This window comes from Streptomyces sp. NPDC048623 (assembly GCF_040650755.1).
Lineage (GTDB): Bacteria > Actinomycetota > Actinomycetes > Streptomycetales > Streptomycetaceae > Streptomyces.
This window is the reverse complement of sequence record NZ_JBEZHV010000001.1, coordinates 218286-274357: the sequence shown is the minus strand read 5'-3', so window position 1 is coordinate 274357 and position 56072 is coordinate 218286. Positions and strand designations below refer to the sequence as shown.

The 56072-nt window shown below is 73.3% G+C and carries 53 protein-coding genes and 1 pseudogene (2 of these 54 cut by a window edge); 28 read left to right on the top strand and 26 right to left on the bottom strand.

Annotation, left to right across the window (positions count from 1 at the left end; translation table 11 throughout):
- Together AB0C73_RS01405 and AB0C73_RS01400 are read left to right on the top strand one after the other, a co-directional pair.
- Positions 1–722: the 3' portion of a hypothetical protein gene (locus tag AB0C73_RS01405; protein ID WP_362523286.1), read on the top strand. Its footprint begins 586 nt before the window's first position; only the last 722 of its 1308 coding nucleotides appear in the window; its start codon lies beyond the left edge, outside the window; it ends in the stop codon at positions 720–722.
- A gap of 23 nt (positions 723–745) precedes the next feature.
- Positions 746–1411, top strand: a complete 666-nt coding sequence (locus AB0C73_RS01400; RefSeq protein ID WP_362523284.1) for a hypothetical protein — start codon at positions 746–748, stop codon at positions 1409–1411.
- 73 nt (positions 1412–1484) lie between these two features.
- Here the strand turns inward: AB0C73_RS01400 and AB0C73_RS01395 are convergent, their stop codons facing one another.
- From AB0C73_RS01395 to AB0C73_RS01380, 4 genes are all read right to left on the bottom strand, one after another.
- Positions 1485–1916 carry a MarR family transcriptional regulator gene (locus AB0C73_RS01395; RefSeq protein ID WP_362523282.1) on the bottom strand — a complete coding sequence of 144 codons (432 nt, stop codon included), beginning with the start codon at positions 1914–1916 and terminating at the stop codon, positions 1485–1487.
- The gene (locus AB0C73_RS01390; RefSeq protein WP_362523280.1) at positions 1916–2332 is read right to left on the bottom strand and encodes an SRPBCC family protein; all 417 of its coding nucleotides are present in this window, start codon (positions 2330–2332) and stop codon (positions 1916–1918) included. The genes AB0C73_RS01395 and AB0C73_RS01390 overlap by 1 nt, the downstream gene beginning before the upstream one ends.
- Before the next feature lie 129 nt (positions 2333–2461).
- Positions 2462–5665, bottom strand: a complete 3204-nt coding sequence (locus AB0C73_RS01385) for a molecular chaperone Hsp90 (RefSeq protein WP_362523278.1) — start codon at positions 5663–5665, stop codon at positions 2462–2464.
- A gap of 112 nt (positions 5666–5777) precedes the next feature.
- Positions 5778–6707, bottom strand: a complete 930-nt coding sequence (locus tag AB0C73_RS01380) for a DUF3027 domain-containing protein (RefSeq protein WP_362523276.1) — start codon at positions 6705–6707, stop codon at positions 5778–5780.
- A gap of 447 nt (positions 6708–7154) precedes the next feature.
- Between AB0C73_RS01380 and AB0C73_RS01375 the strand changes: the two genes are divergently transcribed.
- The 4 genes from AB0C73_RS01375 to AB0C73_RS01360 all read left to right on the top strand — a co-directional run bounded on the left by AB0C73_RS01375 (position 7155) and on the right by AB0C73_RS01360 (position 10899).
- Complete coding sequence (locus tag AB0C73_RS01375) at positions 7155–8534, top strand: MFS transporter (RefSeq protein WP_362523274.1); 1380 nt, start codon at positions 7155–7157, stop codon at positions 8532–8534.
- A 241-nt stretch (positions 8535–8775) separates the two neighbouring features.
- Positions 8776–9261, top strand: coding sequence for a DUF2771 domain-containing protein (locus tag AB0C73_RS01370; protein WP_362523272.1), 486 nt, complete (start codon positions 8776–8778; stop codon positions 9259–9261).
- A gap of 7 nt (positions 9262–9268) precedes the next feature.
- A complete protein-coding gene (locus tag AB0C73_RS01365) occupies positions 9269–10057 on the top strand; it encodes a futalosine hydrolase (RefSeq protein ID WP_362523270.1) in 789 nt (262 codons plus the stop codon).
- The gene (locus AB0C73_RS01360) at positions 9997–10899 is read left to right on the top strand and encodes a 1,4-dihydroxy-6-naphthoate synthase (RefSeq protein WP_362523268.1); all 903 of its coding nucleotides are present in this window, start codon (positions 9997–9999) and stop codon (positions 10897–10899) included. The genes AB0C73_RS01365 and AB0C73_RS01360 overlap by 61 nt, the downstream gene beginning before the upstream one ends.
- A 38-nt stretch (positions 10900–10937) precedes the next feature.
- Here the strand turns inward: AB0C73_RS01360 and AB0C73_RS01355 are convergent, their stop codons facing one another.
- The gene (locus AB0C73_RS01355) at positions 10938–11321 is read right to left on the bottom strand and encodes a cold-shock protein (protein ID WP_362523266.1); all 384 of its coding nucleotides are present in this window, start codon (positions 11319–11321) and stop codon (positions 10938–10940) included.
- A 166-nt stretch (positions 11322–11487) separates the two neighbouring features.
- On the opposite strand from AB0C73_RS01355, the gene AB0C73_RS01350 reads away from it, so the two are divergent.
- Entirely contained in the window at positions 11488–11793 is a 306-nt protein-coding gene (locus tag AB0C73_RS01350) for a barstar family protein (RefSeq protein ID WP_362523264.1), read from the top strand.
- Between the two features lie 9 nt (positions 11794–11802).
- Here the strand turns inward: AB0C73_RS01350 and AB0C73_RS01345 are convergent.
- The 4 genes and pseudogenes from AB0C73_RS01345 to AB0C73_RS01330 all read right to left on the bottom strand — a co-directional run.
- Positions 11803–12047 (bottom strand): annotated as a pseudogene (locus AB0C73_RS01345) (hypothetical protein); the annotation flags it as partial.
- A 4-nt stretch (positions 12048–12051) separates the two neighbouring features.
- Positions 12052–12423, bottom strand: a complete 372-nt coding sequence (locus AB0C73_RS01340) for a DUF6415 family natural product biosynthesis protein (protein WP_362523262.1) — start codon at positions 12421–12423, stop codon at positions 12052–12054.
- Between the two features lie 124 nt (positions 12424–12547).
- The gene (locus tag AB0C73_RS01335; RefSeq protein ID WP_362523260.1) at positions 12548–13762 is read right to left on the bottom strand and encodes a helix-turn-helix domain-containing protein; all 1215 of its coding nucleotides are present in this window, start codon (positions 13760–13762) and stop codon (positions 12548–12550) included.
- 134 nt (positions 13763–13896) lie between these two features.
- On the bottom strand, positions 13897–15513 hold the full coding sequence (locus tag AB0C73_RS01330) for an IS200/IS605 family accessory protein TnpB-related protein (protein ID WP_362523258.1): 1617 nt from the start codon (positions 15511–15513) through the stop codon (positions 13897–13899).
- Positions 15514–16036: 523 nt separating this feature from the next.
- Here AB0C73_RS01330 and AB0C73_RS01325 point away from each other — a divergent pair.
- The gene (locus AB0C73_RS01325; protein ID WP_362523853.1) at positions 16037–16243 is read left to right on the top strand and encodes a hypothetical protein; all 207 of its coding nucleotides are present in this window, start codon (positions 16037–16039) and stop codon (positions 16241–16243) included.
- Here the strand turns inward: AB0C73_RS01325 and AB0C73_RS01320 are convergent.
- The gene (locus AB0C73_RS01320) at positions 16231–16872 is read right to left on the bottom strand and encodes an HAD family hydrolase (RefSeq protein ID WP_362523256.1); all 642 of its coding nucleotides are present in this window, start codon (positions 16870–16872) and stop codon (positions 16231–16233) included. The two genes, AB0C73_RS01325 and AB0C73_RS01320, sit on opposite strands and share 13 nt — an antisense overlap.
- A gap of 86 nt (positions 16873–16958) precedes the next feature.
- On the opposite strand from AB0C73_RS01320, the gene AB0C73_RS01315 reads away from it, so the two are divergent.
- The 4 genes from AB0C73_RS01315 to AB0C73_RS01300 are packed head-to-tail and all read left to right on the top strand — an operon-like array spanning position 16959 to position 21390.
- Positions 16959–17984, top strand: a complete 1026-nt coding sequence (locus tag AB0C73_RS01315) for an iron ABC transporter permease (protein ID WP_362523254.1) — start codon at positions 16959–16961, stop codon at positions 17982–17984.
- Positions 17981–19048: an iron chelate uptake ABC transporter family permease subunit gene (locus AB0C73_RS01310; RefSeq protein WP_362523252.1), complete on the top strand. Its 1068-nt coding sequence runs from the start codon at positions 17981–17983 to the stop codon at positions 19046–19048. The genes AB0C73_RS01315 and AB0C73_RS01310 overlap by 4 nt, the downstream gene beginning before the upstream one ends.
- On the top strand, positions 19045–19920 hold the full coding sequence (locus AB0C73_RS01305; RefSeq protein ID WP_362523250.1) for an ABC transporter ATP-binding protein: 876 nt from the start codon (positions 19045–19047) through the stop codon (positions 19918–19920). The genes AB0C73_RS01310 and AB0C73_RS01305 overlap by 4 nt, the downstream gene beginning before the upstream one ends.
- Before the next feature lie 27 nt (positions 19921–19947).
- Positions 19948–21390, top strand: coding sequence for a hypothetical protein (locus tag AB0C73_RS01300; RefSeq protein WP_362523248.1), 1443 nt, complete (start codon positions 19948–19950; stop codon positions 21388–21390).
- Between the two features lie 26 nt (positions 21391–21416).
- Here AB0C73_RS01300 and AB0C73_RS01295 read toward each other — a convergent pair whose 3' ends face one another.
- The gene (locus AB0C73_RS01295; protein WP_362523246.1) at positions 21417–22262 is read right to left on the bottom strand and encodes a hypothetical protein; all 846 of its coding nucleotides are present in this window, start codon (positions 22260–22262) and stop codon (positions 21417–21419) included.
- Positions 22263–22303: 41 nt separating this feature from the next.
- Between AB0C73_RS01295 and AB0C73_RS01290 the strand changes: the two genes are divergently transcribed.
- Entirely contained in the window at positions 22304–25018 is a 2715-nt protein-coding gene (locus AB0C73_RS01290; RefSeq protein ID WP_362523244.1) for a helicase C-terminal domain-containing protein, read from the top strand.
- Here the strand turns inward: AB0C73_RS01290 and AB0C73_RS01285 are convergent.
- From AB0C73_RS01285 to AB0C73_RS01265, 5 genes are all read right to left on the bottom strand, one after another.
- Positions 25015–26508 (bottom strand): HAD-IA family hydrolase, encoded by a 1494-nt coding sequence (locus AB0C73_RS01285; RefSeq protein ID WP_362523242.1) that lies wholly within the window; start codon positions 26506–26508, stop codon positions 25015–25017. The genes AB0C73_RS01290 and AB0C73_RS01285 overlap by 4 nt on opposite strands.
- A gap of 63 nt (positions 26509–26571) precedes the next feature.
- Positions 26572–27705, bottom strand: coding sequence for an ABC transporter ATP-binding protein (locus AB0C73_RS01280; RefSeq protein ID WP_362523240.1), 1134 nt, complete (start codon positions 27703–27705; stop codon positions 26572–26574).
- An 8-nt stretch (positions 27706–27713) separates the two neighbouring features.
- The gene (locus AB0C73_RS01275) at positions 27714–28553 is read right to left on the bottom strand and encodes an ABC transporter permease subunit (protein ID WP_362523238.1); all 840 of its coding nucleotides are present in this window, start codon (positions 28551–28553) and stop codon (positions 27714–27716) included.
- Entirely contained in the window at positions 28541–29554 is a 1014-nt protein-coding gene (locus AB0C73_RS01270) for an ABC transporter permease subunit (RefSeq protein ID WP_362523236.1), read from the bottom strand. The genes AB0C73_RS01275 and AB0C73_RS01270 overlap by 13 nt, the downstream gene beginning before the upstream one ends.
- Positions 29551–30708: an extracellular solute-binding protein gene (locus tag AB0C73_RS01265; RefSeq protein WP_362523234.1), complete on the bottom strand. Its 1158-nt coding sequence runs from the start codon at positions 30706–30708 to the stop codon at positions 29551–29553. Before AB0C73_RS01265 ends, AB0C73_RS01270 begins: the two co-directional genes overlap by 4 nt.
- Positions 30709–31024: 316 nt before the next feature.
- Between AB0C73_RS01265 and AB0C73_RS01260 the strand changes: the two genes are divergently transcribed.
- Together AB0C73_RS01260 and AB0C73_RS01255 are read left to right on the top strand one after the other, a co-directional pair.
- Positions 31025–31765: a GntR family transcriptional regulator gene (locus AB0C73_RS01260; RefSeq protein WP_362523232.1), complete on the top strand. Its 741-nt coding sequence runs from the start codon at positions 31025–31027 to the stop codon at positions 31763–31765.
- Between the two features lie 92 nt (positions 31766–31857).
- Positions 31858–33504, top strand: coding sequence for a DNA repair helicase XPB (locus AB0C73_RS01255; protein ID WP_362523230.1), 1647 nt, complete (start codon positions 31858–31860; stop codon positions 33502–33504).
- On the opposite strand, the gene AB0C73_RS01250 is transcribed toward AB0C73_RS01255, so the two are convergent.
- A complete protein-coding gene (locus AB0C73_RS01250) occupies positions 33459–33692 on the bottom strand; it encodes a hypothetical protein (RefSeq protein ID WP_362523228.1) in 234 nt (77 codons plus the stop codon). The genes AB0C73_RS01255 and AB0C73_RS01250 overlap by 46 nt on opposite strands.
- A gap of 274 nt (positions 33693–33966) precedes the next feature.
- Here AB0C73_RS01250 and AB0C73_RS01245 point away from each other — a divergent pair, with 274 nt between their 5' ends.
- Positions 33967–36045: a UvrD-helicase domain-containing protein gene (locus tag AB0C73_RS01245; protein ID WP_362523226.1), complete on the top strand. Its 2079-nt coding sequence runs from the start codon at positions 33967–33969 to the stop codon at positions 36043–36045.
- Here the strand turns inward: AB0C73_RS01245 and AB0C73_RS01240 are convergent.
- Entirely contained in the window at positions 36042–36938 is an 897-nt protein-coding gene (locus AB0C73_RS01240) for an aminoglycoside phosphotransferase family protein (RefSeq protein ID WP_362523224.1), read from the bottom strand. The genes AB0C73_RS01245 and AB0C73_RS01240 overlap by 4 nt on opposite strands.
- Positions 36939–37015: 77 nt before the next feature.
- The gene (locus AB0C73_RS01235) at positions 37016–37714 is read right to left on the bottom strand and encodes a nucleotidyltransferase domain-containing protein (RefSeq protein WP_362523222.1); all 699 of its coding nucleotides are present in this window, start codon (positions 37712–37714) and stop codon (positions 37016–37018) included.
- 103 nt (positions 37715–37817) lie between these two features.
- Between AB0C73_RS01235 and AB0C73_RS01230 the strand changes: the two genes are divergently transcribed.
- On the top strand, positions 37818–38285 hold the full coding sequence (locus AB0C73_RS01230) for a hypothetical protein (protein WP_362523221.1): 468 nt from the start codon (positions 37818–37820) through the stop codon (positions 38283–38285).
- A gap of 81 nt (positions 38286–38366) precedes the next feature.
- On the opposite strand, the gene AB0C73_RS01225 is transcribed toward AB0C73_RS01230, so the two are convergent.
- Positions 38367–39071, bottom strand: coding sequence for a copper homeostasis protein CutC (locus tag AB0C73_RS01225; RefSeq protein ID WP_362523219.1), 705 nt, complete (start codon positions 39069–39071; stop codon positions 38367–38369).
- Between the two features lie 71 nt (positions 39072–39142).
- Complete coding sequence (locus AB0C73_RS01220) at positions 39143–40177, bottom strand: hypothetical protein (protein ID WP_362523217.1); 1035 nt, start codon at positions 40175–40177, stop codon at positions 39143–39145.
- Between the two features lie 186 nt (positions 40178–40363).
- Here AB0C73_RS01220 and AB0C73_RS01215 point away from each other — a divergent pair, with 186 nt between their 5' ends.
- The 11 genes from AB0C73_RS01215 to AB0C73_RS01165 all read left to right on the top strand — a co-directional run bounded on the left by AB0C73_RS01215 (position 40364) and on the right by AB0C73_RS01165 (position 50804).
- Positions 40364–40654: a cation transporter gene (locus AB0C73_RS01215; protein ID WP_362523215.1), complete on the top strand. Its 291-nt coding sequence runs from the start codon at positions 40364–40366 to the stop codon at positions 40652–40654.
- A 143-nt stretch (positions 40655–40797) separates the two neighbouring features.
- Positions 40798–43086: a heavy metal translocating P-type ATPase gene (locus tag AB0C73_RS01210; protein ID WP_362523213.1), complete on the top strand. Its 2289-nt coding sequence runs from the start codon at positions 40798–40800 to the stop codon at positions 43084–43086.
- Positions 43087–43124: 38 nt separating this feature from the next.
- Positions 43125–43406, top strand: a complete 282-nt coding sequence (locus AB0C73_RS01205; protein ID WP_362523211.1) for a metal-sensitive transcriptional regulator — start codon at positions 43125–43127, stop codon at positions 43404–43406.
- A gap of 158 nt (positions 43407–43564) precedes the next feature.
- Complete coding sequence (locus AB0C73_RS01200) at positions 43565–43939, top strand: BlaI/MecI/CopY family transcriptional regulator (RefSeq protein ID WP_362523209.1); 375 nt, start codon at positions 43565–43567, stop codon at positions 43937–43939.
- Positions 43936–44847 carry a M56 family metallopeptidase gene (locus AB0C73_RS01195; RefSeq protein ID WP_362523207.1) on the top strand — a complete coding sequence of 304 codons (912 nt, stop codon included), beginning with the start codon at positions 43936–43938 and terminating at the stop codon, positions 44845–44847. The genes AB0C73_RS01200 and AB0C73_RS01195 overlap by 4 nt, the downstream gene beginning before the upstream one ends.
- A 113-nt stretch (positions 44848–44960) precedes the next feature.
- The gene (locus tag AB0C73_RS01190) at positions 44961–45446 is read left to right on the top strand and encodes a GNAT family N-acetyltransferase (protein WP_362523205.1); all 486 of its coding nucleotides are present in this window, start codon (positions 44961–44963) and stop codon (positions 45444–45446) included.
- A gap of 309 nt (positions 45447–45755) precedes the next feature.
- Complete coding sequence (locus AB0C73_RS01185; RefSeq protein WP_362523203.1) at positions 45756–46607, top strand: class I SAM-dependent methyltransferase; 852 nt, start codon at positions 45756–45758, stop codon at positions 46605–46607.
- Positions 46608–46749: 142 nt separating this feature from the next.
- Positions 46750–47241: a transcriptional repressor gene (locus tag AB0C73_RS01180; RefSeq protein WP_362523201.1), complete on the top strand. Its 492-nt coding sequence runs from the start codon at positions 46750–46752 to the stop codon at positions 47239–47241.
- A gap of 122 nt (positions 47242–47363) precedes the next feature.
- Positions 47364–48395 (top strand): helix-turn-helix domain-containing protein, encoded by a 1032-nt coding sequence (locus AB0C73_RS01175; RefSeq protein ID WP_362523199.1) that lies wholly within the window; start codon positions 47364–47366, stop codon positions 48393–48395.
- A 52-nt stretch (positions 48396–48447) separates the two neighbouring features.
- Positions 48448–49635: a helix-turn-helix domain-containing protein gene (locus tag AB0C73_RS01170; protein WP_362523198.1), complete on the top strand. Its 1188-nt coding sequence runs from the start codon at positions 48448–48450 to the stop codon at positions 49633–49635.
- Positions 49636–49688: 53 nt separating this feature from the next.
- The gene (locus tag AB0C73_RS01165; RefSeq protein WP_362523197.1) at positions 49689–50804 is read left to right on the top strand and encodes a helix-turn-helix transcriptional regulator; all 1116 of its coding nucleotides are present in this window, start codon (positions 49689–49691) and stop codon (positions 50802–50804) included.
- 151 nt (positions 50805–50955) lie between these two features.
- Here the strand turns inward: AB0C73_RS01165 and AB0C73_RS01160 are convergent, their stop codons facing one another.
- From AB0C73_RS01160 to AB0C73_RS01140, 5 genes are all read right to left on the bottom strand, one after another.
- Entirely contained in the window at positions 50956–51183 is a 228-nt protein-coding gene (locus AB0C73_RS01160) for a hypothetical protein (RefSeq protein WP_362523196.1), read from the bottom strand.
- A 217-nt stretch (positions 51184–51400) separates the two neighbouring features.
- Complete coding sequence (gene mshA, locus AB0C73_RS01155; RefSeq protein ID WP_362523851.1) at positions 51401–52789, bottom strand: D-inositol-3-phosphate glycosyltransferase; 1389 nt, start codon at positions 52787–52789, stop codon at positions 51401–51403.
- Between the two features lie 185 nt (positions 52790–52974).
- On the bottom strand, positions 52975–54540 hold the full coding sequence (locus tag AB0C73_RS01150) for a class I tRNA ligase family protein (RefSeq protein WP_362523194.1): 1566 nt from the start codon (positions 54538–54540) through the stop codon (positions 52975–52977).
- 17 nt (positions 54541–54557) lie between these two features.
- Positions 54558–55307, bottom strand: coding sequence for an SDR family oxidoreductase (locus AB0C73_RS01145; RefSeq protein WP_362523192.1), 750 nt, complete (start codon positions 55305–55307; stop codon positions 54558–54560).
- A 146-nt stretch (positions 55308–55453) separates the two neighbouring features.
- Positions 55454–56072 carry the 3' portion of a hypothetical protein gene (locus AB0C73_RS01140; RefSeq protein WP_362523191.1) on the bottom strand. 371 nt of this gene lie beyond the right edge of the window, so the window shows 619 of its 990 coding nt (coding positions 372–990); its start codon lies off the right edge, out of view; the stop codon is at positions 55454–55456.

Below are 56072 nucleotides of genomic sequence, written 5' to 3'. Positions count from 1 at the left end.
CCTTCCGGCCCGACACCTTCCGGCTGCTCGTCGCCGCCGCGTGGTGCGCGGCGGCGGCCCTCGTACTGCTCGCCCTGCCCGCGCTCGTACGGCGCGCGGTAGTCACCCCGGGCGCGGTCCTCGCCGTACCCGTGGTGGTGGCGCTGACCGCCGCGGGCGTGCTGCTCAGCCTCCGCGCGCCGGACCCCGACCCCTTCTGGGCGACCCGCGCGCCCCAGCCGGCCGAGGCCGCCTGCGTGACCCAGGGCCGTACGACCGCGTGTCTGTGGCCCGCCGACCGGCATCTGCTGCCGGAGGCGGAGTCGGCGGCGCGGGTCGTGGACCGGGCGACGGCCGGACTGCCCGGGTTCCGGCGGGAGTTCTACGAGACGGGCCTGCGGGCGCCCGGGGGCGGGTCCGCCGAACTGCCGGTCTACCGGCCCCTGGTGGACCGCCGCACACTCACCGAGTCGATGCTCGACACCTCGCTCCCGGAGCCGCCGCGGGGCTGCGCGCCGCATCTGCTCGCGGACTCCGGCGGCTACCCCGACACCTTCCTGGTGCAGGCGGTGCTGCGGTCCCGGGCCGGGCTGCCGGTGCCGTACTACGGCGAGCAGTTCTCCGACGCCGTCGAACGCGTCCGGAAGGCCCCGGCCGCCGAGCAGGACCGATGGCTCTCCGCCGCCGCGGCGGCCGCCGGCACCTGCGCCCCCGTACCGACGCTCCCCGGCGCTCCCCGGTGAGCGGGACGGATGCGGGCGGCCCGGTGAGCGCGACCGACCCGGACCGCCCTGGCCGCGCGGGCCGGCCCGACCGCCCGGTGCGCCCGGCCCTCGCCTTCGCCCGCAGCCGCGGGGTGCCCGCGGCGGCGGCGACCGCGCTGGTCCTGGCCGTCGCGACGGCGGTGTTCACCCGGTCGCGGGTGGAACTCCCCGACTTCCGCCACCTGGTCGACTTCAGCGTGCCGGTGGCGGCGGTCGCGCCCGTCGCGTACGCCGTGGTCCTCGGCACGACCCTGCACACTCCGCAGGCGGACCTGGAACACCTCTCGGCCCGCCCCATGCACCTGTTCCGCCGCCTCCACGTCCTCGCCCTCACGCTGCTCGCGGTCGGACTCGCGGCGCTGCCGCTTCTCACCGGCACCCCGCCCGAGGTCTTCACCGCCTCCGCCCGCAACGCGATCGGCCACCTCGGCCTCGCGGTCCTCAGCGCCCGCTTCTTCGGCTCGGGCCTGTCCTGGCTCCTCCCCCTGGGCACCTTCGGCCCGACCCTGCTCCTCGGCGTGGCGGAGGACAACACCCCGGAGTGGTGGGCCTGGTCGATCCAGGGCCCGCACGAGCCGGGCGCGGCCGTGATCGCGGGGCTGCTGTGGGCGGCGGGCGTGGTGGTCGCGGGGCGGGGCGAGGGCGGTGGCAGGCCCTCGGCCGGCTGACGCGTCACCTCCGTGTGGGCGGGCACCGCCCCGCGGGCGCGGGGCTACGGGGAACAGCGCGGCGCCCACCCCCTCAGGCCTCCTCCACGCGGGCCAGGCGGCCGAGGAGGGTCACCGCCTCCCCCACCTCCACCGGTTCGAAGAAGCGGGCGTCGACGGACTCGACGGCCTCGATGGCGCGGGGGGCCAGGACGGCGCCGGGCTCGGTGACGCGCAGGCGCTTGGCGCGGGTGTCGGTGGGGTCGGTCTCGCGCTCGATCAGGCCCTTGGCCTCCAGGGCCCGGACGACCTGCGAGGTCATCTTGACGTCGGTGCCGGCCTGGCGGGCCAGGGTCTGCTGGTTGGGGCGTTCGCCGCGGCCGTTCAGCCACCACGTGCAGGCGAGCAGGACGAACTGCACGTGCGTGAGCCCGAGGGGCGACAGGGCCGCGGCGACGTCGCGCTGCCAGCGCAGCGTGGCGTGCCAGAGCAGGAAACCGGGACTCTCCCCCGGGCCGAGGGCCATCAGCCCCGCGCCCGCTCGATCAGCGCGGCCACGGTCTCGGGCCAGTCCCCCGTGACGGCGGGGCCGATCTGCGGGCCGAGTTCGGCGACGCCGTCGCCGGTGATCCGCATGCGGTACGTCACGCGGGTCGGCAGCTTCTCGCCGCGCTCGATCCAGTGCTCGGTGCGCAGCACGAGACCGCCGAACCGGGCCTCGTCCACGAACAGTTCACCGTCGACGGTCTCGGTGACGACCAGGTGCACCGGGTCGTCACCGGCCGGGGTCATCTCGATCCGGGCGCCGGGCACGAAGGGGCCGTCGATCGCGATGCTCGCGATGTCGGCGTTCCAGGTGCCCCAGTTCTCCACGTCGGCCCACAGGCGCCAGATCGCCTCGGGGGCGGCGTCGGTCTCGACAGAGTGCTCGTACGTCCACATGGTGGTCTCCCGTTTTTTGTACGTCGTCTCCGTGACTTGCTCTACGTAGAGATTATCTGCGCGCAGACTATTTGGCAAGACGTATCCCCGGGGGCGGCCGCCCTGGAGCGGCCGCCTCACCGGACCCGGTCAGTCGAACCAGCGGTCCCGCGCCAGTTCCGCCGTCCTCGACGGGTCCTCCAACAGCGCCGCGACCTCGAAACGGCGGGGCCACTGGTCGGCCGCCCAGGCCAGGCCGGCGGCGACGCCCTCCAGGGTGGCGGCATGGATGACGCCGTCGGGGGTGCGGCGCCAGTCGAGTTCGGTGCCCGCCGCGCGGAGCTCCTCGTGTTCGACGTACGTGGCGGGGGTGGCCGGGCCGAGGAGGGCGTGGACCGAGGGCGGGACCTCGTGCTCCTCGCCGACCGTGGTGACCTCGGCCGTGACCGCCTCGCTCAGCCGCCGGACCTGGAACAGCTCGGCGAGTTCCGCGGCCCGCGCCGGGGCGACCGGGAGCAGCGGGAGGCCGCCTGTCAGCGGCAGCAGGTCGGGCGCGTCGGCGACCAGGGCGTCCGCCGCGTCGACGACCACCAGCTCGCCGTCCACCACCGCCCGCAGCTCGTCGGGCAGCGTGACCTGCTCGGGGTCGAGATCGGCCAGGGCCGTGTACAGGGCGTGCAGCTGGGCGCCGGACACCTCGCGCGACGGGTCGGCGAGCCGGCCGAGGAGCTCCGCGGCGCCGCCGGGCTCGTCGAGCAGCGCGGCCACCGAGGTACGCACCCCGAGCGCCCGCAGCACCTGCTCGTCCTCGAACCCGGTCGCGTCGGCGGAGTCGTACAGGCCGATGAGCAGCGGATCCGTACCGGCGGCGCGCAGACCGGCGGGCCGCCGCCCGTCGAGGACGGGGTGGTCGCGCAGCCACCAGGCGGTGTACGAGCGGACGGTGTCCGTCGTGCCGTCCGGCAGCAGCACCCGTACGGGCTGGGTCAGGGCGTCCCGGAGCGGCGGCTTGGCGAGGAGGGCGAGCGCGCGCGGCCAGGCGTCGTCGTCGACCAGGTCCAGGTCCCGTACGGCCACGATCTCCGTCGCGACCGGCGGCACCGGAGTCTCGGGCAGGCGGTCGAGGACGTCCTCGCACCACACGTCGACGGCGTCGAGCAGACCCGCGTCGTCCGGCTCGGCGAAGTCGCCCTCGCGCGGCTCCAGTTCGTCCGGGTCGAGGACCAGGTCCGCGGCCCGTACCAGCTGGAAGTCGGCGAGCACCCCGCACGCGGCGAGCGGCTGCTCGCCCCAGCGCTCGGCCAGCTCGGCGTCCACGAAGGCGAGTTCGTCCTCGCGCATCACGGAGGCGAACGCCGAGCCCGGAAGCACGAGTTCGCCCGCCGGGGCGAGCTCGCCGTCCTCGTCGGGCAGCGCGAGCGCGCCCAGCCACGGCTCGTCGCCGGGCGCCAGGTCCGCGTCCCGTACGAGCGCGAGCACGGTCTCGGCGAGCTCGTCGGCGTCCAGGGCGTCGGCGTCCTCGTCCCAGATCTCCCCCGCGTCGAGCGAGCCGGCGACCGCCGCCCGCACCTGCGGGGTGGTGAGCACCGCGCGCGGCGTCGCGGGCACGGCGCCCAGCTTCTCCAGGACCGGGTGGGCGGCGTCCGGGTGGGCGACCTTGAGGCCGAGGCGGGCCAGGTCGACGGGGGTGTGCTCCTGGGGCAGCAGGACCTGGCGGGGGCCGATGGTGGTGCGTACCCCGGCGGCCTGCGGCGCGCCCTCCTCGTCGCCGGCCGGGTACGCGGCGCCCGTCCGGGTGTCGCCGAGCAGCGGCACCGGCAGGCCGGTCAGCCGGTCCGGGTCGACCCCGGCCAGCGAGTCGTACAGCCGCCACCACCACTCCGGCGCCCGGTCCACGCCCGCGAGCCGGTCGATGGCCTCGGTCAGCGGCAGCCGGCCGATGCCGAGCGTGCGCAGCTCGACCCGGCGCTCCAGACCGGCGGGCAGCAGCGTCGGGAACACCTCGGCGAGTACGGCGACGGTGTCGGCGCCCGCGCCCTCCACGACCTCCGCCTCGATCGGGCGCAGCGCGGGCAGCTCCTCGGAGGCGAGGGCGGGCGCGAGGAACGCGACCCGGGGCAGGCGTTCCAGTACGGCGCCGCGCAGCGCCCCGTCGAGGACGCCCTTGCCGAGCGGGCCCGGCACCAGGTCGAGCGTGCCGGTGGCCACCGGCTCCCAGTCGGCGAGCAGCTCCGCGTACGCCTCGCCCGCGCGGTCGACGAGGAAGTCGGTGAGCGGCCCGGGCGCCGGGTGGCGGCGCGCGGTGTCCAGCGGGAACGAGGCGATGAGCAGCGCCGGGATGCCGAGCGGCTCGTCGGTGGGGGTCGGGGCGTGCACGACGGGCGCGGTGCGCGGGTACTGCGGCGCGCCGTCCGCGTCCACCGGTACGGCCCAGGTGACCGACCAGTGCGGGCGCAGCCGCTCCTCGGTGGGGCGGTCCTTGAGCAGGGCGGGGTCGAGGGGGCCGGAGTGACTGACGGTGCGCCAGCGGCGGGTTCCTTCGACGGAGTCGGCGATGTGGGTGTAGCCGTCGCGCTCGGCGCGGCTGAGGGTACGGGTGCCGGCCTCGGTCTCGACCACGACCTCGGTCAGGCCGGGCAGGGTCAGGAGCAGCGCGTCGTCGACGGAGTCGAGCAGCCGCTGGGCCAGGTCCTCGGCGGCGGCGTCGCGCAGCGGCAGGACGACGACGGTGTCGTAGCCATCGGGCGCGGTGCCCTCGGCGGGCAGCGGAAGGCGCAGCAGCGGTACGTGGCCGTCGCGGCGGCGCAGCTCGTCGCCCAGGCCCGGGCTGTGCCGGGCCACGTCGGCGGCCAGCTCGCGGGCCTCGGCGAGGGACCAGCGGACGCCGCCGTGGCGGCCGAGGACGGCGGGTTCGTCGGTGACGGCGAGCACGGCGGCGAATCCGACGCCGAAGCGGCCGACGGCGCCGGTGTCGGCATCGGTGTCCCGCTCCGTGCGCTTGGCCGAGGCACGCAGGGTGGAGAGCGACTCCACGCCGGTGGCGTCGAGCGGCGCGCCGGTGTTGGCGGCGGCGAGGACGGCGGGGCCGTCGGCGCCGGCGGGGTGCAGGGTCAGCCGGAGGCGGCCGGTGACGGCGGCGCGGCGGGCGGCGTCGGAGGCGTTCTGCGCCAGCTCGACGACCAGGCGGTCGCGGTAGCCGCCGAGGACGAGGTCCTCCTCGGCGTTGGCGTCCTCCCGGAACCGGGCGGGCCCGGCGGCCCACGCGTCGAGCACGCCTCTGCGGAGCCGTGCGGTACCGAAGGGGTCGGTTCCGTCGGTCGACGTCCTGACGCTGACGCTCACGCCTGACTCCACTCTGCGGGACGGTGCTTTTCGAAGGTACCGACCGGTTCCGAACCCCGGCCGGTGCCCGAAGGTACCGTGCGCAGCGGGGTGGCGCGGCCCGCCCCACCCCGGAGGGGGTGCCCTACGAGTGGCCCAGGTCCTCCGACACGCCGTCCGGTTCGGTCGTCGAGCCCGAGTCCTTGGCCGGGCGCAGGGGGAACTCGTCCGCCGCCATCGAGTCCAGGACCGGCGCCGCCGGGCGCGGGGGCTTCGGCATGACCGCCGCCTCCGAGTGGCCGCCGCAGCCGTACGACAGCGAGACGACCCGGCCGTCCGCCGGGGAGAACTCGTTCGCGCAGACGCCGAACGCCTGCTTGAGGGAGCCCGCCATCGGCAGCAGGAAGGCACAGGACTGGCACGTCGCGGGCGCCGCCTGCGCCATCGGCGTCTTCGCGCCGAACGCCTCGTCCCAGCGGTCCGCCGCCACGTGCAGCCCGTACCGCGACAGGACCCGCGCCCGCCGCATCCCGAGCTCCTCCGCGACGGCGGCGATCGCGCCGCGCGACCGGGCGCGCGAGGTGAGCTCCGCGTCCTCCTCGTCGAGGTGGTCCACCATCTCCTCCGAGACGGCGGAGTTCGGCGGCGGCGCGTCCTCGCCCGAGTAACCGGGCTCCAGGCGCAGATCGTCCGCCTCGGTGGGCAGCAGGTCCCCGGGCCCCATGTCACCCGGCCTCAGCCGCTCGCTCCACGGCACCCACTCGGGCGCGAGGAGCGCCTCGGAGCCGGGCAGCAGGACGGTTTCGTCAAGCGTCACGTTCTTGGCCCGGGAGGCCCGGGTGACGGTCACGGCCCAGCGCCAGCCCCGGTAGCCGGACTCCTTCGCCTCGAAGAAGTGCGTGACGACCCGGTCGCCCTCGGCGACGACCTCCACGTGTTCGCCGACGACACCCGGCCAGGCAGCCTCCTCGGCGGCCTCCCTCGCGAGGTCTACGGCCTCGGCGCACAGGCGGTCGGGGGTACGCGTGGCTCGCGGGGTACGGCTTCGCGTCGTCGCAGCACTCGCAGCACTCACAGGTCTCGCTTCTCTCCTACGCCGTCTCACGGGTGCGCCGGCCGAGGAGCGCGAGCGAGCAGCCGGAGCGAAGTCCCGGGCGTTGGAGGAGCGGACCAGAGGGCCGCATCGACGTCCACGCCCGGCATGTCTCTCGTGCTTCTCGCGCGTCTCGGGCACACCTTTCGTCATCCATTCTGCGGGATGCCGAAGAGGCGCGCGGCCGAGAACGTCCGCCGGTGGCGCGCAACGCACGCTACCCCGTTCGCAGCGCTCATCCCACCTGCCCGGCCCAAGTGGCCCGTATCGCGGACGCGCGGCGGCCCGTCGGCACGCCTTCCGACGGGCCCGACAGGCCGCGCCGGTGCGGCACCGGGGCCGCTCCGAGACCCGCCCCGGGCCGGTCGCGCCTCGCCGACGAACCCCGCCAACGGTTCGCCGAGCGTCCGCGTGGGGCACTATGACGGAGTGGCAGCCGCACGGTCTTCCGCACGATCCCACGATCATGCCGGGCCGCTCAGCCGAGCGGGCCGGAAGGTGGGGCGCGCCCTGCACCTGCCGTTCACGGGCACCGCGAAGGGCATCAGGAAGGCCACGCACGCCCACGGGGCGGGCGAGTCCGGGCTCGGCAAGCTGATCGAGCTGCACGCCGTGAACGGCGCCGGCGACGTCATGATCACCGTCGCGCTCGCCACCACGGTCTTCTTCTCCGTCCCGACCGACCAGGCGCGCGGCCGGGTCGCGCTCTACCTCGCCATCACGATGCTGCCGTTCACCCTCCTCGCCCCCGTGATCGGCCCGCTCCTGGACCGCATCCCGCACGGCCGGCGGGCGGCGATGGCGGGCGCGATGCTGACCCGGGCGGTCCTGGCCGTCCTGATGTCCGGCGCGGTCGCCACGGGCGGGATCCAGCTCTACCCGGCGGCGCTCGGCGTCCTGGTCGCCTCGAAGGCGTACGGGGTGGTGCGCAGCGCCGTCGTGCCGCGCCTGCTGCCACCGAACTTCTCCCTCGTGAAGGCCAACTCGCGGGTGACGCTGGCGGGCCTCCTCGCGACCGGTATCGCGGCGCCGATCGGCGCCGGGCTGCAGGCGATCGGGCCGGGCTGGCCGCTGTACGGCGCGTGCGCGCTGTTCCTGCTCGGTACGTACTGGGCGCTGCGGATGCCGCACAAGGTGGACTCGGCGAGGGGCGAGCGGCGGGCCCATCTGCTGACCCACGGCGAGAAGAAACCGAGCCTGCGGACGGTCGGCCCGGCGGTCCTGCACGGCCTCCAGGCGAACGCGTCGCAGCGCATGCTGTCCGGCTTTCTGATCTTCTTCCTGGCCTTCCTGCTGCGCGTGCACCCGCTGCCCGGGCAGAGCGCGGCGGTGTCGCTCGGCATGGTGGCGGTGGCGGCGGGCGCGGGGAACGCGTGCGGGACGGCGGTCGGCTCGGCGCTCAAGGAACGGGGCCACGGGCCCGAGGTGATCATCGCCACGATGCTGTCGATCGTCCTCGCCACGGCGATCTGCACGGCGATCTTCTTCGGGGGGCTGATGGTGGCGGTCCTCGGCGCGGTGGCGGGCCTGACGCAGGCCCTTTCCAAACTGTCGCTCGACGCGCTGATCCAGCGCGACGTGCCGGAGCTCGTACGGACCTCGGCGTTCGCCCGTTCGGAGACGGCGCTGCAGATGGCGTGGGTGGTGGGCGGCGGGATCGGCATCGCGCTGCCGCTGAACGGGACGCTGGGGATGGCGGTGGCGTCGGGGATCCTGGCGCTGGGGTGGCTGCTGGCGGTGCGGGGCCTGCTGGCGGAGGCGCGGAAGCCGGGGCGGAAGGGCGGGGCGGAGAAGGCGAAGGTCGCGTAGCGGTTGGCCTGGACGGTGCGGGTCCGTACGGGTGCGGGTCCAGGCGCAGGTGCGGAACGCGCCCGCAGGGGCGCCGTCCCGTGTCGCCCACCCGCCCCCTAGGGCTTCGCCCTGGGGGGACCCCCGCGCCCAGCGGGACGAATGCCCACAACGGGGACGGTAGGGCCCCATCTGTGCGGCATGGCGCGGCACGCCGTACCCCCGCGTGGCAGGACGGCGGGGGCCCGATAGCCTTCGGCTCATGACCGTTGCGTTCCTCACCCGTAAGCGCCGCCGGGCCGCCGTGGCCCTCGGGGCCGTCTCCGCGGGGCTCCTCGTCCTCTCCGCCTGTGACAAGCCGACCCCGGTTGCGACCGTGACGGTCGGGTCCAAGTCGGTGAACTCCGAGGCCGCCTGCTACTCCGACGACAAGGAAGGCCTGCCGCCGAAGCAGATCGCCACCTGTCTGAACGAGAAGGCCGACCACTCCATCTCCGTCGACCCGTCCGACAAGATCCGCTTCGGCGTCGACCCGGAGATCGCCGACAACGGCTGGACGATCTTCCTGGGCGGCCAGGCGGCCGAGCCGGAGCCGTTCAAGAAGACGTACCGGACCATCCCGGCCAGCGCCTTCTTCTCCACCCAGACGGGCGAGACGACCGACAACACGCAGGTCACGATCGTCGAGAACTCCGGCAAGACGGTGAAGGGCATCTGGCACTTCGAGCTGAAGAAGAAGGACTCCTGATCCACCGGTGACCCACCGGATCCTGATCGTGACGGCCGTGGCGGCGGAGGCGGACTCCGTCGCCGCCGGCCTCGCGTCGTACCCCGGAACGGACACCGTCCTCCCGCTGCCCGGCGGCCACACCCTGCGCCGCCACGGCACCGCGGACGTCCTCGTCGATGTCCTGGCCGGCGGCGTCGGCCCCGCGGCCGCCGCCGCGGCGACCGCGACCGCCCTCGCGTCCGCCCAGGACCACCCGTACGGCCTCGTCGTCTCCGCCGGGATCGCCGGCGGTTTCCTCCCGTACGCCCCCGTCGGCACCGTCGTCGTCTCCGACGCACTCGTCGCGGCCGACCTGGGCGCGCAGACCCCCACCGGCTACCTCTCCGTCGAGGAGCTCGGCTTCGGGCGCTCCGCGCACCCGGTGGCGAAGCCCCTCACGGACCGGATCGCGGGCGCACTCCCGGACGCCGTCACCGGGCCGGTGCTCACCGTGTCGACCGTGACCGGCACCGCCGCGCGGGCCGCCGAGCTGGCGGCCCGTCATCCGGGGGCCGTCGCCGAGGCGATGGAGGGTTTCGGGGTGGCCGAGGCGGCCGCCGCGTACGGCGTGCCCGTCGTCGAGGTGCGGGCCGTGTCCAACGCCGTCGGCCCGCGCGACCGTGCCGCCTGGCGGATCGGCGAGGCCCTGGGCGCCCTGCGGGGCGCCTTCCAGCAGCTCAGCCGCACCGTTTTCGTGGACTCGGAGTTCCCGTCATGCCCAGCCCCAGCCCCAGCCCCAGCCCCAGCCCCCACCTCGGCCCCAACCCCAAGCTGAAGATCGCCTACTCCCCCTGCCCGAACGACACCTTCGTCTTCGACGCATGGGCCCACGGCCGGGTCCCGGGCGCCCCGCGGCTCGACGTGACCTTCGCCGACATCGACCTGACCAACGGCTGGGCGGAGCGCGGCGACGCTCCGTACGACGTCCTGAAGGTGTCGTACGCGGTGCTGCCGTGGATCCTCGACGAGTACGCGCTGCTGCCCTGCGGCGGCGCGCTGGGGCGGGGCTGCGGGCCGCTGGTGCTGACCCGGGAGGCGGGCGACGCGGCGGACCTGGCCGGGAAGACGGTCGCGGTGCCGAGCGAACGTTCGACGGCGTACCTGCTGTTCCGGCTGTGGGCGGCGGACAGCGTCCCGGGCGGGGTCGGCGAGGTGGTCGTGCTGCCGTTCCACGAGATCATGCCGGCGGTGCGGGACAGCAAGGTCGACGCCGGGCTCGTCATCCACGAGGCCCGATTCACGTACCAGGAGTACGGGCTCCACGCGCTCGCCGACATGGGCGAGCACTGGGAGCACACCACCGGCCTGCCCATCCCGCTCGGCGCGATCGTCGCCAAGCGCTCGCTGGGCGAGGACCTGCTGCGGCGGCTCGCCGAGTCGGCGCGCGCATCGGTGCGGATGGCCTGGGACGACCCGTCCGTCTCGCGCCCGTACGTACTCGAACACGCGCAGGAGATGGACCCGAAGGTGGCCGATCAGCACATCGGTCTCTACGTCAACGAGTTCACCGCGGACCTCGGCGAGCACGGGTACGCGGCGGTACGCGGCCTGCTCACGCGCGCCGCGGCCGAGGGACTCGTCCCGCCCCTCGGCCCGGACGCGCTCCGTTTCCCGTAAGCGGACGGGAAGGACTCACAGGCTCACACGTCGAGGACTCACACGTCGAGCTGGTCGGCGACCGCCCGCAGCAGGCCCGCGATCTTCTTGCCGTGCGCCTTGTCGGGGTAACGGCCGCGCTCCAGCATCGGCGTGATGTTCTCCAGGAGCGTGGTGAGGTCCTGCACGATGGACGCCAGTTCGTCGGGCTTACGGCGCTGCGCCGCGGCGACGGACGGGGCCGGGTCGAGGACCGTGACGGAAAGCGCCTGGTCACCGCGCTGCCCGGCGACGACGCCGAACTCCACGCGCTGCCCCGGCTTCAGGGCGTCGACTCCGGCGGGCAGCACCGACGAGTGCACGAAGACGTCGCCGCCGTCGTCGCGGGAGAGAAAGCCGAAGCCCTTCTCGCTGTTGAACCATTTGACCTTGCCAGTCGGCAAAGCACACGCTCCCTCTATCGGTCCCGGACACTCCAGGGCGCCGGGGGAAATGCCCTCGCCCACCTTACTGGGGCTCTCCCCCGGGACAGACAGGGTTAATCCCGCCCCTAGAGCCTGGCTCTTCGGACCGCCGCCCTGCTGGGTGAGGGGTGGCTATTCTGCTGCGATGGCCAGGAAAACAGAGTCGGAACTGGTGGTTGACCTGCGGGGGCGGTCGATCGAGACGCTCGATGACTTCTGGGACGCCGTCACCGAGCCCTGCGGACTGCCAGAGTGGTTCGGCCGCAACACGGATGCCTGGCGGGACACCATCCAGACACGAGGCATCTCCGGGGTCATCGACAGCTACAACGTCCTGGTCATACACGTGGACAAGCACGGAGTCTTCGCTGCACGGAACCGCGAGGCACGGGCGTTGCGCAGCTCGTTCGCGGGGCGCCACTCGCGCCTGGTCGTGCACGAGCCGTCGTGATCACCCAGCTCAGCGACGAGCCCAGATCAAGACAGCCGCCAGGTGCAGGGCCGCCGGGTAGGCCAGGGCAAGCTTGTCGGTGCGCATTGCCACCCGGATTCCGGCCATGACCGCCGAGAAGGCTGGTGCGTCACCGGCCTGGCCCACGGTGACGTGAAACGAACCCAGTTCGGCGGGCATGTCCCGCCACGGCGAGCAGGTGCGGTACTTCCAGACCATGGTTCAAGGGTCCGACGACGGTCGGCCCACCGTCGTGGATCAGAGGGTCCCCCCGAGGTTCACGTAGTGATCGGTGAGCGCCATGACGGACCGTGCGAGTCTTTGGGCCTGCCGAAGCGCCCAGGGAGACATCGCAGGGACGGGACGGGCCCGGAGCCGGCGCTTGGCTTCCTCGATGCCGACCAGGGCGCAGACGCGGGGGATCTCGCCCTTGAGGTATCGGTCCGCCGCTGCGGCGACCTCGGGGATGGCGATCATGATCATCCCTCGGAGAGCCTGGGTCAGGCTGTCCACCTCTTCCACGGGCAGGCTCTCCACGTCCTCCCCCAGCAGCCGTCGGGCCGTCTCCCGCATCGACTGCACATCAAGGGGCGCGGTCTGTTCCAGTGAGCTCTGCGCGGTAGCGTTCACGCTGTTGACTCCTTGCGGTCGGCCGAGCTCCGGGGCCGTTCGCGCGGCCTCCGGAGCACTGACCACTCATGCAATCGGCTCAGCGTGAGTGCTTACAGGGACGCAACGTCATAGTTCTGCTCCCTTAACTGACGACTCCCAGGAACTCGGCCAACGACCGCAGCCCCGGGGGATGGTTGGGGAGCGACCACAAATCACGGACGATCGCAACGGCCAGCGTGTGGTGCTGCATCCATGTCGGCGCCACCTTGCGCAGGGACTCCAGGGTCTTGACCGCTCCGGCGGCATCCCCGATGTCCGTATGGGCGCGCGCCACGTCCAGCAGCAGCCATGTCCGCCAGGAGGGCGGGGTGTCCTTGCTCAGCCGCATCCCTTTGGCCAGTTCCAACGCGTCGTGCGGGTGGCCGTACTGGACGGCGAGACGTACCCGTTCGATACGGACCGACGACGGGCTGAACACGCTCACCATGCGGCTGTCGCCGCCCTCCGGCAGCTTGGAGACGCGGCCGGCCTCCTTCTCCGCGTAACCCATGAGATCCGCCGCACGGTCATAGTCCCCGCTCCTTGCCGCCGACGTGGCGGCGCTCATCGTCAGCCCGCCCCAGACCTTCAGGCCGTCAGCCGTGTCGGTGAGCCCCGCGCCCTTCATGTCGTCAGCGGCACGCAGAGCAATGGCCAGAGCGTCTTCGAGTCGTCCCTGGCGCTGGTAGGTCCACGCCGTGGAGTTCACCAGCATGGGCAGCAGCAGCGGGTTCGAGGACTGCCTCGCTGCGTCTATGGCCCGCTCCAGGCTGATCAGCGCGAGGTCCGTCTTTCCCATCCGCACCGCGACATGTCCGGCGAGCTGGAGCGCCTTGCCCAGGGCCGCGAAGCCCTCCTTGCGGTCGTCCTGGTCGTCAGAGGCCGTGACGGAACGGGCGCCGGAGATCAGGGCGGGCAGAGCATCCATCACGGAGTCGAACTCGGCCCCGTGATAGCGGGTCCAACCGTCCGCGATCTGCTCCCTCAGGGAGTCCAAGGAGAAGTCGGAGGCCGGCGGTCGCGGCTCGGGCCCCCCAAGCACGGGCATGATGGCACGCCGCATCGCCACGAACTTGGGTCCGTCGCCCTCCCCCTGGGACAAGACCGCCGGAGGGTCCCCCAACAGCGTCGTCAGCTCCACGCCGAGCCCGTTCGCCAGGGCGTGGAGGGTGGGAAGACGTGCCGAGTGCTTCCGTCTCTGCTCAAGCTGACGGATCACGTCCACGGACACGTTCGAACGTTCCGACAGTTCTTCCTGCGTCAGTCCCGCCAGACGGCGCAGACGACGCAGGGTCCGCCCCAGGTCTTCGGTTGTCACGCCGCCACCGTACGCGGGTGTCACCGCGGCGCATCAGGCTGTCCCATTCCCCTCCGGATCTCTAGTGATGGAAACTCAGCTGATCAGAGACGCTGTGGCCCGACTCCGTGGCCGAATGCGTAACGAAACCGTTCCTATCCAGCGAGCAGGAGTGGGTCTTGGATCCATTCCTGGTCACTGCGGGCATCCCGAACGGTGTTGGGTGCCCTGGTCGCCCGCTTTCGCTCCGCGTCCGGCGGCACGCATCGTGTACGTGGTCCGGGAATACGGGGGCGGGTTTCCTCACGTCCTCGGGTTTGGCATCCGGCCTGGGCGGTCCGATGCCCGCGACGATCGCTCTGGTCGTCGCGGGGCGGTGCCGTCCGTCGCCGGATACGGTGCCCGAGGGCGCGCCTACCGATCGCCACGGCAGCACTGTCGTGGCGAGTGGTCTTCCTGTTCTTGCTGGTGAGGGGCTTCTGCCAGTGCTCAGCGCCCCACTTGCTCGTGTACGCCGGGTCCACGACGACGATGGTGATGCCGAGTTCGGCAGCCATGGACACCAGCCGGGCCCGCAGCCTCGCCACCGGCATGCCGGAGATCAGTTTCCGGAACCGCTTACGCCCGCCATGCTTCTCCCGGGTCTTCTCCGCCTGGAAGTCGAGATCTTCGATCGCGATCGTGAGGCTGCGCCCCCGAGCCCAGTGCAGAAGCCGGGTCAGCGCATGCCGGACCTGGGCGTCGCGGTGAGACGAAGGTCCGGACAGGTCGTAGAAGAAACGGCGCGGCTCGCCGCACGGGTTGCCATGCTGGTCGAGCCGCCAGGCGGCCAGGTGGTCGGCGTTCGTGTCCACCCCGATCACGCCGCCCGCCCGCGCCGCATCCAGCGGCACCGTCCTGACCGGCGGGATCGTCCAGGAGGCGGTGACGTACCAGCGTCCGCGCTCAATGTCGTGGTGGATGCGGTAGGCGACCGCGCGATTCGCGGCCACACGGTCGGCCCACTGGTCACCCCGGTGGGGGAACACCAGGGTGCCAGTGAGGACGTACCGACCGTGTGGGGCGTTGGCGAGATGGACCAGCGGGGCCGGGAGCTTGAGCGACACCTCTCCGTCGGGGGTGACTCGGATGGTCTGGTTGCCGTACCGCTTGCCCGTCTCACCATCCGCGGCCAGGAACCAGCGCGCAGCCTCCCACCGCTGTCGCCACTCCGTCTCGGTGAGCTGGGCGGCGTCGAGATGGTGACGGGTACGAGCCAGCTTCTTGCCACCCCGCACGACCCGGACACGACCGGCCCCCCAGTCGGCCCGTATCCGCTCCAGCCGGTCCTCCAGCACGCCCAGACGCCGGGATTTGACGAACCACTCCTGCCGAGTGCGATAGCCACCCGGAGCCCGCTTCGAGCCCTTCTTTCCCACCGGCAGGGACAACCGGTGCGCGACTGTCCTGACATCCGCCTCCAGCCCCTGGATGTGGGCGAGCTGGACCCTACGGGACAGCGCCCACTGATCATGAGTGGCCCTCGTGATCGACCCGGCCCAGCGCGACGACGACTCCCCGGTCAACGCCCGTTTCCGCGCTGCCCACGTCTCCGCCGAATGCTCCAGTCCCTCAGTGCACCGCCGCCTCAGATCACGACCGGCCAGCGTTCCCAAATGCGCACCGACCAGACGCAGCACCTCTTCGTCCCCAGCCGTCAGGCACTTCAGGCGGGTGCGGATCGACACCCCCGAAGGGCCCAGGGCAACGAACGGCGCCGACAACTCACGCATACCCTCACCCCCGCGCCCCACCCGATCGAACCCCGTCACCCACCTCAACGACCACACACCGAAGAGGTCACACATTCGACCCCGGCCATTCCGTTCGCCCCGCCATCGATCCGCACCGCAGCCCGTAGTACTCACCCACACGCGCCAGAACACACACGCCGTTTCAGCCGTTGAGTGCGCGAGGTCGTCTCCTGCGTTGCGGAAATCCTCCGCCTGCTGCTCGCAAGCCAACGAGACGACAGCGCGGATTGGATTCGGGAATTCCGCGAGCACAACACGCAATGCGGCGGCCGGATACGCAGCGGTCGTCCACACCCATCTGATTGCCATGTGGCGGTCAGGGTCTGTCCCCGCAATGCCGAAGGCAAGCGTGGCGGCAGTCTCACGCGCCGGTACCATCACACTCACACCATCGCAGCACATGCACACCAACCGACGTGGAGGCCCCGTGAACAGCTCCGGACGGGCGTCTGACGAGAGTGCGCCCGGTGACGGACTCGTCCGCGCCGGTGCGATCGTCTTCATGGTCGGCGCGGTCGCGACCCTGGTCACGGTGGCTCCGCTGCTTCTCGGGACCGATCCGTTCCCGACGGTCGCGTACCTCGTGTCGATGCTGATGGGCGTCGGCTTCCTGATCGCCGCCGCCGGAGTGCTCCGCTCGATCGGGGCCCAGCGGCGCCGCGCGCGGGCCGTGCAGGCGGCGGCCGCGGCGGCCGCTCAGCCGCGGTAGTCCGCCACGTACCGCTCCCACCAGGGGCGGAAGTCCGTCAGGTCGGCGAGGACCACGTCCGCGCCGGCCGCCCGCAGTTCCTCCGGGCTGCACGGGCCGGTGGCGACGGCGACCGACACGGCGCCCGCGGTACGGGCCCCGCGCACGTCGCCGACGTGGTCGCCGACGTAGACCCCGGCGTCGTGCGCGCGCAGCGCCTCCGCCTTGCCCTCCGCGAACAGCTCACCGGCGACGGCGTCGGGCTCCATGCCGAGGTGGGTGAGGTGCTGCTTGGCGTGCAGCTCGTTCTTCGCGGTGACGACGACGGTCCGGCCGCCCGCGTCACGAACGGCCTGAATCGCATCCCTCGCGCCGGGCATCGGGACGGTCGGCTCGATGGCGTACTGCCCGTAGAACTCCCGGTAGCGCACCACCATCTCCGGAACCCGCTCCTCCGGGAACCAGTGCGCGAGCTCCCGCGCCAGCGGCGGGCCGAGCCGGCTGACGACCAGGTCGGCATCGATCGGGACGCCCACGTCGGCGGAGAACACCTCGAAGGCGGCCTTGATGCCGGGACGGGTGTCGAGGAGGGTCAGGTCGAGGTCGAAGCCGACCGTGGGAGCGGCTCTGTGGGTGTCCATACCGGCCATTGTGCCCGTGGTGGCGAAATCGCTGCTGTCTACACTGAGCGGAACCACTTAGCGAAGCCTTACCAAACCAGAGCCGATGGGTGTCCATGTCCGCCATACGCTCCCGACGCGCCGCGCGCCGCGCCGCGCGGCGCGTCGCCGCGACCACGGCGGCCGTCGTCGCCCTGCTCGTCGCGGTCCTGCTCAGTCTCGCGGTCGGTGCCCGCGCGATCCCCCCGGCCACCGTGTTCGACGCGCTGCTGCACGGTGCCACGGGCGACGACGCCGAGGTGGTGCGGCAACTGCGGGTGCCGCGCACGGTGATCGGTCTGATGGTCGGCGCGGCGCTCGCGCTGGCCGGGACCGCGCTCCAGGGCATCACCCGCAACCCGATCGCCGACCCGGGCGTCCTCGGCATCAGCCAGGGCGCCTCGGTCGGGGTCGTCCTCGCCCTCTCCTTCGCCGGGGTGCACACCCTCACCGGGTACGTGTGGTTCGCCTTCGCGGGGGCCGCGCTCGCGTCCGTCGCCGTGTACGCGGTCGCGTCGGGCGGCCGGGGCGGCGCGACGCCCGTGAAGCTGGCGCTCGGCGGGGCGGCGGTCAACGCGCTGCTGCTGTCCGTGACCACCGGCGTCCTGACGACGAGGGCCTCGGCGCTCGACGAGTTCCGGTTCTGGCAGATCGGCTCGCTCGACGGCCGGGACGCCGAGGTCGTCGGGCAGATCTGGCCCTTCCTGCTGCTCGGCGCGCTGCTCGTACTGTCCGTGGCGCGCGGGCTCGACGCGCTCGCGCTCGGCGAGGACGTCGCCAAGGGGCTCGGGCAGCGGGTCGCGACCGTGCGGATCGTGGGCGGGGTCGGCGCGACCGTACTGACCGGCGCGGGGGTCGCGGCCGCCGGGCCGATCGCCTTCGTCGGCCTGGCCGTACCGCACATCGCCCGCGCGGTGGTCGGCGGCGACCACCGCCGGCTGCTGCCGACGGCGGCGCTCATCGGGCCGGTGATGCTGCTCGTGGCGGACGTGCTGGGCCGGATCCTGTTCCCGCCGGGCGAGGTCCCGGCGGGTGTGGTGACGGCCCTGATCGGCGTGCCGTTCCTGGTGACGCTGGTGCGCCGGAAGGCGGTGCCGGCATGACGACCGCAAGCGGCTCGAAGACCCGTCCGACCCGTCCGTACGGCCATGACCTGGTACGCGCCGGGCGCGCGTCCTTCCTCGTGCACCGGCGCTCCGCCGTCGCCGCCACCGCCCTGCTCGTCCTCCTGGCCGCCGTCTCGGTCGTGTCGCTGTGCGTCGGCGAGCGGTTCGTGAGCCCGGCCGAGGTCGTGAAGGTGCTCGTCGGCGCGGCGGACTCGTTCGTCGTGGCGGAGCTGCGGCTGCCGCGGCTGGAGACCGGACTGATGGTCGGCGCGGCGTTCGGGATCGCGGGCGCGCTCATCCAGACCGTCGCCCGCAACCCCCTCGCCAGCCCCGACGTCATCGGCATCAGCCAGGGCGCGGGGGCGGTCACGGTCGCCGCGATGACCTTCGGGCTCGCCTCGTACGGCGTCGTCCCGTACCTCTCGATCGCGGGCGGGCTGCTCGCGGCCGGGCTCGTGTACGTGTGCGCGTGGCGCGGCGGGCTGCACGCGACGCGCTTCGTGCTGATCGGCATCGGTTGCGCGATCGCGCTGCGCTCGCTGACGCACCTGTTCATGACGAAGGGCGACTACCTGGTCGCCCAGCAGGCGCAGATCTGGATGACCGGTTCGCTCAACGGGCGGGGTGTGGAGGAGGCGGCGCCGCTGCGCTGGACGCTGCTCGTCATGCTCCCGGCGGTGCTGTGGGCGGCGCGGGCGCAGCGCACGGTGGCGCTCGACGACGACACGGCGACGGCGCTCGGCGTACGGCTCGGGCGGGTCCGGCTGGGTCTGGTGGCGGTGGGCGTGGTGCTCGCGTCGGTGGCGACGGGGGTCGCCGGGCCGGTGGACTTCGTGGCGCTGCTCGCGCCGCAGACCGCGCGCCGGGTCACCCGGACGGCGCAGATCCCGCTGTTGTGTTCGGCGCTGCTCGGCGCGGTGGTCGTGGTCCTCGCCGACACGCTGGGCCGGCGGCTCTTCGCGCCCACCGAGCTGCCGGTGGGTGTTCTGACGGCGGCGGTGGGCGCCCCGTATCTGATCTGGCTGATCGTGCGCGGTTCGCGCGCCGGAGGTGGGCGTTGAGCAGGCTGAGGACCCGTGAGCTGACGCTCGCGTACGAGGAGCGGACCGTCGTCCACGAGCTGGACCTGGCGATCCCCGACGGCAGGGTGACGGTCATCGTCGGGCCGAACGCGTGCGGCAAGTCGACCACGCTGCGCGCCCTCGGGCGGCTCCTCAAGCCGCGGAGCGGCGCCGTCCTGCTCGACGGCGAGGAGCTGGCGAAGCTCCCGACGAAGCGGATCGCCCAGAAGATCGGCCTGCTGCCGCAGACCCCGGTCGCGCCGGAGGCCATCACGGTCGGCGACCTGGTGGCCCGCGGCCGGCAGCCCCACCAGGCGTGGTGGAAGCAGTGGTCGGAGGCGGACGAGCGGGCGGTCGTCGACGCGATGGAACGCACCGGCGTTACCGCGCTGGCCCGGCGGTCCGTGGACGAACTGTCCGGCGGGCAGCGTCAACGGGTCTGGATCGCGATGGCCCTCGCCCAGGAGACCGACCTGCTCCTCCTCGACGAGCCCACCACCTATCTGGACATCGCCCACCAGGTCGAGGTCCTCGACCTGGTCCGCCGCCTCAACCGCGCCCGCGGCCGCACGGTCGTCCTCGTCCTCCACGACCTCAACCAGGCCGCCCGCTACGCCGACCACCTGGTCGCGATGAAGTCCGGCCGCGTCGTCGCCGAGGGCGCCCCGGGCGAGATCGTCACGGCCGAGCTCGTACGGGAGGTCTTCGGCCTGCACTCGGTCGTGGTCCCGGACCCGGTGACGGGCTCCCCGCTGGTGGTGCCGGGCGCGCCGTGGTCGGAGCCGGCGGAGGAGCCTCCCGACCTGGGGGACGACCTACGGGACGACCTTCCGGCCGACCTGAACTCCAACGGGGCAACACCGCCTGCGTGACGCCGGGACCGGCGCGAGTCTGGGGACATGGAACGCCGGACCAGGGTCACGGTGCGTCCGCCGGACAGCCGGGGCCTGCGCGAGGTGCGCATCGGCACGGAGACGGTGGACAGCGTCTGGTCCCTCCGAGAGCTGCGAGACGTTCTCCGCCGCCACGGCTGCCCGAAGGACCTGGATCTCGACGACAGGGCCGCCGTGTGCTGGGCCGGAGGCGGCAGCGACGTGTGGCCCGACCACGCGGGGCGCCGACGCGCGACCATCGGGTTCATGGCGCTCGGCCTGGTGGCGTGCATGGCCCTGCTGATCGTCATCGGCGTTCCGGACGCCTTCGACGCGATGACGTTCGCGGGGCGGATGACAGGCTTCCTGTTCATCCTCGGGGGCCTGACCGAGGGGGCGGCGGCCATCGCGGCCTTCGACTACTGGGGCAAACGCAGCCTGAGCATCTCGGGGGCCGTCGTCCTCCTCGGTGTCCTCATCGCGCTGACGGTCACGTCCCTGCTGGTCTTCCTGTGGTTCCAGGAGGCTGAGGCCACGCCGTACACGCTGGCGTTCTTCCCGCACTTCTTCTGGTCCCTGTGGGCGCTGTGGGTGGTCGTCCGGGAGAAGGTCTGGCGGGGCACTCCGTACCCGACGAAGATCGCGGCGGGGGTGGCGATCACCGCGATCCTGGCAGGGGTGAACTTCGCCTATTCCTCCCTGTACCAGCCGACGGCCGCGCCGACGAACCTGGCGTTGCAGATCCGGTACGGGACTCCGCGGACGGACCTGGAACAGCCGGTCGTCCACATCCCCGTGACGCTGCACCTGAAGAACAGCGGGTCGGTCCCCCTGTACACCCTCGCCGGCGGCTGGACGGTGTACGGGCGCACGGGGAAGTACGTCGGGAAGAGCACCGAGCTGCGGGACCGCCGGAAGGTGCTGGAAGGGGAGGGCGACGCCGCCCGCCACGTCGAGTCCCTCGATTGGACTGTCCTCGGCACCGGCCCTTTCACCGGCCCCGGGAACTGGTTCGATCCGGGCGAGGAATACACCGAGCAGAAGATGGTCGAGGTTCCCAGGGGGGCGAAGTACGACGTGCTGGAGGCCTCTGTCGACGCCATGGTCATGAGGAAGGACCGCGGAACGGTCGATCTGGACACCTTCGGAGTCGCAGAGTTTTCGTGGGACAAGGAGTCGCGGTTCTACTGCCCCCCGAAGGAATGCGGTGAATTCCTCGTGTACCACGCGCCGGTGGCCTACAGCACCAACGTGATCACCGTGACGCGAAAGCCCCGTTACGTGACCTCGTGGTGGGCTCTCGATGCGGACGGCTCCGCCTGGGGCGCCTCCATTTCGACGTTCAGGGGGAAGGGGGCCCTGAAGGACGAGGAGACCCAGCGGGAGTACCGGCGCTACGACCTGTTCACCGTGTTTGCCGATGCCTCGATCCCCTTCGCCGACGTCGTGAACCCCCGCCCCCGTCCCTGAGCCGGAGGGCACGCCGGAGGCGCGCTCTACGAGCGGCGCGAGCGCCACAGGAGGTACAGCGCCGAGGCGATCGCGGCGGTGCGGAGGGTCCAGGGCCAGGTGGCGGAGAGGGCGGCGCCCAGGGCTTCCTCTCCCGGGGGGATCGGGGCGCCCCAGCGGCCCGTGACGCGGCCCCAGAGCCAGATCGCGCCGCCGGCGGCGACCGCTCCGGGCAGGGCGAGGGCGGCGACACGGCGCTCGCGGGAGGCGTAGGCGAGGAGCCAGCCGGCGAGCACCGGGACCGGGTGGCCGAGGACGACGCCCAGGAGGAGCAGCGCGGCCGCGAACAGGAGCAGGGGGCTGCCGAGGCGCAGGCCGCGGAGGCGCGACAGGCGGCCGCGGGGGTCGGATCCGTCCGGGGCTTCCGGGTCCTCGGACTCCGAGTCCCCCGATCCTCCGTCCTCGGGCTCCTCCGGCGGGGGCTTCAGGATCTCCGGGATCTCCACGCCGCCCATGAAGCCGGGCACGGCCCCGGTGGCGTCGGCCTCGTCCGCGGCGTCGCCGTGCCACCAGTCACCGGCGCGGGGCACCGGGACCGCCCGGGCCGGCGCCGACCGGGCCGGAGGCGGAATCGGCGGCTCCGAAGCCTCGGCCTGCGCCTCGGCCCCCGCCCTCGGCCCCGGCACCACGCGCCCCACCACCTCGTCCGGCGTACCCAGGTCCCCGAGGATCCCCCGGACCCCCTCGCCCCGCTCCGCGCGCCGGCGCTCGATCTCGTCGCGCAGGCCCGTGACCAGTTCGCGGCGCTCGGCCGCCGGCACCTGGCGCTGCTGCGCCAGGTCCCCGATCCGGCTCAGATAGTCGAAGACCAACCGGTCGTTCTCGATCCCCACGGCATGACGGTAGCGCCTGCGCAGGGGCTAACGTGGTGCGGATGGGGATCGGTGAGGTCGGTGGGATCGGTGAGCGCGACCGGGAGGCGCACGTGCCCAAGGAGACAGGCGCCGGAGCAGGCGCCGGGACAGGCGCCGGGACAGGCGCCGGCACCGCGCCGCGCACCCTCGCGGAGGCGCTGCGCGCGGGCGGGGACGAGGCGCTCGCGGCGCTGCTGCGGGCCCGGCCGGATCTGCTCTCGCCGGTGCCGAACGATCTGACCCAGCTGGCCACCCGGGCCGGGACGCGCGCGTCCGTCGTCCGGGCCCTCGAACGGCTCGACAGGTTCGCGCTCCAGGCCGCCGAGGCGCTGGCCGTGGCCCCGGACCCCGCCCCGTACCCCGTACTCCTCGCCCTCCTCACCGGGGACGGGAGCGCCACGGAGATCGACGCGGAGATCGAGAAGGCGCTGCCGCGCGCGGTCTCCGTGCTGCGCGAGCAGGCGCTGCTGTGGGGCGACGACGAGCGGCTGCGGCTGGTGCGGACCGCGCGCGAGCTGCTCGCGCCCTCGCCGCAGCACCCCTCCCCCACCGGCCTCGGCCCGAGCGTCGCCGAGGCGACCGCCGGGATGTCGCCGGGCCGCGTCCAGGAGATCATCGCGACCGCCGGGCTGCCCGCGACGCACGACCCGGTGTCGGCGGTCGCGGCGCTGACGGGGCTGTTCACGGACCGTACGAGGATGGCGGCGCTGCTCGACACCGCGCCGCCCGACGCGCTCGCGGTCCTGGACCGGCTGGTGTGGGGGCCACCGTACGGGGAGGTGACGGCCGATCCGGCGCCGCCGGTGCGCTGGCTGCGCGACCGGGGCCTGCTGCTTCCGGTGTCGGCGCGGACGGTGGTGCTGCCGCGCGAGGCGGCGCTGCATCTGCGCGGCGGGCGGGCGCACCGGGTGCCGGAGCCGGTGGCGCCGGAGGTGACGGCGGCGCGCGAGTACCGTCCACAGGTCGTGGACAACGCGGCGGCCGGACAGGCGCACACCGCGCTGGCGACCGTCGAGGAGCTGCTCAAGTCCTGGGACCAGGGCGGTCCGCAGGTGCTGCGGGCCGGCGGTCTGTCCGTACGGGACCTCAAGCGCACCGCCGCCGCGCTCGACGTGCCGGAGCCGACGGCGGCCTTCTGGCTGGAGCTGGTGCACGCGGCGGGGCTGCTCGCCTCGGACGGCGAGGCGGACGAGCGGTACGCGCCGACGCCCGCGTACGACGACTGGCTCGACCTGCCGCCGGCCGAACGCTGGGCCGGGCTGGCGGCCGCGTGGCTCGCCGCGACCCGCACCGCGGGTGTCGTCGGCGGCCAGGACGCCAAGGGCCGCACCCTGTCCGCGCTCGGACCGGGCCTGGACCGGGCGCAGGCCCCGGAGGTACGCCTCCGGGTGCTCGCCCTGCAGGCCTCGCTGCCACCGGGCGCCGCCGCCGACCGGGAGGCGCTGCTCGCCCGGCTGCGCTGGGACCGGCCGCTGCGCGGCGCGGCCGCGGGCGCGACCCCCGGCGGGCCGACCGGACCGACCGGCCAGAGCGGCCCGAGCGGCCCGAGCGGACCGGGTACGGGCCAGGGCCCCGGGGCCACCGCCGGCCGGGGCGCCACCACCGCCGGCGCCGCCCTCGCCGACCTGCGCGAGCAGCTCGCCGTATGGACCCTCGACGAGGCCGAACTCCTCGGCATCACCGGCCGCGGCGCGCTCGCCACGCCCGCCCGCGCCCTGCTCAACCTGCCGCTCGCCGAGGCCGCCGCGGACGACGCGTTCCAGGGGCACGACTGCGAGCCGGCCGTCGCCGCCTCGCGCGCGGCGACGCTGCTCGCGCCGCTGCTGCCCGAGGCCGTGGACCACGTACTGCTCCAGGCCGACCTGACGGCCGTCGCCCCGGGGCCGCTGCGCCGCCCGCTCGCCGACACCCTCGCGGTGCTCGCGGACGTCGAGTCGAAGGGCGGCGCGACCGTCTACCGCTTCACGCCCGCGTCCGTACGGCGCGCGCTCGACGCCGGGCGCACCGCCTCCGACCTCAAGGGCTTCCTCACCGCGCACTCGCGCACGCCGGTGCCGCAGCCGCTCTCGTACCTCATCGACGACATGGCGCGCCGCCACGGGCATCTGCGGGTCGGGGCGGCGTCCGCGTACGTGCGCTGCGACGACGACACCGTGCTCGGCGAGATCCTCGCCGACCGGCGCGCGGCGGCCCTGGGCCTGCGCCGCCTCGCCCCGACGGTCCTCGCGGCGCAGGCGGACCCGGCCTCGCTCCTGGAGGGGCTGCGGGCGATGGGGTACGCGCCGGCCGCCGAGTCCGCCGAGGGCGATGTCCTCATCACCCGCACCGACGCCTACCGCACCCCGCCCCGCACCGCCCCGGCCCCCGTCCCCGACGGCCCGCCCGCGCCGGACGCGACCCTGCTCAAGGCGGCGGTCCGGGCGATCCGCGCGGGCGACCACGCGGCCACGGCGGTCCGCAAGGAATCCCCGGCCGCTCCCCCGCTCGCGGCCGGCGAACTCCCCCGCACCTCCCCCGCCGAGACCCTGGCCACCGTCCAGGCCGCCGCCCTCACCGGCTCGGCGGTCTGGATCGGCTACGTCAACGCCGAGGGCGCGGCGAGCCAGCGCGTCATCGCCCCGGTGCGGGTGGAGGGCGGCTTCGTGACCGGCTACGACCACACGGCGGACGAGGTCCGCACGTATCCGCTGCACCGGATCACGGGCGTGGCGGAGCTGGCGGAGGAGGAGAGTTAGAGCGCGAAGGTCGTCACCACCGCCGCGTGGTCCGACGGCCACTCGTTCGCCGCCACGTCCGGCCACGGGGACGGGGTGCCCGTGACGAGGGTGCGGGAGGCGAGGACGCGCAGGCCGCGGGTGTTGTGGAGGATGTAGTCGATGCGGTCCTGGGGCTCGGGGGCGCCCGCGTGGGGGCCCTCCTCCGGGTGGACGGGGTGGATCGGGGACCAGGTGTGGCCCGGGTCGCGTACGGGGTCGGGGTGGGCCTCGCGGTAGGAGTCGCGCAGGCCGGCCTCCTCGGCGGCCTTCGTCACCGGCCAGGGGACGTCCGGCCAGTCGAGGTGCGAGGCCGCGTTGAAGTCGCCGACCAGGACGACGGGCCGCTCGTCCCCGGCCTCCTTCGCGATACGGGCCAGCGTGTCCCGCATCTGGGCGAGCCGGATCTCCTCGTGGGCGATCAGCTCGTCCGCCGGGAGCCCGTCGAAGGCGGACTCGTACGGCCCGTACGGGGTGTAGTGGAGGTGCGCCGTCCAGACGTCGACCTCGCGCTCGCCGTCCCCGAGGTCCACGAGGACGCGGACGCCCGCCGCGCCGTAGAAGCCGACCTCGGGGTCGCCGAGGCGGGCGGTGATCGGGTGGCGGCTGAGGATGCCGAGGTTCTCGCCGGCCGCGTGGTGGTGCCAGCCGAGTGCGGCGGCCAGCTCCTGGGTCGCGAGCTGCCCCGTCTCCTGGAAGCCGACGACATCGGCGCCGGAGGCGCGGATGACGGCGAGCTGCTTGGCCCGGTGGTCCTCGACGAGACAGCCGCCGAGCCACAGGTTCCAGCTCATCACGGTGAGTTGACGCCGGGTCAGCGAGGCGAGGAAGGCCGGCGTGACGTCCGTCAGAGCCTCTCGCACCGTCCGCCCCGGGCCCGGGGCGATCGGGGCGAGCGACGGGACCGCGAGCACCGCGCAGCCCGCCGCCTCCGCCGACGCCACACCGGTCGGGGTGTCCTCGACGGCCACGCAGCGCGCGGGCTCGACGCCGAGGGCGGCGCAGGCGGCGAGGTAGGGCTCCGGCTCGGGCTTCGTCGTCCCGGTGTCGTCCGCGGTGACCGTGACCGCGAACCCCGGCGCCCCGAGGGCCGTGAGCGCGGCGACGACGGTGTCGGCGACGGCCCGCGGCGAGGCGGTGACGAGGGCGGTGGGGACGCCCTCGTCGGCCAGCGCGGCCAGCAGGTCGAGCGCCCCGGGCCGGGGCACGACCCCGGCCCGTACCCGCTCGGCGAACTCCCGGTGCAGTTCCGCCGCCAGCTCGCCGGCGTCGCGGCCGTTCTCGGCGCCCTCCCCCGCGGCGAGCCAGGCGGCGGTGTGCTCGACGGGCCGGCCGAGGACGTCGGGGCGGTCGGCCTCGGTCAGGGCGCGGCCCGCGACCTGCTCCACCGCCTCCCACCACAGTCCCTCGGTGTCGACGAGCGTGCCGTCCATGTCGAACAGGACGGCGTGGAGCGGGCGTTCCGGGTTCACGTACTTCCTTCTCTTTTCTTCGGGCCGGCGGCGATCAGCGGTCGCAGGCGGCGATCAGCGTGATCAGCGTGCGGCGACGAGGACCGGGCGTTCCCGCAGGGTCACCGTCACAGCATCCCCCGCGGCGAAGGCGGCGGCCTCGTGCGTGGCCAGGTCCGCCTTGACCTCGGTGGCGTCGGCGAGGCCGCCCTCGATCCGTACGGTGAGCCGGGTGGTCGCGCCGAGGAAGGCCGTCGCGACGACGCGGGCCGAGCCGCCCCCGCCCGTCGCCCCGTCGCCGCCGCCCGTCGCCCCGTCACTCTCGGCCGTGACCCGCACGTCCTCCGGCCGTACGAGCACGTCCACGTCCTTCGTGGCGGCGGGCGCCTCGCCGTCCACCGGCAGCCGCCGGCCGAGTACCTCGACGGTGCTGCCGTCGAGGTCTCCGGGGATGCGGCTCATCGTGCCGACGAACTCCGCGACGAACGCGGTCGCGGGCCGCCCGTACAGCTCGGCGGGCGGCGCGCACTGCTCCAGACGCCCGCCGTGCATCACCGCGACCCGGTCCGCCATGGACAGCGCCTCTTCCTGATCGTGCGTCACGAAGAGGGTGGTGATGCCGAGTTCCTGCTGGATGCGGCGGATCTCCTCGCGGAGCGTGGCCCGCACCTTGGCGTCGAGCGCGGAGAGCGGCTCGTCGAGCAGCAGGACGCGGGGGCGCAGGGCGAGGGCGCGGGCCAGGGCCACGCGCTGCTGCTGGCCGCCGGAGAGCTGGTGGGGGTAGCGGCCGGTCTTGTCGCCGAGGCCGACCAGGTCGAGCAGTTCGCCGGCCCGGGCGCGGCGCTCGGCCGAGCCCACCTTGCGCATCCGCAGGCCGAAGGCGACGTTGTCGAGGGCGCTGAGGTGCGGGAAGAGGCTGTACGACTGGAAGACCATGCCGGCGTCGCGGCGGTGGGCCGGGATCCGGGTGACGTCCTCGCCGTCGACGAGGATCTCACCGGCGTCGGGGTGTTCGAAGCCGGCCAGCATCCGCAGGGCGGTGGTCTTTCCGCAGCCGGACGGGCCGAGCAGGGCGAGGAGTTCGCCGGGCCGTACGGTCAGGTCGAGTCCGTCGAGGGCGACCGTGGTGCCGAACGCGCGGCGCAGGCCCCGGAATTCGACGGTGGCGGCCGATTCGGTCTTCGATGCCCGGGAAAGGGCGGCTGCGGTGTCGGTCATCTCTTCAGTCACTTCTCGGAGGAGGAGGTCGGGGTGGCGGAACGGGCGCCGAGGAAGGCGATGCCGAGCAGCAGCAGCCAGGTGACGAACAGGCTGAGCACGGACACCGCGACGGACATCTGGGCCTGCGAGCCGCCCACGCCCACGATCCAGACGGCGAAGGGCCGGAACTTCAGGATCTGGGCGACGGTGAACTCGCCGAGCACCAGGGCGAGCGTGAGGAACGAGGCGTTGAGCAGGGCCCCGCGCAGATTGGGCAGGACGACCGTGACCAGCGCCCGCGCCCAGCCGGCGCCGCAGTTGCGGGCGGCCTCCATGAGGGTGGGCACGTCGATCGCCCTCAGGCCCGCGTCCAGCGCCCGGTACACGAACGGCAGCGCCATCACCGTGTAGGCGAGGACGAGGACGAACGGGAAGTCGGGGTTCTGGATGGCCACGAAGGTCTGGAACAGCGGCGTGCGCGAGAGGTGTTCGGGACCCCAGGTGAGCACCGAGGCGATGCCGGCGACGAAGGCGATCGGCGGGACGACCAGCGGCAGCGAGCAGACGATCTCGACCACCGGCCGCAGCTTCGGCGCGCCGAGCCGCAGCGCGACCATCGCGGGCAGCATGAGCAGCAGCACCAGGGCGATGGTGGCGGCGGCGAGTTCGAGGGAGAGCAGCAGCGACGGGACGAAGCCCTCGGCGCCGATGATCTTCGTGTACACCTCGAAGGTCAGGCCCTCGCCCGGCACGTCGATCGTGAAGATCACGGAGGCGGCGAGCGGCAGCAGGAAGTAGACCGCCGCGAGCAGCAGCACGAGCCCGCGCCCGGGCCGTACCCGCAGGGTCGAGGTCAGGCGAGCCATCGGGCACTCCGTCGTTGCAGGGGCAGGTACACGGCCATCACCAGGCCGGCGACGAGCACCATGTCCAGGCTCATCGCGAGCGCCACGTTCTCCTGGCCGACCATGACGTTGCCGGCGAGCGCGTCGGCGATCTGCAGGGTGATCAGCGGGACCGAGCTGCCGACCATGGCGGCGGCGGTGGCGTACGCGGCGAAGGCGCTGCCGAAGAGCAGCACGAAGCCGCCGAGCAGGGACGGGGTGAGCACCGGGAGCGCGACGTGCCGCCAGTACTGGAAGGCGGTGGCGCCGTTGTTGCGGGCGGCCTCGCGCCACTGGACGCGCAGTCCTTCGAGCGCCGGCGTGATGGTGAGCACCATCAGCGGGATCAGGAAGTACAGATAGGCGAGGGTCAGGCCGGTGAAGCCGTACAGGGTCCAGCCCAGCTCGGTCAGGCCGAGGTGCTGGGTGAGGAAGCCCGCGTTGCCGAGGGTGGCGACGAAGGCGAAGGCGAGCGGGACGCCGCCGAAGTTCGCGAGGACGCCGGAGGCGGTGAGCACGGCCTGCTTCAGCGCCTCGAAGCGGGAGGTCACCACGGCCTGGGCGAGCAGCAGCCCGGCCACCACGCCGATGGCGGCGGAGACGGCGGACAGCTTGACGCTGCCGAGCAGGGCGGTGAGGTACGCGCCCTGGAGCGAGGCGGTCAGGTTCCCCAGGCCGTACGACGTGGCGCCGGTGGTCTGGTCCTTGACGGTGAACGCGCCGGTCAGCATGGCGAGGGCCGGGAGCCCGAAGGCGAGCGCGGTGACGGCGAGCAGCGGGACGGCGGCGAGCCAGGCGGGCGTGCGGCGCCGCCGCTTCCCCGCGGGCGCGGTGGAGACCGCGGAACCGGGGGAAGCGGCGGACGCCGGTGCCGTCCGCGTGGGGGCCGTCCCCTCGGCGCCGGTACGGGCGGCGGCGGCCGGGGCGGGCTCGGCGTCGCCCGTACGGGCCGGGGCGGGACGGGCGGAGGCGGGCTGGGTCATCCGGAGACGGCCTTCCCCCAGCCCTGCGCGAGGACCTGCTTGGCCTTGGCCTGCTGGGCCTCGGTCGGGAAGGAGGGGACGCCGGAGACCGCGGGCAGCTGGAGCGCGGCGTCCTTGTCGAGGGTGCCGGCCTTCTCCATCGCGACCATCATGGCCGGGCGGGCGTACCCCTTCAGCCAGAGGTTCTGGCCTTCGGCGCTGTAGAGGTACTCCTGCCACAGGCGGGCGGCCGCCGGGTGCGGGGCGTCCTTGTTGATCGCCTGGGAGTAGTACTGGGCGTAGCGGCCGTCGGTGGGGACGGACACCTTCCAGTCGAGGCCCTTGGTCCTGAACTCCTTGGCGTACCCGGCGTTGAGGTAGTCCCAGTCGATGGAGATGGGCGTCTCGCCCTTCTCGACGGTGGCCGGGGTGGACTCGACGGGGTTGAAGTTGCCGTTCTTCTTCAGCTCGGCGAAGAAGTCGAGGCCGGGCTGGATGTCGTCGAGGGAGCCGCCGTTGGCGAGGGCCGCCGCGTAGACGCCGCCGAAGGCGGAGCCGGACTTGGTCGGGTTGCCGTTGAGCGCGACCTGGCCCTTGTACTCGGGCTTGAGCAGGTCCTTGAAGGTGGTCGGGCAGTTCTTGACGCGCTTGGTGTCGCAGCCGATGGAGACGTAGCCGCCGTAGTCGTTGAACCAGCGGGCCTGGGCGTCCTTCTGGCCGTCGGGGATGTCGGCGTAGCCGGCGACCTTGTACGGGGCGAACAGGCCCTGCTGGGCGCCGCTCAGCGCGAAGGACTGGCCGAGGTCGAGGACGTCGGGGGCGCGGTCCTGGCCCTTGAGGGTCGTGACGGCGCTGATCTCCTCCTGGCTGGAGCCGTCCGGGTTGTCGACGACGATCTTGATCCCGTACTTCTGCTGGAATCCGTCGATCAGGGCGCCGTAGTTGGCCCAGTCGCGGGGAAGGGCGACGGCGTTGAGCCTGCCCTCCTTCTTGGCGGCCTCGACCAGCTTGTCCATGCCGCCGAAGTCGGCGGCGGAGGTGGCGGTGGCGGCGTTCTTGCCGTCGGCCGAGGTGGTGTCGGGGGCGGCACCGCAGGCGCTGAGGGCGAGCGCGGCCAGGACGGCGAGGGAACCGCCGAGGACGGCGTTTCTCGGGAGGGTCGCGGGGACGGGCACGGCTTCTCCAGGAGGGTCGGGGAGAAAGGTCGGGGGCGACAGCGTGTCGACAACTTGTCTGAACAAGTTGGCCCCAGTACGCCGGGCGCCGATGACCTGAAGGTGAACGGAGACCGAACGGACACCCGCTATTCCCTGCACAATCAGGCCTGTTCACGCCTGTTCGCGCTTGTTTCCAGCCACTCGAACCCTGGTTTACGCTGATCACACTGCACACACGCTGTGCACAGACGCGCTACGCAGGCGCAGTACACAGACGCAGTACACAGACGCCGCACACCGAAGTCGGCGGAACCGGATGCCACCTGGGGGAACGATGACCGCGCGCCACGAGCAGATCGCCGCGGAGCTCCGGCGGGCGATCCACCGCGAGGAGTACCCGGTCGGCGCGCACCTGCCCGCCGAGACCGAGCTCGCCACGCGGTACGGCGTCTCGCGCGGCACCGTCCGCCAGGCCGTCGCCGCGCTCACCGCCGAGGGCCTGATCGGCTCCCGCCAGGGCGCCCGCCGCGTCGTCCTCGCCCCGCGCCGCAGCCAGAGCTTCGCCGAGCTGCGCAGCTTCGCCCAGTGGGCCCAGGCCATGGGCCGTACGGCCACCGGCCATGTGGTCGCCCAGGAGTACCGCCCGGCCACCGCCGAGGACGCCGCCCGCCTCCAGCTGGCCCAGGGCACCCCGGTCCTCAACGTGCTGCGCGTCCGCGGCCTGGACGGCGAGCCGGTCCTGGTCGAGCGCACGGTCTACGCCGACTGGATCTCCCCCGCCGTCGAGGCCATCGACCCCGAGTGCGCCTCCGTCACCCAGCGCCTCTACGACGACACGGGCCTGGTCTTCGCCCACGGCGAGCACGTCATCGACGCGATCTCGGCCGGTGCCCGCGACGCCGGCCTCCTCGCCGTCCGCCGCACGAGCCCGCTGCTCCGGGTCCGGCGCGTGACCACGACCCACGACGGGCGCCCGGTGGAGTGGTCCGACGACCGCTACCGCCCGGACGCGGTCAGCTTCACGGTCCACAACGCGATCGGCCACAGCCCGCTGGTGCGGACGACGGCGGGGTAGTCCGCCTTCTGCGGCGGCCCGTCTTCCGCGTCCATCAGGCAGACTGGATGTTTGGCCTGGTAGTCCGGCCGCGCGGAAGGGGAAGCAGGTACGTGAACGGTCCACTCATCGTCCAAAGTGACAAGACGCTCCTCCTGGAGGTCGACCACCCGCAGGCCGACGCCTGCCGGCGGGCCATCGCGGCGTTCGCCGAGCTGGAGCGGGCGCCCGAGCACATCCACACGTACCGGGTGACGCCGCTCGGGCTGTGGAACGCGCGGGCCGCCGGGCACGACGCCGAGCAGGTCGTGGACGCGCTCGTGGAGTTCTCGCGGTACCCGGTGCCGCACGCGCTGCTCGTGGACGTCGCCGAGACGATGGCGCGCTACGGGCGGCTCACGCTCAGCAAGCACCCCACCCACGGGCTCGTGCTCACCACCACCGACCGCCCGGTCCTGGAGGAGATCCTCCGCTCGAAGAAGGTCCAGCCGCTGGTCGGGGCGCGGATCGACCCCGACACGGTCGCCGTGCACCCCTCGGAGCGCGGCCAGATCAAGCAGACCCTGCTCAAGCTGGGCTGGCCGGCCGAGGACCTCGCCGGTTACGTGGACGGCGAGGCGCACCGGATCGACCTGGCCGAGGACGGCTGGAGCCTGCGCCCGTACCAGCAGCAGGCCGTCGAGGGCTTCTGGCACGGCGGCTCCGGCGTCGTCGTGCTGCCCTGCGGCGCCGGGAAGACGCTGGTCGGCGCGGGGGCGATGGCCCAGGCCAAGGCGACCACGCTGATCCTCGTCACCAACACCGTCTCCGCCCGCCAGTGGAAGCACGAGCTGGTCAGGCGCACGTCGCTGACCGAGGACGAGATCGGCGAGTACAGCGGTACGAGGAAGGAGATCCGGCCGGTCACCATCGCCACGTACCAGGTGCTCACCACTCGCCGGAAGGGCGTCTACCCGCACCTGGAGCTCTTCGACTCCCGCGACTGGGGCCTGATCGTCTACGACGAGGTGCACCTGCTGCCCGCGCCGGTCTTCAAGTTCACGGCCGACCTCCAGGCCCGCCGCCGGCTCGGCCTCACGGCGACGCTCGTACGGGAGGACGGGCGCGAGTCCGACGTCTTCTCGCTCATCGGCCCCAAGCGCTTCGACGCGCCGTGGAAGGAGATCGAGGCGCAGGGCTACATCGCGCCCGCCGACTGCGTGGAGGTACGGGTCGACCTCACCGACTCCGAGCGGCTCGCGTACGCGACGGCCGAGGCGGAGGAGAAGTACCGCTTCTGCGCCACGACCGCGACCAAGCGCAGGGTCACCGAGGCGCTGGTCAAGAAGTTCGCGGGCCAGCAGATCCTGGTCATCGGCCAGTACATCGACCAGCTCGACGAGCTCGGCGCGCATCTGGACGCCCCGGTGATCAAGGGCGAGACCTCGAACGCGCAGCGCGAGAAGCTCTTCGACGCCTTCCGCAACGGCGAGATCAGCGTCCTCGTCGTGTCCAAGGTCGCGAACTTCTCCATCGACCTGCCCGAGGCGACCGTCGCCATCCAGGTCTCCGGCACCTTCGGCTCCCGCCAGGAGGAGGCCCAGCGCCTCGGCCGGGTGCTCCGCCCGAAGGCCGACGGCCATCAGGCGCACTTCTACTCGGTGGTCGCCCGCGACACCATCGACCAGGACTTCGCCGCCCACCGGCAGCGCTTCCTGGCCGAGCAGGGGTACGCCTACCGGATCGTGGACGCGAGCGAGCTGCTGTCGGCGGACGGCTGACCGACGCGGTCGACGCGGTCGACGTGGCCGGGGCGCGGGTCGCGCACCCCGGCCCGCTCGTCCTGCTCCTCGTACGAGCCGAGCAGGACGACGCCGACGACGGCGGCGCCGAAGGCGCGTATCGCGCGGAGGCCGAAGGCGAGACGGTGGGGGATTCCGGTCACGGGGGTGAGAGTCGTCGTGGTCATGCATCCATCATCCGAAACGGACATTCCGAACACATCGGCCCTGGGGTCGAACCCATGTCCCCCGCGAGTCGGACCCCGACCCCTACGGGTCCCCCAGAGGTCCCCGGCAGGTCCCCCGGGTGAAAACCGTTCGCGTCCCGCCCGCGCCCGACGTTAGACTTGCCGGCTTCCCCGCCTCCCGTGCACGACTCCGTACGTGGAGCGCCGCCGCCCGGTCGGAAACCGGCGGCCATCTTGACGTGTCCGCGTAGCACCACCCACCGGAGGCCTCAGCATGTCCGTGTCCGCGTCCGCCGATGTCGACGCCGACGTCGACGATCCGCTCGCGCGCGAGCGCGCCCATCTCTCCGCGTCCCGCGCCGCCCTGCGCGCCATGCGCGAGGACGTCGAGTCGCTCGACATCAAGGACGTCACCGCGAACTGGGTCAACGCCGTCATCCTGACGCGCCAGATCGAGGACCGGATCAAGGCTCTCGCCGACCTCGCCGACACCCCGCTCTTCTTCGGCCGGCTCGACTACCTGCACACCACGCAGGAGGGCCAGCGCTTCTACATCGGGCGCCGGCACGTCCACGACGCCGACGGCGACCCGATGGTGATCGACTGGCGCGCGCCGGTCTCGCAGCCGTACTACCAGGCGTCGAAGCAGAACCCGCAGGACGTCGGTCTGCGCCGCCGCTTCGGTTACACGGGCGGCGCCCTCACCGCGTACGAGGACGAGCACCTCTCCGACCCTGCCGCTGAGACATTTTTCGGCTCCGCCGAGGGGTCACACACCAGCCGCCTCCTCCAGGCGGAGATCGAGCGCCCGCGCGTCGGCCCGATGCGCGACATCGTCGCGACGATCCAGCCCGAGCAGGACGAGATCGTCCGCTCCGACCTGTCCGGCACGGTGTGCGTGCAGGGCGGCCCCGGCACCGGAAAGACCGCCGTCGGTCTGCACCGTGTCGCGTACCTCCTCTACGCGCACCGGGAGCGGCTCGCCCGCACCGGCACCCTCGTCATCGGGCCGAACCGGTCCTTCCTCCACTACATCGAGCAGGTGCTGCCCGCGCTCGGCGAGCTGGAGGTCAAGCAGGCGACCGTGGACGACCTGGTCGCGCATGTCGAGGTGCGTGGTACGGACGAGGCGGCGACCGCCGTCGTCAAGGGCGACGCCCGGATGGCGGAGGTGCTGCGGCGGGCGGTCTGGTCGCACGTCACGCTGCCGACGGAGCCGCTGATGGTGGTGCGCGGTTCGCGGCGCTGGCGCGTGCCGGCGTACGAACTGGAGGAGATGGTCCGCGAGTTGACGGACCGTGACATCCGGTACGGGGCGGCCCGCGAGGCCCTGCCGCAGCGCATCGCGCACGCCGTGCTCGTACGGATGGAGCAGGCGGGCGAGGCGCCGGACGACCGGGTGCAGAACGCGGTCGCGCGCAACGCGGCGGTCAAGGCGGTCGTGAAGGAGTGCTGGCCGGCGGTCGAGCCGGCGAAGCTGGTGCTGCGGCTGCTGAGCGACCCGGACTTCCTGGCAGAGCACGCGGCGGGTGTCCTGACCGAGGACGAGCAGAAGCAGCTGCTGTGGGCGAAGCCCGCCCGTAGCGTCAGGACCGCGAAGTGGTCGGCGGCGGACGCCGTCCTCATCGACGAGACGACCGACCTGGTGGAGCGGACGCACTCGCTCGGGCATGTGGTCGTCGACGAGGCGCAGGATCTGTCGCCGATGCAGTACCGGGCGGTGGGGCGGCGCTGCACCACCGGCTCGGCCACGGTCCTCGGCGACCTGGCGCAGGGCACCACGCCGTGGGCGACGGAGAGCTGGGCGCAGGCGCTGGCGCACCTGGGCAAGCCGGAGGCGGTGGTGGAGGAGCTGACCGCCGGTTTCCGTGTGCCGCGCGAGGTCATCGCGTACGCCTCGCGGCTGCTGCCGCACATGTCGCCGGGGCTCGCGCCGGTGGAGTCGGTGCGTGAGAACCCGGGCTCGCTGGAGATCCTGCGCGCGGAGCCGGAGTCGCTGGACGCGAGCGTGGTGGCGGCCTGCGTGGAGGCCCTGACGCACGAGGGCTCGATCGGCCTGATCGCGGCGGACGCCCGTATCGCGCCGCTGGCGGAGGCGCTGGACGCGGCGGGTCTCCCGTATCTCTCCCCGGGCGAGGAGACGACGGCCGAGTCCCGCCTGACCCTGGTCCCGGCCTCGCTCGCGAAGGGTCTGGAGTACGACTACGTGGTCCTGGACGAGCCGTCGGCCGTCGTGGACGGCGAGCCGGACGAGCGCACGGGCCTGCGCCGCCTGTACGTGGCGCTGACGCGTGCGGTCTCGGGCCTGGCGGTGGTGCACGCGACGGACCTGCCGGAGCAGCTGGCCGTCTAGCCGGCGTCGTACTCCTGGAGGGCTTCTCTCCACGCCCGGTGGGCGACGGCGGCCAGGACCGGGTTCCGGCCGCCGCCGTAGTAGTTCTCGGTCACGATGCCCCAGCACAGGGCCCAGCCGCGGCCGCGCGCCCAGGTCGCGTCGTCGACCTGGGCGGCCTCGCGGAACAGCGGACGCGTCTCGGGCGTGAAGAGGGTCCAGGCGGCCAGGGTGTCCACGGCGGGGTCGCCGGTGCCGAGGCCGCCGAAGTCGATGACGGCGCTGAGCCGGCCGTCGCGGGTGAGGAGGTTGCCGGGCAGCAGGTCGCCGTGGACCCAGACGGGCGCGCCGTCGTGGGCGGGCAGCCGGAGCACCGACTCCCAGGCGGCGGTGGCCCGTTCGGCGTCGAGCAGGCCCTGATCCGCGAGGCCGCGGATCGCCGCGGGCATGTTGCCGTCCTCCCAGTCGGTGACCGGGCCGCCCCGGTACGACCGGGGCCCGCCGCTCGCGTCGACGGCCCGCAGCGCGACCCCGAACCGCCCCAACTCCCGTGCCGCGTGCGCGAGATCGGCGATCGGCGCGGTGTACGCGTCCGCCCCGTCCAGCCACGTGCACACCGACCACGCCTGCCCGAACCCTTCGCCCGCCACCCCGCACCCCACGGGCACCGGCACGTCGAGCGGCAGCCCGGGCGCGAGCCGAGGCAGCCACCGCTGCTCCTTCTCCGCGTCCCCGGCCGCCCACGAGGCCTTCGGCAGCCGTACGGCGTAGGCGTCCCCGAGCCGGAACATCGCGTTGTCGGTCCCGGCGGAGGCCACTTCCCGTACGGGCAGCCCGGCCCACTGCGGGAACTGGGCGGCGACGAGCCGACGGACGAGGTCGGCGTCGATGGGGACGGTGTCCGTGGTGGTCATGCGCGGGAGGCTACGTCCCGTGGCCCGCCCCCGCCACGGTTTTCAGCCCCTCCTCGCGGCGGGCGACCGACCGCCGGTCACCGGATGGCGTATCCGTCCCACAGCGGGCCGCCCGCCCTGCCCAGTGCCTCGGTGACGGCCGTGGTGAAGGGGCCCGGGTCGCCGGTGATCGCCTGGGCGGCGCCGTCGGTCAGGGTGCGGTGGAGGTCGGGGGCGGCCGCGGAGAGGCGGCGGGAGAGCCATTTGCCGGCGCCCAGCCAGTGGCCGCCGGTCAGCAGGACCAGTTCCGAGGCGCGTTGGAGCAGGTGGGCGACGAGGTGGACGCGCTCGACGGGGTCCGGGCAGCCGCGGAGGTCGTCGAGCAGGTCGGTCAGGATGTAGCGGAGGTAGTCGCGTTCGCCGTCGGAGAGGGGCGGCGGGCCCGCGGCCCAGCGCCTGCGCGCCTCGGCCTGGAGCGAGGCGCCGAGACCGTCCGCGTCCACCAGGAGCCTGCCGTCCGCGCACATCGCGAGCAGGGGTGAACTCCGTTGCGCGGTCTCCCGGTCGGCGAAACCGTGCCAGTCGGCCTCGGTCTGGACGAACAGCTCCACCGGCCAGCCGCCGTACGTCAGGTTCTCGCGGCTCGGCGCGGGCGGTCCGTCCAGGAGGACCACGATGTCCAGGTCGGAGGTGGGTGTGCGGCGGTGGGTCAGCACACTGCCGGCGAGGAAGGCCGCCCTGGCGGCGGGGAAGCGGTCCCGTAGCAGTTCACGGGCCGTACGTACGGGGTCGTCCATGATCCGCAGGGTACGGGACGGCGGCCGGCGCGACCGGTGCACGACCGGCGGCCGGGGGCCCGGCCTTGCCCTGACGCCCTGGGCGCGGTCAGAGTTCGATTTCATGATCACTCAGATAGTGACGCTCGCCGGTGTCCTCGTCGGCGCCCTGACCTCCTTCCTGGCGACGAGCACGGCCGAGCGCACCCGGCATCGACGGGCCATGGCGACCCGCTGGGACGAGCGCAAACTCACCACCTACATCGAGTACGCCGCGTGCGTGAAGGAGATATCCAGCACGGCCAAACGAGCCCGCCAGGCCGCGCAAGGAACGGACGACCGGCGGGAGTTCCTCGCCGCGATGGAGACGGCCGAGCTGAGGAGGAGTGTGCTGTTCGAGACCCTCGTCCTCCTGGCCTCGCCCGCGGCGATCGAGGCCGCGCACGCGGTCAACCTCGCCCTGTGGCAGGAGGAGATCGCGGCCCGCGGCGGGGGTGCCGCGCCCGCGGAGGCGGGTCTGGGGCTCATAGAACTGATCAACCGCTATCACGAACGGGCCCGAGCCGATCTGGGCGTTCCTCACAGCGCCTGACGCGACGCCTGACGCGACGAGGACTTCCTGCTGCGAAGCCCCAGGCCGCCGGCCTGGGGCTTCTTCGTCCAGGAACGGGGGCTACGCGTCCAGCGCCGCGCGCCACTCCCGTACCGCCTCCGGCGAGACCGGGGAGGTCCAGCCCTGGGGGCGGGCCGCGCCGCCGATGTGGAAGGCGGTGAGGCCGGCGGCGCGGAGGGTCGGGAGGTGGTCGAGGCGGAGGCCGCCGCCGACGAGGATCTGCGGCTCGTAGCCGGGCTCGCCGGACCGGGCCCGGGCGGCCTCGGCCGTGAGGGTCGCGAGGCCGTCGTCGACGCCGGTCGCCGCGCCCGCCGTGAGGTAGGTGTCGAGGCCCGGCAGGTCGGCGAGGCGCTTGCGCAGTCCGTCGCGGTCGGCGGCGCGGTCGATCGCCCGGTGGAAGGTCCAGCGGCAGCCGTCGAGGACGGCGACCAGGCGCTCCACCGCGACCAGGTCCGGCTCGCCGTCCGCCGTGAGGAAGCCCAGGACGAACTCGGTCGCGCCCGCCGAGCGCAGTTCCGCGGCCCGGGCGGCCAGGGCGGCCACCTGCCCGGCGTCTCCCGCCTGGAATCCGTCCGTCAGCCTGAGCATCACGCGCAGTGGGATGTCCACCGCGGCGCGGATCGCCGCGAAGCCGGCCGTGGAGGGGGTGAGCCCGTCCGCCGCCATGTCGGTGACCAGCTCGAGGCGGTCCGCCCCACCGGCCTGGGCAGCGACCGCGTCCCGCTCGTCGAGGGCGATCACCTCCAGCACTGCACGGTTGCTCATCGAGTCCGTTCCTCCACCGCTCGCACGGCCCATAGACGGCCTACAGGTCTAGTCCAATGTTCGGGACCAGCCTAGCCGTGCGTGTGGCCTGCCGCATCGTGCCCCGCCTCAGCGGGCGCCGGAGCCGCGCCACCCGCCGTGCCACCGGCCGCACCACCCGCCGCGCCCGCGCTCCCCGCCCGTACCGTGAACGCCGCCGTCCGCACCTTCCCCTCGTGCTGGAAGTCGAGGAAGAGGCGGTACGTGCCGGAGCTCGGCGCCGTCGCCGTGAAGGAGACGTCCGGGCCCGGGCCGCCCTCGCTCGGGTGTACGTGGAGGTAGGCGAGGTCGCCCTCGCGCAGCGCGACCAGGTGTCCGTACGCGCCGAGGTACGGCTCCAGGTCCGTCACCGGCCTGCCGGCCTTGGTGACGGTCAGGCGCAGCTCGCCCGCCCTGCCCGGGTCGAGGGTGCCACCGAGGCGCACCTGGTAGCCGTCGACGTCCGCCACCGGCGCGACCGGGGGCATCGGCTTCGGGGCGTACGCGCCGGGCACGGACAGGTCCACGCCCAGCGTGACGCCCTTGGCGCCCGGGGCCGCCGGCCTGAAGTCCGCGAAGGCCTTGTACGCGCCCGCCGCCGGCAGGTCCGCGTCCACCGACCAGGTGCCGTCGGCGCCCTTCACCGGGTGCAGGTGGCGGAAGACGGTGAGGTCGCGCGAGGCGACGATGAAGTGGAGCTCCTTGCCGTGCTCCGTGGCGAACGCGGTGACCTTCCTGCCGTTCGCGTCCTTGATGGAGAACGTGAGGGTGCTGCGTCCGACGGCCGGGGCCGGGGTGCCGAGCGCGAGGGTGTAGCCGCCCTCGGAGACCTGGAGGCCGCCGGCGGCGGGCGCGTTCGCCGCGCCCTCGGCGTGGCCCTCGTGGCCGCCGTTGCCCTCGGCGCCGCCGTGGTCCTCAGAGCCGCCGTGGCTCCCGCCCTCCTCCTGGGGCGTGGCCGCCGCGTGCCCGCCGTGCTCCGGCTTCGCGGGCGGGTCCATCGGGCCGACGCCCTTGCCGACCCCGTACGCGGTCCCGAAGGTCGCGGCGAGCGCGGCGGCGTAGGCAGTGATCTTCACTCCGGTGTTCATGGCTGCTCTCCCGTACATGGGGTGGGGTGGCCGGCATGGTCCCTCAACTGCACTTCACCATACCCCTAGGGGGTATCAAGTCAAGCCGGATCCACACTTGCGCGGGATACGGGTGGGGGGTATACATGGACTCACACCGATACCCCCCGAGGGTATCCACGAGCCACCCGACCCACGGAGGACGACATGAGCTCCTGCTGTACCCCCGACCACAGCTGCTCCACCAACGCGGCCGAGGCGACCACGGCCACCGCCGTCGCCGACGCCACCACCACGGTCTTCGCCGTCTCCGGCATGACCTGCGGCCACTGCAAGACCGCGATCACCAACGCCGTCAGCGCCCTCGACGGGGTCATCTCCGTCGACGTCGACGTGACCGCCGGCAAGGTCACCGTGGTCACCGGCGGCGAGCCCGACGAGGCCGCCCTCGCCGCGGCGGTCGACGACGCCGGCTACGAGCTGACCGGCCGCGCCTGACCCGGCGCCGCGCGCCAACCGGCCGCCGGGGCTCGCCCACCACGCCCGGGCCCCGGCCCCCGTCGACGCACGCTGAAGGCGCCCGCGGGGGTCCCCCGGCGAAGCCAGGGGGCAAACCGAGCCACAAAAAAGAGGAGCAGGAAATGACCACGACCACTTCGGGCACCGCCCAGGTCGAGCTCGCCATCGGCGGCATGACCTGCGCCTCGTGCGCGGCCCGCATCGAGAAGAAGCTCAACCGCATGGACGGGGTCGAGGCCACCGTCAACTACGCGACCGAGAAGGCGAAGGTCACCTTCGACGCCGACATCGACGTCGCCGACCTCATCGCGACCGTCGAGGCCACCGGCTACACCGCCAAGGAGCCGGAGCCCGAGCGCCCGGCGGCGGGAGCCCCGGGGAACGGCGGCGGCGGAGGGGCGGAGGGGCCCTCCGACGAGGAGCTCGCCGACGCCGAGCTGCGGCCGCTGAAGCAGCGTCTGATCACCGCCGTCGCCCTCGCCGTACCCGTCATCGCGATGGCCATGGTCCCGGCCCTGCAGATCGAGTACTGGCAGTGGCTGAGCCTCACGCTCGCCGCGCCGGTCGTCGTCTACGCCGCCTGGCCCTTCCACCGGGCCGCCTGGACCAACGCCAGGCACGGCGCCGCGACGATGGACACGCTGATCTCGGTCGGCACCATCGCCGCGTTCCTGTGGTCGCTGTGGGCGCTGTTCTTCGGCACCGCCGGCACCCCCGGCATGACCCACTCCTTCGAGTTCACCATCGCCCGCACCGACGGCGCCGGGAACATCTACCTGGAGGCCGCGGCCGGCGTCACCGCCTTCATCCTGGCCGGCCGCTACTTCGAGGCCCGCTCGAAGCGCAAGGCCGGCGCCGCGCTCAAGGCGCTGATGCAGCTGGGCGCGAAGGAGGTCACCGTCCTCAAGGACGGCCGCGAGATCACCGTACCGACCTCCGAACTCCAGGTCGGCGACCGCTTCCTGGTCCGCCCCGGCGAGAAGATCGCCACCGACGGCACCGTCGTCGAGGGCTCCTCCGCCGTCGACGCCTCCATGCTCACCGGCGAGTCCGTGCCCGTCGAGGTCTCCGTCGGCGACTCCGTCACCGGCGCCACCCTGAACGCCGGCGGCCGCCTGGTCGTCGAGGCCACCCGCGTCGGCTCCGACACCCAGCTCGCCCGCATGGCCAAGCTCGTCGAGGACGCCCAGAACGGCAAGGCCGCCGCCCAGCGCCTCGCCGACAGGATCTCCGCCGTCTTCGTGCCCGTCGTCATCGCGCTCTCGCTCGGCACCCTCGGCTTCTGGCTCGGTACGGGGCAGGGCCTCACCGCCGCCTTCACCGCCGCCGTCGCCGTACTGATCATCGCCTGCCCCTGCGCCCTCGGCCTCGCCACGCCGACCGCCCTCATGGTCGGCACCGGCCGCGGCGCCCAGCTCGGCATCCTGATCAAGGGCCCCGAGGTCCTGGAGACCACCCGCAAGGTCGACACCATCGTCCTGGACAAGACCGGCACCGTCACCACCGGCCGGATGACCCTCATCAAGGTCCACACCGCCACCGGTACGGACGAGACCGACGTCCTGCGCCTCGCCGGCGCCCTGGAGCACTCCTCCGAGCACCCGATCGCCCAGGCCGTCGCCACCGGCGCCGCCGCCAGGGTCGGCGCCCTGCCCACCCCCGAGGACTTCGCCAACATCCCGGGACTCGGCGTCCAGGGCGTCGTCGACGGCCACGCCGTCCTCGTCGGCCGCGAGAAGCTGCTCCAGGAGTGGGCCATGGAGCTCACCCCGTCGCTCCGGGCCGCCAAGGAGGCCGCCGAGGCCGCCGGCAAGACCGCCATCGCGGTCGCCTGGGACGGCGAGGCCCGCGCGGTCCTCGAAGTCGCCGACGCCATCAAGGAGACCAGCGCCGAGGCCATCAGGCGCCTTCGCGCCCTCGGTCTCACCCCGATCCTGCTCACCGGCGACAACAAGGCCGTCGCCGGGGCCGTCGCCGCCGAGGTCGGCATCGACGAGGTGATCGCCGAGGTCATGCCGCAGGACAAGGTCGACGTCGTCAAGCGCCTTCAGGGCGAGGGGCGTTCGGTCGCCATGGTCGGCGACGGCGTCAACGACGCCGCCGCGCTCGCCCAGGCCGACCTGGGTCTGGCCATGGGCACGGGTACGGACGCGGCCATCGAGGCCGGCGACCTGACCCTCGTACGGGGCGACCTGCGCGCCGCGGCCGACGCCATCCGGCTCTCCCGCAGGACCCTCGGCACCATCCGCTCGAACCTCTTCTGGGCCTTCGCCTACAACGTGGCCGCCCTGCCGCTCGCCGCGGCCGGACTGCTCAACCCGATGATCGCCGGCGCCGCGATGGCCTTCTCCTCGGTCTTCGTGGTCGGCAACAGCCTCCGCCTGCGCGGCTTCCAGGCCGCGGACAAGTGACCTCCGGACCCTTGACCTGACCCTGACGGGAGCCCGCCGTGGCCGGTTACGTACACCACAAGGAAGACATCATCAGACGCCTGCGGCGGATCGAGGGTCAGGTCCGGGGGGTGCAGCGGATGGTCGACGAGGACACCTACCGCATCGACGTCCTGACCCAGGTCTCCGCGATCAACGCCGCGCTCCAGTCCTGCGCCGTGGCCCTCCTGGACGAGCACCTCAGCTGCTGCGTCACGGAGGCCATCGAGGCCGGCGGGGACCAGGCCAAGGTCAAGGTCGGCGAGGCGTCGAAGGCGATCGCCCGCCTGATCCGGACCTGATCCACATCCGGTCCATACCTGACGCACTTCCGAGGGCGGCTCCTCACCGGGGCCGCCCTCGGGCCGTCCACCTCCCCCATCCATACCCCGGGGGGGTATACCTGAGCGGGTGCGACGGCCCGTACGATGAGCCGCCCGGAGCGGGGGAGGGGATGCACGTGCGCCGGCTGGGAGAGCTGGAGGCCGAGATCATGGACCGGCTGTGGGCCTGGCAGCGGCCCGCGACGGTCCGCGAGATCGTGGACGACATCAATCTGGGGCGCCGGGTCGCCTACACGACGGTGATGACCGTCGCGGACATACTCCACCGCAAGGGCTGGCTGCGCCGCGAGAAGACGGGCCGGGCCTGGCTGTACGAACCCGTCCGCAGCCGCGAGGAGTACACCGCGGGGCTCATGCAGGACGCGCTCGGCGACAGCCAGGACCGGCCCGCCGCACTGCTCCGCTTCGTCGAGACCATCTCCGACGAGGACATGGCCGCGCTCAACGCGGCGCTGCGCACCGCCCGTCGCACCCAGGGCGTGGACGGATGAACCACCACACCCTCCCGCCCCTGGGCCTCGCCCTCTGTACGGGCTTCCTCGTCCCCTGGCTGCTCGTACGGGCGCGCTGGGCGCAGCAGGTGCCGCGGCTCGCGCTCGCCGTGTGGGCCGCGAGCGGCGCGGTGTTCACCGGCGCGGCCGCGCTGCTGCCCGCCCAGCTGATCCTGCCGAGCACGACCGGCCACCGGCTCGGCGACGCGCTGTTCACGCTCCGACTGCCGCCCGCCGCGGAGTTCCTGAGGCTCACGCCCCTCGAATACACGGCGCTCGTCGTCGCGGTCGCCGTGTTCGCCGTCCCGGTCACCGGCTTCGCCCGGGTCTCGCTGCGGGCCCGCCGGCAGCGGGGCCGGCACGCCGAGACGCTGCGTCTGGTCGGCCGGTACGACCCGGGGCTCGGCGTCACGGTCCTGGAGCACGAACGGCCCGCCGTCTACTGCCTGCCCGGCCGCTCGCGCCGGGTCGTGGTGTCCTCCGGCGCCCTCGACACCCTCACCGCCCCGCAGTTGGCCGCCGCGCTCGCGCACGAGCGGGCGCACATCGCGGGGCGGCACCATCTGCTCGTCGCCGCGGCGGAGGCGTTCGCGGCGGTGTTCCGGCACCTGCCGCTGGCCCGGCACGGCGGCAGCGCCGTACCGCTGCTGCTCGAAATGGCCGCGGACGACCGGGCGTTGCGCCGCTGCTCGCGCGACGCGCTCGCCACGGCGCTCTACGCGCTCGCCGCCGGGCGGGCGCCGCGGCCGGCCTTCGGCGCGGGCGGCCCCTCGGCCGCGCTGCGGATGCGGCGCATCCTCACCCCGCACAGCGCGGGGCACCCGGTGCTGCGGGGGCTTGCGACGATCGTGGCGGCCGGCCTGGCGGCGGCCCCGCTGATCATCGCCTGCTGCTCGTTCCCGAATTGATTACTAAGGGAATTCGTAGATTTCACGTCGGCCACTCGGTCACACTCCATCCGAATTCCCGGCTACTGTGGGCATGTTGGCGTTCAGCTCGGCACGTCGAAGGGTACGAACCAATGCAGCTGGCGGACGTGCGGGCGGCGGAAGCCGCCGACGCGACGACGATATCCAGGCTGCTTGCCGAGTGCATTCGGGGCAGCTACACGGAAATCCTCGGCGAAATCCCGACCGGCCGGCTCGTCTCCTCGCAATGCGCACTCCCCCGTATCCGCGCGGAAATTGAAATTCCCGGCGGGGCGCCCGGCTGGCTCGGCTGGCTGGTCGCGACGGGACCGGACGGCGAGCTGCTCGGCGCGGTGGCCGGCGGCGTCCCCGTACCGGGCGAGGGCGAGCTCTACGCCCTCGCGGTGCTCCCCGGCGCCCGCCGCGCCGGAGTCGGTACGGCCCTGCTCGCGGCGACGAGCGAGCGGATGCGGGCGTACGGGGCGACGGAGCAGCGGCTGACGCTCCCGGCGGACCGGGACCCCTCGCTCCCCTTCTACGAACGGTGCGGCTTCGCTGCGCTGGCGGGTACGGCGACGCGCCGGGGCCGCCCGCTCTAGAGCCTCTCCAGGGCCTCTCCAGGGCCTCTCCAGGGCCCGCTCCAGGCGCGGTGTTCGCCCCGCAGCCGTCCGCGCTCTCCTCCCCCGGGACCCGCCCCGGCGCGTACGACTCCTCCGCACGCCCCCGTGGCAGAGACACGCCATCGCGTGTTCACGCCCCCGGTTCCGCTGGAACCGGGGCTCCGCCGCAGGTCAGGATGGAGTCCAGCGGCGCGGCCCCGGCGGCACGGGCGCCCCGCCCGGACGGCACGGACCGAGCGAGCACCTGGAGGAGCGATGCACACACCGAGCGGAACTGCCCTGCCCGTCGTGCCCGCACCGCTTGCCCCGGTCCTGCCGTCCCGATACGACCTGCCCGCCCCCGGCGCCGGGATCCGGCTCCCGTCCGACACCCTTCCCGGACTGGAATCCGTCTCCCCCGGCGACGAGGACTCGGTCTGGCTCCACGACGCGCTCCTCGGCCCGCACAGCGCCGACATCGTCCGGTACCTCGCTCTCGCCCGGTCCACCGGCGGCCCCGTTCTCGATCTCGGCTCCGGCGCCGGACGGCTCGCCGTCCCCTTCGCCCGGCACGGCTTCGCCGTGGAGGCCGTGGACCGGGACGGCCCCGCCCTGGAGCGCCTCGGGAACTGGGCCCGGCGGATCGGCCCGCAGGTCGCCGGGCTGATCGTGACGACCCGGGCCGACCTCACGGAGCTGCGGCTCGACGGCGACTACCGGCTCGCGCTGCTCGCGGGCGCGATGGTCTCCGCCGTACCGCCGCAGGCACGGCCCCGGCTGCTGCGCGAGATCGCCTCGCACCTGGGGGCGGGCGGAGCGCTCGCGCTCGACTACACGGCCCATCTGCTGCCCGGCCTGGTCGCCGAGCCGCAGCGGACCTGGGCCTTCCAGGTGCCGCGCTTCGACGGCATCGACGAATGGGTGGTGGCCCGGCAGACCTTCGACCTGCGCACCATGAGCGAGCGGATCACCTACTTCTCGGCCCGCACCGGCAAGCTCTCCACCGAGCGGGTCGTGCGGAGCACCGACAAGTGGATCGTGGACGGCGAGCACCTGGCCGCCGAGCTGCACTCGGCCGGCCTGCACATCGAGGGCCGGCGCCGGCACCGGATCGACGAACGGACCGAGAGCGTGCTGCTCGTCTGCCGCACGGACGACTGACCACTGACGCCTGGCGTCCGATGCCTGGCGTCTGATGCCTGGCGTCTGATGCCTGACGCCTGACGACAAGGACCGCCAAGAGGTACGATGCCCACAAAGGTTTGAGCCGACCAGGCATCGGGTGGCAGGCGGAGACGAGGGCATGGCAGTCGTGGAAGAGCTGACGGGCCGCGAGGCGGTGATCCAGCGCCTGCGCGATGTCGGCCTGCGGGTCACCGGTCCGCGCCTCGAAGTGCTCACGGTGCTGGCCGCCAGCGGCCATCTCGACGTCGAGGCGATCACCGCGACCGCCCGCGAGCGGCTCGGCACCCTCACCAGTCAGGCCGTCTACGAGATGCTGCGGCACTTCCAGGAGACCGGCCTGGTCAGCAAGTTCGACCGCCCCGGCCTGCCCGCCGTCTTCGAGATCTCCGGCCCCCCGCACCAGCACGCCCTCTGCCTCACGTGCGGCCGCGTGGACAACGTGGCGGCCACCGCCCCCGCCCCGCCGCGCGGCAGCCTGCCCGGGTGGCGGATCGGCGACGCCGAGGTGGTCTTCAAGGGCGTCTGCCCCGACTGCCACGCGGCGAACGAGCCGGACGACACGGACGACACGCCCGCCGCAGACGACGGGGACGAGGCCGACCGGCCGTAAGGCCGCTTCGCGCTGAATGCATGGGAACACCATGCGTCGCGTTCGAATATGTGGCAGGGTCTAGCGGGGCGTTTCAACAGGATCCGCGTGCTGCGCGCGATCCGAGGGGAGTCTGCTGCGCCGTGTCCAAAAACGCCGCCGGAGCGCGTACGGGGAGCGAGCAGGCTCTCGCGCTCTACCAGGAGCTGCGCAGCGCACCCGGCGAGTCCTTCGACGACGTGGCCCACCGTCTCGATCTCACCCAGGCCGAACGCGGCCGCTGCCACGCGGAGTTGGTCGCCCTCGGCCTGCTCGAACCGGCGGCCGCCGCCCCCGCCGTCCCCACCGTCGTCGCCCCCGACATCGCCCTGCTCCGCCTCCTTCAGCACGAGCGCGAGCGCCTGGAGAGCCGGCTGGCCGAGACCAGCCGTGCGCACACCACCCTGGAGACCCTCGCCGGACCGTTCCTACGGGCCGGCACGGAGCCCGGCTCCGAGGTGGAGGTCGAGATCGTCGAGGATCCGGCCAGGATCCGCCGGGAACTGGCCGACCTGACGAACACGGTGCGAACCTCCGTCCATTCCATGCTGACCGGCTCGGTCCGCCGCGAGGAGATGCCCCTCGAACTGGCCCGGGACCGCGACCGGGTGACCCGCGGCGTGCGGGTCCAGGCCATGTACAGCCACCGCGTCGGCCAGGTCCCGGAGATGGTGCAGCACCTCGCCGAACGCACCGCGCTCGGTGTCGAGGTGCGCCTGTCCGCCGTCGTCCCCATGAACATGGTGCTCGCCGACGAGAACTTCGCGCTGCTCCCCACCGACCCGCACGACCCCGAATCGGCCGCGATCCTGGCCCGCGGCCCCGGCCTGGTGCGCTCCTACCGCGCCCTCTACGACTACTGCTGGCTCGCCGCCACCCCGTACGGCCACGAGGAACCGGCCGAGCCCGGCGGCGACGGCCTGTCCGAGCAACAGCGCGCCGCCCTGCGGATGCTGGCCTCCGGCATCAAGGACGAACAGGTGGCCCGCAACCTGGGCGTCTCGCTGCGCACGGTCAGCCGCCTGATCTCCGAGGTCATGCAGGAACTCGACGCCGCGAGCCGCTTCGAGGCGGGTGTGAAGGCCGCCCGGCTCGGCCTGCTCGACGGCGAACCGTACGAGCACACCACCGCATAGCCTGACCACGGAAAAGGCGGGGAAGGTCCAGTGGACGGGGAGGGCGCGCGGCATGACGACGGCGGATTCCGCTACCCGGCAGGACTCCGCTGCCCCGCAGGACTCCGCCGCCCTGCCGGATCCCGCCGGCCTACCGGACTTCGCCGGCCTGCCGGATCCCGCCGGCCCGCCCCCTTCCCCGCGCTGTTCCGGGCCGCACCTCGTGCCCCTCTACCGGGAGCTGCGCCGCCGCGGTCTGACGGACTTCGCCGAGGCCTCCGCCGTGGCGGGCGTGCCGGAAAGGGACCGCGAGCGCTCCCAGGAGGCGCTGCTCGCGCTGGGCCTGATCGTCCCGGCGGGCAGTGCCCATGTACCGACACACGTGCTGCGCGCGGAGGACTGGCGGCCGGACTCCGGGGCGGTGGCCGCGGTCGAGCCGACGATGGCGATGATGCGGTTCCTGGAGCAGGAACACGCCCGCCTCCAGGAGGACTCCGCGCGCGCCGACCGGGCGTACCGGACGCTGAAGACGCTCGCCGGCACGTACCTCCAGGCCGAGGTCTTCGACCACGCCGAGGTCGCCGCCGAGGTCCTGACCGACTACGGGCGCATCCAGCAGGTCCTGGAGGACATGGTGGACCTGGCCCAGCGGCAGGCGAGCGCGATGTACCCGACCCGGCCGGGACGGCTCGACCCGGAGCGGCTGCTCGACCGGGACCGGCGCCGTCTCGACCGCGGGGTGCGCTGCCGTTCCGTCTACGACCGGGCGGCGATCGCCGACCCGGCCACCGCCGAGGTCGTCGCGCGCCGGGCCGCGCTCGGCGTGGAGGTGCGGATCGCGCCGGTGGTCCCGGTCAACCTGGTCGCGGCGGACGAGCGGTTCGCCCTGGTCCCGATCCGGCCGAACACCCCTGGCGAGGGCGCGATCCTGATCCGCGGCGAGGCGCTCGTACGGAGCTACCTCACCCTCTACGAGTACTGCTGGCACATGGCCGTGCCGTACGGCGACGACGCGGCGGCCTCCGCCGAGCGCGGCGGCGACGGCCTCAGCGCGCAGCAGCGGGCCGTGCTGCGGATGCTCGCCACCGGCACCAAGGACGAGAAGATCGCCCGGACGCTCGGCGTCTCCCTCCGCACGGTCAGCCGGCTCATCTCCGAACTCATGCAGGAACTCGGCGCGTCCACCCGCTTCGAGGCCGGCGTCCGGGCCCACCGGCTCGGCCTCCTGGACGGTGGTCCGTCCGTAACGCGTGCCACGTAGCCTGACGATTCGATTCGACGGTGGATCCACGACGACGAGGGGGAATTCGCGCCATGGCTGCGACCGACGACACCACCAGCGGCAGCACGACCCGCGGCGGCACGACCGGCGGCGGCGTGCCGGGGTCCCCGCGCTGCGAGACGCGTCCGCACGGGCGGCTCGTGCCCGTCTATCAGGAGTTACGCCGGCGCGGGGTCTCCAGCTTCGCGGACGTGACCGCCGAACTCGGGCTCACGGCCGAGGAGTACGAGCGATGTCGCCAGGAACTGCTCTCCCTCGGCCTCATCGCCCCGACCACCGCGACCCACGCCGAACGCGAGGCGCTGCGCAGCGGAGCCTGGCAGCAGCAGCCGGACCTCGACACGGTCGCCGCCATCGATCCGGAGATCGCGCTGCTTCGCCTCCTGGAGCGGGAGCGGGAGCGGCTGCGCGACCATCTGGCGGAGGCGGACCAGGCGTACAGCACCCTGGAGAAGCTCGCCGGCACCTTCCTCCGCTCGACGTCGCTGCGCCCCGAGATCGATGTGGAGCAGCTGACCGACTACCGGCGCATCCAGCAGGTCCTGGAGGACATCACCGATGTCATCCAGTCCGATCTGGTGTCGATGCACCCGACCTCGCTCGTGCAGGAGGTCGCCGAGCGGGTGTTGAGCCGGGACCGACGGCAGATCGAGAACGGTGTGCGCGTACGCGCCATCTACAGCCAGCACGCGGCGAGCCACCCGGAGGTGGCCGAGATGCTGACGCGCCGTCTGGAAGTGGGCGTGGAGGTGCGGTTGTCGCCCCACGTCCCCATGACGATGATCATCGCCGACCGGCAGTTCGCGATGCTGCCGATCCGCCCCGAGAACGCCGCCGAGGGCGCGATCCTCGCCCGCGGCCCGGCCCTCGTCGGCTCCTACCTGGGACTCTACGAGCACTGCTGGCACATGGCCGCGCCCTTCGGCCACGACGTGGGCGCCGACCGGGGCGGCGACGGGCTGAGCGAACAGCAGCGGGCCGCACTGCGGATGCTCGCCACCGGCATGAAGGACGAGAAGATCGCCCGGACGCTCGGCGTCTCGCTGCGCACGGTGAGCCGGATGCTGTCCGAGCTGATGCAGGACCTGGGCGCGCAGAGCCGCTTCGAGGCGGGGGTGCGGGCGGTCCGGCTCGGCTGGCTCGACTGAGCCGCGCCGCTGACCGGCCGCCGGGCAAGTGACAATCGAATAAGCCCCGTGATTTCCCGGGTGCGGGAAATCACGGGGCTTATGAGCAGGCCCTCTTCAGCGCAATGCGCAAACGATCTCAGGTGATGCCCAGGTGATGCCCGGGTGGCGCTCAGTTGCCCGCGGGCGCCGGGGAGGAGGAGTTCCAGCCGTTGCCGTCCGAGGGGCTCGGGGTCGGGGTGGCGACCTCCTCGGCGACACCGGCCACCGCGTGGGAGTCCGCGCCGGAGCCCGAGTTCACGGCCAGGGCGGCGCCGCCGGCGACGGCCGTACAGGCGACCAGGGCGAGGGCGAGCTGACGGACGGCGGTGCGCAGGCCGGTGTTCTGCTGAGCGGTCATGATTCCTCCAGGAGTGGGAATGTGAATTCCGCCTTCCGGGGGCCCGTGCCGCCGGGCGCTCCCTGAAGACATCTCTATTCTGTCGGCCGCTCCAGAGCGAATCCAGGGATTCTCGATGCGTGGATCCGCCATGGCGTGAGTGCGTCAATGCGCCACCGGGCTAACGGAATTGGCGCATCCTGGCCGCCCCTAACCTTTGGTCGAACCAAAAGAGGTGCTAAACTCGTGCTACGGCCTTCTCGTTCCTCCAGGAGAGAGGGGCCGCCGGGGCAGGGGCGTGCCGCCGCCCTTGCCCCACCTGTGAGTTCACTCGCGAGTTCTCACCTGAGTCCACCCGCGCGTTCACCCGTGACTTCTCCCGCGGAACCCTTCGGTCCCGGACCGCCAGCGCGTCCTCGTAGACGTCGATCGTCCGCGTGGCGGAGGCCCGCCAGCTCATCCCCCGGGCGTGCCGGACCGCCGCCTCCCCCATCGTGACCCGCGCCTGAGGATGGCGGGCGAGCCAGAGCAGCCGTCGCGCGTACTCGACCGGGTCGTGCCCCCGTACGAGAAGACCCGACACCCCGTCCCACACCGCCGTCGGCAGCCCGCCGACCGCCGCCGCGAGCACCGGCGTCCCGCAGGCCTGCGCCTCCAGGGCCACCAGGCCGAACGACTCCGAACGCGAGGGCACGACGAGCACGTCCGCCGCCCGGTAGTAGTCCGCGAGCCGCTCCTGCGGCACCGGCGGGCAGGCCTTCAGGACGTCGGCGACCCCGAGCTCGGCCGCGAGCCGCCACACCGTCCCCTGCTCGGTCGCCCCCGAGTGCCCGCCCACCACCGGGACGAGCAGTCGGCTCCGCAACTCCGGGTCCATGCCGAGCAGTTCGGCGAGCGCCCGGACCAGCACGTCCGGCCCCTTCAGGGGCTGGATCCGCCCCGCGTAGAGCGGGATGAAGGCGTCCGCCGGCAGCCCGAGGCGCGCACGGGCCGCCGCCCGCCCGTGAGCGGGGGCGAAGGTCCGCAGCGCGACCCCGGGCCGTACGACCTCCGTGCGCGCCGACTCCGCCCCATACAGCGTGCGCAGGGCCTCCGCCTCGTCCGCCGTGTTGGCGATCAGCCGGTCCGCGTCCCCCACCACCTGGTGCTCGCCGCGGATCCGCAGCTCGGGCTCCGGGGTGTCACCGGCCGCGAGGTGGGCGTTCTTCACGAGGGCGAGGGTGTGCGCGGTGTGCACCAGCGGGACGTCCCAGCCGAAGGAGGCGATCCGCCCGGCCTGCCCGGACAGCCAGTAGTGCGAGTGGACCAGGTCGTAACGGCGGTCCCCGGCGCGACGCCGGTCGCCGCGGCGGCCCTCCTTGAGCAGCGCGAGCGAGAAGGGCACGACCAGGTCCGGCATGGCCTCCTTGGGCAGCGGCCGGCGGGGCCCGGCCGGCAGGTGCCGGACCCGTATGCCGGGCTCCAGATCGACGAGCCCGGGCAGGCCCTCCCCACGGCAGCGGGTGAACAGGTCGACCTCGACGCCCTGTTCGGCAAGCGCCCGGGACAACTCGACCATGTAGACGTTCATTCCGCCGGCGTCCCCGGTTCCGGGCTGGTGGAGCGGGGAGGTGTGGACGCTGAGCATGGCGACGCGCAGGGACACGAGGGGCTCCTGTGGGAGGGCCGCGTGCCCCCGCGCGTGTCGCGCCGGTCACGCGGCGGGGAGGTACGGATCGAGGCTGGGGGGGGTGAGGAGCTCTGAAACTGCTTGACTCAAGGCAAGTATTGAGTCAAGGAAATTCACAGAGGAGGTGCTGTACGGATCGGGGCTCAGAAGCCGAAGACCGGACCGGACGGCGGCGCGAGCCGCGTCCCCGGCAGCGGAGCGATCAGCGCCGACCAGTCGACCGGCCGCCCCGGCGCCACCTGGAGCGCCGCCGCGAGCCGGTCCGCGCCCTCCGGCATCACCGGCCGTGCCCAGGAGGCGAGCGCCGACGCCACCGCCAACTGCGCGGCGAGGGCGGGGAGATGACGGCAGCTGGTGGTCGGCCGGCAGCGCTCGTGCGCGTTGACGTAGCCGAAGTCGGCGACCGAGCGGACCATCTCGTCGAGCACCGCGACCGCCCGGCGCGGGTCGAAGGCGTCGGGGCCGTACGCCTCGCGCAGGTCGTCCACGCCCCGGTGCAGCCGGCGCTCCAGGATCTGCCAGCCGGTGCCGCCGGGCATCGCCTGCGGCGCGACCCCGTCGCACTCCTCGCGGACGGCGGCGAAGAGCCGGGTCAGCCAGCTGTTCCAGATCTCGTCGAGCTCGTGCCGGGCGGCGGCGAGCCGGTCGCGCTGGTGCACGGTGCGGCGGCCGGTCGGCCGGGCCTGGAGGACATGGCGGCGCAGCGTGTCGGAGCCGTACTCGGTGAGCAGGTCGAGCGCCCACACGTTGCCCTCGTGGACGCCTTCCTCCACCACGTACGACTCGTTGACGTTGAACTCCTGCGGCAGCTTGATGTCCTGCGCGAGCAGGAGCACCGGCAGCAGCACGGCGTGGCAGAAGGCGTGCCCGAAGCCGCAGAAGTGGATGGTGCGGGCCGGCAGCGGCCCGGTGGCGTCGTAGCCGAACAGGTGCATCGCCGCCGCCTCGAAGCAGGCGTCGATCCGGTGCTCCGGGAAGCCCTCCACGGGCACGTCGAGCCCCCACTCCGCCGGGTGCCCGACCGCGATGTCCGGCAGCCCGTCCTCGACCAGCGACTCGCACAACGCGGCGAGGCGCGGCGGGAGTTCGACCATCGCCCAGTAGTCGGACAGCTGGTCGCGGAACGGCTCCAGGGGTACGTAGAGCCGGCGGCAGCGCTTGGCGAGCGCCGGGGTGTCGCACATCGAGCAGCGCGGTGCGATCAGGTCCCCGCCGTCGTTCGGCCGGGCGCACTCGTGGCACATCCCGCCGTCGCTGACCGCGCCGCAGTGCGGGCAGGTGCCGGTGACGTGCGCCCCGTACAGCCAGCGCTCGCAGGGCTCGCAGTACGGCAGCAGGCGCGTGCGCGGGGCGATGACCCCCTGCGCGTACAGACGGCTGAAGAGGTCCTGCACCCAGCGCGCGTACCCGCGGTCCTTGCGCGGCCGGACGATGTGGTCGAACTCGACGCCGGAGCGCAGCCAGTCGGCGGTGATCGCCGCGCGGTAGCCCTCGGCGACCTCCTCCGGCTTGCGGTTGTGCCGCAGCGCCCGGACCTCGACGGAGCTGGCGTGGTCGGCGGTGCCGGTGGTGAAGCGGACGGGCTCGCCCTCGGCCCGCAGGTAGCGGGTGAGGACGTCGGCCGCGACGTACGGTCCCGCCAGGTGGCCGATGTGCAGTTCGCCGTGGGTGGCCGGAGGGGTCGCGGTGATCCAGACGGGCGTGTTCATGGGACCTCCTGGCTCGATCAGCGAGGCTCGAAATGGAAGGAGCGGATGAAACAGTCACGGGGCTGCTCGACGGCGTAGACGATGCACTCGAACAGCGCCTGGGTCGTCAGCTTCTCCTCCGGCGCTATTCCGTCCGGACTGGCCACCCCGGCCCATTCCGCGAAACGCGGGTCGGCGGTGGAGAAGTCCGGCGGGAAGAGGGAGAAGACGCGCACGCCGGAGGGCCGGAGCCGGCGCGAGAGAATGTCGGCGAATCCGGCCTGCGCGCTTTTCGCCGCCCAGAACGCCTCGTGCGCGGCACCGGCCGTGGCGGCGGACGCGCCCTCGGCGTCGCGCACCGCGACCATGTTCACGATGTCGGGCCTTAGCGAGCGGCGCAGCAGCGGCAGGAAGTGCTTCACCATCAGGACGGTGCCGCCGGCCGTCGACTCGATCGTCTCCACGATCTGGTCGTCGCTCGCCGCCTCCAGATCCATCCCGTCCAGCCACCGCGCCCCGTTGTTGACCAGCAGGTCCACCCGGTCGGTCCGCTCACCGACCCGGGCCGCGAACTCCCGGATCTCGGACGGCCGGTTCAGATCACAGCCGAAGGCGTGGATACGGTCGCGGGCGGAGCCCATCACCTCGGTACGGGTCCGCTCCGCGGCCTCGACCGTCCGGGCCGACACATAGACCTCGGCCCCGAGATGGGCGAACCCGACGGCGAGCGCGCGCCCGAAATAGCGGCTCGCCCCGGTCACGACGACACGCAGATTCTCGAATTTCATGTGTGTCTGATCTCCCCACGGATACGGCACGGGAACGGGAACGGGAACAGGAACGGGATCGGGAACGGCTTGCGCTTCGGCTGGTCGTCTCGCCATTCAGCGTGGCAGAGGCGAAGGGCGAATGCCCTGGCCGAGCGGGTGCGCGTTCACGCCGTTGCGTGGATACGCCAGGGGAGTTCGAGGCGCGCGATGACGTGGGCGCGCTTGTCGTGGACCCGCACGGTCGCGGCCGTGGCCGACACCCGTACCGGCCCGCCGGGTGTCTCGATCCGGGCGACGGGGCCGGGGACCACGGTCCCGTCGATCGCCCCGGCGGCGGCGAACGCGGTCGCCCCGGTCAGCGCGAGCCGCGGATGCCAGCCGCCCACGGTCAACGCCCTTGCCGTGAGCCCCCCGTCCGCCGTTTCGCGGAACGCGGCGATCTTGGGGAGGGGCGAGGCCGGCGCGTACCCGAGGATGCGGGCGGCGCGAGCGCGGAGCGCGAGCAGGGCGCGCTTCTGGTGTGCCGGGGGGAGGTGGCGGGCGTCGACGAGGACGTACGGGTTCCCGTATCGGATGAGCGTCACGGGCACGCCGTCGAGCACGTCGACGGGACGCCCGGTGAGCAGGGTCCCGGGTGCGTCGGGCGCGCGCAGGAACTCCACGGTGTAGGCCCCGTCCTCGCCCTCCTCGCACCGCACGACGTCCCCGGTGGTGACGGCCCGCACGGTGACCCCGTCTCCCCCGCCTCCCCCATGAGCCACGACACAGGCAAGGAGCGAATGC

What these genes read in the sequence shown, in the direction of transcription:
- AB0C73_RS01320 (WP_362523256.1), bottom strand. Translation starts at nt 16,872, where the DNA reads ATGGCCGGTATGGACACCCACAGAGCCGCTCCCACGGTCGGCTTCGAC.
- AB0C73_RS01350 (WP_362523264.1), top strand. Translation starts at nt 11,488, where the DNA reads ATGGCCAGGAAAACAGAGTCGGAACTGGTGGTTGACCTGCGGGGGCGG.
- AB0C73_RS01215 (WP_362523215.1), top strand. Translation starts at nt 40,364, where the DNA reads ATGAGCTCCTGCTGTACCCCCGACCACAGCTGCTCCACCAACGCGGCC.
- AB0C73_RS01250 (WP_362523228.1), bottom strand. Translation starts at nt 33,692, where the DNA reads ATGACCACGACGACTCTCACCCCCGTGACCGGAATCCCCCACCGTCTC.
- AB0C73_RS01310 (WP_362523252.1), top strand. Translation starts at nt 17,981, where the DNA reads ATGACGACCGCAAGCGGCTCGAAGACCCGTCCGACCCGTCCGTACGGC.
- AB0C73_RS01195 (WP_362523207.1), top strand. Translation starts at nt 43,936, where the DNA reads ATGAACCACCACACCCTCCCGCCCCTGGGCCTCGCCCTCTGTACGGGC.
- AB0C73_RS01170 (WP_362523198.1), top strand. Translation starts at nt 48,448, where the DNA reads ATGACGACGGCGGATTCCGCTACCCGGCAGGACTCCGCTGCCCCGCAG.
- AB0C73_RS01235 (WP_362523222.1), bottom strand. Translation starts at nt 37,714, where the DNA reads ATGGACGACCCCGTACGTACGGCCCGTGAACTGCTACGGGACCGCTTC.
- AB0C73_RS01330 (WP_362523258.1), bottom strand. Translation starts at nt 15,513, where the DNA reads ATGCGTGAGTTGTCGGCGCCGTTCGTTGCCCTGGGCCCTTCGGGGGTG.
- AB0C73_RS01165 (WP_362523197.1), top strand. Translation starts at nt 49,689, where the DNA reads ATGGCTGCGACCGACGACACCACCAGCGGCAGCACGACCCGCGGCGGC.
- AB0C73_RS01280 (WP_362523240.1), bottom strand. Translation starts at nt 27,705, where the DNA reads ATGACCGACACCGCAGCCGCCCTTTCCCGGGCATCGAAGACCGAATCG.
- AB0C73_RS01220 (WP_362523217.1), bottom strand. Translation starts at nt 40,177, where the DNA reads ATGAACACCGGAGTGAAGATCACTGCCTACGCCGCCGCGCTCGCCGCG.
- AB0C73_RS01225 (WP_362523219.1), bottom strand. Translation starts at nt 39,071, where the DNA reads ATGAGCAACCGTGCAGTGCTGGAGGTGATCGCCCTCGACGAGCGGGAC.
- AB0C73_RS01325 (WP_362523853.1), top strand. Translation starts at nt 16,037, where the DNA reads ATGGTCGGCGCGGTCGCGACCCTGGTCACGGTGGCTCCGCTGCTTCTC.
- AB0C73_RS01180 (WP_362523201.1), top strand. Translation starts at nt 46,750, where the DNA reads ATGGCAGTCGTGGAAGAGCTGACGGGCCGCGAGGCGGTGATCCAGCGC.
- AB0C73_RS01260 (WP_362523232.1), top strand. Translation starts at nt 31,025, where the DNA reads ATGACCGCGCGCCACGAGCAGATCGCCGCGGAGCTCCGGCGGGCGATC.
- AB0C73_RS01370 (WP_362523272.1), top strand. Translation starts at nt 8,776, where the DNA reads ATGACCGTTGCGTTCCTCACCCGTAAGCGCCGCCGGGCCGCCGTGGCC.
- AB0C73_RS01160 (WP_362523196.1), bottom strand. Translation starts at nt 51,183, where the DNA reads ATGACCGCTCAGCAGAACACCGGCCTGCGCACCGCCGTCCGTCAGCTC.
- AB0C73_RS01290 (WP_362523244.1), top strand. Translation starts at nt 22,304, where the DNA reads ATGGGGATCGGTGAGGTCGGTGGGATCGGTGAGCGCGACCGGGAGGCG.
- AB0C73_RS01210 (WP_362523213.1), top strand. Translation starts at nt 40,798, where the DNA reads ATGACCACGACCACTTCGGGCACCGCCCAGGTCGAGCTCGCCATCGGC.
- AB0C73_RS01395 (WP_362523282.1), bottom strand. Translation starts at nt 1,916, where the DNA reads ATGGCCCTCGGCCCGGGGGAGAGTCCCGGTTTCCTGCTCTGGCACGCC.
- AB0C73_RS01270 (WP_362523236.1), bottom strand. Translation starts at nt 29,554, where the DNA reads ATGACCCAGCCCGCCTCCGCCCGTCCCGCCCCGGCCCGTACGGGCGAC.
- AB0C73_RS01315 (WP_362523254.1), top strand. Translation starts at nt 16,959, where the DNA reads ATGTCCGCCATACGCTCCCGACGCGCCGCGCGCCGCGCCGCGCGGCGC.
- AB0C73_RS01300 (WP_362523248.1), top strand. Translation starts at nt 19,948, where the DNA reads ATGGAACGCCGGACCAGGGTCACGGTGCGTCCGCCGGACAGCCGGGGC.
- AB0C73_RS01190 (WP_362523205.1), top strand. Translation starts at nt 44,961, where the DNA reads ATGCAGCTGGCGGACGTGCGGGCGGCGGAAGCCGCCGACGCGACGACG.
- AB0C73_RS01230 (WP_362523221.1), top strand. Translation starts at nt 37,818, where the DNA reads ATGATCACTCAGATAGTGACGCTCGCCGGTGTCCTCGTCGGCGCCCTG.
- AB0C73_RS01145 (WP_362523192.1), bottom strand. Translation starts at nt 55,307, where the DNA reads ATGAAATTCGAGAATCTGCGTGTCGTCGTGACCGGGGCGAGCCGCTAT.
- AB0C73_RS01150 (WP_362523194.1), bottom strand. Translation starts at nt 54,540, where the DNA reads ATGAACACGCCCGTCTGGATCACCGCGACCCCTCCGGCCACCCACGGC.
- mshA (WP_362523851.1), bottom strand. Translation starts at nt 52,789, where the DNA reads ATGCTCAGCGTCCACACCTCCCCGCTCCACCAGCCCGGAACCGGGGAC.
- AB0C73_RS01240 (WP_362523224.1), bottom strand. Translation starts at nt 36,938, where the DNA reads ATGACCACCACGGACACCGTCCCCATCGACGCCGACCTCGTCCGTCGG.
- AB0C73_RS01275 (WP_362523238.1), bottom strand. Translation starts at nt 28,553, where the DNA reads ATGGCTCGCCTGACCTCGACCCTGCGGGTACGGCCCGGGCGCGGGCTC.
- AB0C73_RS01360 (WP_362523268.1), top strand. Translation starts at nt 9,997, where the DNA reads ATGCCCAGCCCCAGCCCCAGCCCCAGCCCCAGCCCCCACCTCGGCCCC.
- AB0C73_RS01245 (WP_362523226.1), top strand. Translation starts at nt 33,967, where the DNA reads ATGTCCGTGTCCGCGTCCGCCGATGTCGACGCCGACGTCGACGATCCG.
- AB0C73_RS01390 (WP_362523280.1), bottom strand. Translation starts at nt 2,332, where the DNA reads ATGTGGACGTACGAGCACTCTGTCGAGACCGACGCCGCCCCCGAGGCG.